Here is a 56,811-nt window from a genome sequence, read left to right on the forward strand (position 1 = left end):
GCATCTGCACCAATGCTATTACGAACGAGCCCCAGTTCAGCCACAACACGCAGACCCGGAGGCGCAATTGCTGCCACTGCTGCAACAAACCCAGCCACCGAAGCGGCTCCTCCTTTGTCGCGGCTCATTCCGGCCATGGCGCCCCCCACTTTTAGATCTGCGCCACCAGTATCGTAAGTCACACCTTTACCGGCAAGAAGTAATGTTTGCTGCACTGGACCTTCAGGAGCATATTCTAAACGCACCACGCAAGGATGATGACGCTCAACATTGAGGGATGCGCGAGCAACGCCCATGAGTAACGGATAACGCGCCTTTAACGAATCAACATCTCGATTCACGTTCACGCTTACAGCAAGCGGTTCAAGAGACTGCTGACAATACTCGGCAAATCTCAGTGGCGTCATACGCTCGGGCTCTGAACCCGCTAAATCCCTTGCAAGTCGCAACCCGTATTCAATTCCTCCCAAATGCTCAGGCGGCAATGCGCCTTGGCCCACTAGCCCAATATGCCGAATAGGTTCAAGCCGCTCTCCGAGCTTTTCTCGTGCTTCGAGTGGGTGCCAAATGGCTTGCTGCGTTCCTAGCCAAGTAATTGATGTCGCGAAACGAAAACGTTCATCGGCACCTTCGCTCACCACATAGAGCAAAGGTCGTCGCACGCCAACGCTCAACGCTAACTGGATGCATTCTTGTCCTGCATCATAAAAGCGACGAACATCATCATAATCTCGATGAATTGGACCTGTGTATACCAGTATGATGCGCTTACCAGGGGCAGTTGCACAGCGAATCAGAACCGGTAACTTCCCAACTCGATTGTCTATTTCAGCATGTTCAGCAATAACATCGGCATAAGGTGCAGGTGGGGATGAGCCTTGCCCTAACACAATGATTAAGCAATCATAATCTTCTTCATGATCAAGCGCTTCAGATAGATGCTGCGTGACAGATAGGCTTGCAATTGGCATTGTAATTCCTCTGTTAAGCAAAGCTGACACGCTTTACGATTGAGACATGCCGTCTCAAATTGAGTGTGTCGCGCGGCTTTCATACACTGGCGTATTAATTGTGATGACTATATCAACGATAGCAGGTTCAGGAGTCAACATTGGGCGAATTATCAACACTTAAACCACAACAATTGTGGAATTTCTTCGAGACGATCTGCAGTATCCCTCATCCCTCTAAGCACGAAGAGCAACTTGCAACTTGGATTTGCGACTGGGCCACACAGCATGATTTGTGTTGGCAACGTGACGAAGTCGGCAATGTCATCATCAAAAAACCAGCGGCATCTGGTTTCGAACACCTCAAAACCGTGGTGTTACAAGCGCATATTGATATGGTTCCGCAAAAAGAAGTCGATAGCGCCCATATCTTTGAAACGGATCCCATTGAGCCGATCATTGACGGTGAGTGGCTCACAGCCAACAAAACCACACTAGGTGCCGACAACGGTATTGGCATGGCATCGTGTTTGGCGGTGCTGGCGTCAACGGATATTCAACACGGCCCTCTTGAAGTCTTACTCACCATTGACGAAGAAGCCGGTATGACAGGTGCCTTTGGCTTACAGCCGGGTATGTTAGAAGGCTCAATCCTAATTAATACTGACTCCGAGCAAGAGGGTGAAGTCTATATGGGCTGCGCTGGCGGCGTAGACACCAATATATCTTTCCCTATCACCCGTTGTACTGCACGCACGCACAAAGGTTTAGAAATTAAAGTAGGAGGTTTACGCGGAGGCCACTCCGGGGTGAACATTCACTTAGGACGAGGCAATGCCAACAAGGTATTAACCCGCATTTTGTGTGCGCTCCAGGAACAAAACCTGATAGAACTGGAGAGTTTTAACGGGGGCTCACTGCGCAACGCTATTCCTAGAGATGCCAGTGCGTTTATCAAATGTGACGAAGTACTCATCGTCAAACGGATTGTGGCAGAGTTAGCGCAAACCATTAAATCTGAACTGCGTGCAACAGACCCAGATTTAACCATTACTGTAGAGCAGGCAGAAGTCACCAATGAAGTTCTGAGCTTTAGTAGCTTGCAAACATTTTTGCTGGCCATTCAAGCTACATTCAATGGCGTATTTGCCATGAGCCAAGAAATTGATGAAGTCACAGAAACATCTAGCAATTTAGGAGTAGTGGCGACAGAGCAAGATTCAATTTCTGTGCTGTGTCTTGTGCGTTCGCTACTCGACAGCGCTCGATTTAATTTACAACAAACCATTCAAGGTGTTTGGAAGCTAGCCGGTGCAGAAGTGGTGTTCAGCGGCGCTTACCCAGGATGGGCTCCAAACAATGACTCTGCAGTCATGGCGCTGGTTCGCACCACCTATGAAGAAGTTTTTCAGCGCAAGCCAGAGGTCATGGTAATTCACGCAGGCCTTGAGTGTGGTTTGTTCAAAACTGCCTACCCCAACTTAGATATGGTGTCGATTGGGCCGACTATTCGCTTTCCTCACTCGCCCGATGAAAAGGTACACATCGGTAGTGTTGATCTCTACTGGCAGCTACTGGTCAAAGTGCTCGAAGCTATTCCAGCAAAATAGTTCAGACGAACGGCCTTAGGGCCGTTTTTTATAGTCTTCGTGGCGCGTTGCTATGCTGCGTGTTTGATGCCATAGGCAGGGGTAAATCTAACTGCTGAGAAACCTCTGTTTGCAACCCCACCGACAAGCCAATGAGCCGAACACTTTTGCCTTTCGATCGCGACCAAGCTTCTGCTAATAATGGCTTAAAACATTCAAGTTCTGGAGCAGCCTGTTGGTGCTCTACCGTGGTTTGCCGAAAGTCGGAAAACTTGAGTTTCACACCACATTTAGCAATTCTAGCTCCTGCTCCAGCTCGCTCAATGCGACTCAGTAGTTCGTCAAACAAACCCGCCATGATTTGCTCGCAATCTTTTATCTGAGATACATCTTCGGGCAATGTGGTTTCCACTCCGATAGATTTGCGAGTACGGCTAGTGTTCACCTCACGATCATCTCGCCCAAAGCTTCGGTGGTGAAGCGATACGCCAAATTTACCAAATTGCTTGATGAGCGCATCCAGTTCCATTTTCTGAACATCCGCTGCCGTCTTTAAACCATATAAATGTAAACGCTCAAGCGTGGCTTTTCCCACACCGGGAATTTTCTCAAGAGCGAGGGTTTCAACAAATGGCGCAACATCATTTGGCGTAATCACATATTGGCCATTGGGTTTATTTAAGTCACTGGCAATTTTGGCCAGAAATTTATTCGGCGCAACACCTGCTGATGCGGTCAAATTGAGGGTCTGTTGAATGTCTGCGCGGATCTGCTGTGCAATCAAAGTCGCACTGCCGTGATGTAACGAACTGTCGGTTACGTCTAAATAGGCTTCGTCCAGCGACAGCGGTTCGATTAAGTCGGTATATTTGCGAAAAATCTCGTGGATTTGGGTCGACACATCTTTGTAAACCGACATGCGATGCTTCACCACTTTGAGCTGCGGACACAGACGTATCGCATGTGCAGTTGCCATAGCTGAGCGGACACCAAATCGCCGCGCTTCATAGTTGCAAGTGGCGATGACCCCACGGCGATCAGACGAACCGCCCACCGCAATCGGATGATTTTTAAGTTCAGGAAAATCCCGCATCTCCACGGCAGCAAAAAAGCAGTCCATATCAATGTGGATGATTTTACGTGAAGTCATTGTATTGAGCGTGCTAGCCATGACCACACTGTATACTTAAACAGTGTTAAATCCAACTACCTGAATCACTAATTTTCAATACTCAGCCGCGTATTTCCTGCAAATACAGAGGGGTTCTGGCACGGGTTAGTCTCAACAATTTAGTCAAATTGGCCATTCATCGTGTGCACGGTGAAATGTCCAGTCAGAATCACGAATACTCCGTCAGCGCAAGCAAGCTCAAATGTACCGATGGCATCAACTAACTTGCTTTCAGTCTGCTTGAAAGACTACTTATTTGATTGTTCTTCAGACGAGGTCATGGCGGCCATTTCGAGGCGCTTGGCGCGTCGCTTGGAATAGCGTTTGGCCACCAGCTGCAAATCTGCGCTTTTATCGCTCTCGTCCATAATCTCTAAACCTAACAAGGTTTCTACCAAGTCTTCTTGAGTGAGCACACCTACCATTTGTCCGTATTCATCAACAATCAGCAAAATGTGGCTACGTTTTTCAATAATTAAATCAAATGCATTGAACAACGGTGTGTTGTCGAGCACAGCAAATAGCTCTCGCTTAAAATCAGCAAGTTCTCGATGCCCATCTCCATTTGCATGCGCCAGTAACAAGTCGCTACGCATCACAAAGCCAGTCACACTCTCTTTGTCGTCGCTGTAAACTGGAATGCGCGAATATTGGGTTTTAGGCTGACCTTGTAAATACGCTTCAACCGTGAGGTGTTCATTCGCAGAGTAGACGACTACACGCGGTGTCATCACTTCACGGACTTTAGTGTCTTTAAAGCGCATCACACTTTGCAAAATACGCGCTTCGTGTTCTGCCAATTGGCCTTCTTGCTCGCTCACTTCAGCCATCACAACAAACTCGTTGCGAGTGAGCCCTTTGCGATCGATTTTTGTGCCCATCATACGGGTGATAAAATCAGCCATTTTAATGAAGGGATACATGGCGATAATCATGTAGTGCAAACAAAGTGAGGTAATACCAGCAAGCTGTCGCCAATATTGTGCGCCAAGAGTTTTAGGAATGATTTCAGAAAACACTAAGATGAGAAAGGTCAGCACGGCCGAGAACACACCGATGTATGCGTCGCCAAACACATGGGTTGCCTGAGCTCCAGCTCCCGCAGCTCCAATAGTATGAGCAATAGTGTTGAGGGTTAAAATGGCAGCAAGCGGGTTATTAATATTGTCTTTAAATTTGCGTAGCAGCGTTCCGCTGCGCTTTTCTTCTTTTTCTAACAGCGCAATATGTGGCGTGGTCACACTGAGTAATACCGCCTCAAAAATAGAACACAAAAAAGACACCGCAACGGCTAAAACAACAAATAGAATCAACAGACTCATTAGGTAAAATTTTCCTCAAGGCGACACTCACAGCAATGCGGTTCGCGAAATCATATGTCGTCAAAAAACGATCTTCACTGTACAAACGAATGGCGTTTGAGTCACGCACATGCATTTGTTTAAATACGATTAATGCTCATGCCTAGTTTATTCTGGCTAAATGGCTGTTCCAGTTGGGCTCTCTTCGCTAAACACCGAATTTACTCTCATTTAACCTGCCAAAATGCGGCTAGCATCTCATTCTAATATTGTGGCTCAATCTTAGAATTTAAACTCAACATGATAAAATATCTTAGCTTTTTAAGTGCTTGTGCACTGCTATCTGGCTGCTCGGTTCAACGAGACGTCAGTAGCAACCCTATCGTTCCCCAAACAGACTACTTTGTTTATCAAAACCCTATATCTCAAGGCATTGATCCTCAAGGCTTAAGAGACTGCCAGGTATTGCGAGATGGCGATTGGTGGTACATGACAGGGACTGCATATCCGCATTGGCAACGCCAAGAAACAACGGGCGATGAGACAACGTTTAACCCTGGAGTTCCACTTTACCGGTCCAAAAACCTGACAGAGTGGGAATTTGTAAACACCATTGTGCCACGTGGCGACAAAACAGATTGGTACTATCGTCGTTTTTGGGCTCCTGAAATACAAAACATAGGCGGCAAGTACTATGCGCTATTTAATGCACACAATCGAGACATAGGCATTAAAGGTCAGCACCCGGGCTATGCTGTCGCAGACAATATCACCGGGCCATATGAAGTCGTCACCAAAGAGGCACCATTAACCCATGGTAACGACCTGACGTTTTTTGAAGATAAAGACGGCAAGGTATGGGCATTTTGGAATCGAGGGCGGGAATTTGGCATTGGCTTTGCTCAAATTGATTTGGCGACAGGTAAATTTTTAACCGAACCTCAATCCGCCATTAGACCGGGCAAAGTTGATTGGGCCTACAATGCAGACGGCTCTATCGTGCAAGAACCGAATTACGATGGCTCTGCTCTCAAAAACAAAATAGAAAAGTTCTACAGTTGGGACTCCATTGGCATTGAAGGCGCTTATGTCATTGAAAATGAAGGGACCTACTATTTGTTCTATTCAAGTTGGACGCGCGGCTACGAGATTGGCTACGCCACAGCATCAAACATTACCGGGCCTTGGACCAAACATGACCAAAATCCTTTTTACGGAGCAATGAATCAAGAACTGGCAAAGAAACGCGGTTTTGAGTACACCGGAAACCCAGAAAATCCTTTTGACCAAGTGGGCCACAATGAGGTTTTCACCGGTCCGGACGGTCGCCTTTGGCTATCTGCCCACGGTATTATTCCGGGGAAGAACCCTACACTCGTGATCGACCCCATCTGGTTTGACGCGAACGGCAACTTAAAAAGTTCGGGGCCAACCTACACCGAACAACGTGTTCCGCTGAAGTAACGACGTGAAGCTGCAATAAACTCTGAGCATAAAAAAGCATCGTCGATCGAGGCGATGCTTTTTAGTTCAAAACAATCTTGGTCTATCCACTACAGGTTGGCGTTTTTTGCTTCCATCAGCATAAGGTAGCCACCGCCGTTATAGGTCGATGTGTAGCCTGCGTCAATTAAGGCCTGTTGAGCAACTCCACTGCGGCGTCCGCTGCGGCAATACAGTACTACCGGCGTATCGGGCCCCAGGTTATACTTTGCCATGCCTTCCACAATCAGTTGATAAGGTACATTGATTGCACCCGCAAGATGGCCATTATTAAATTCTTCTGGACTACGCACATCAATCAAGTACGCACCTTGCTTGACATGCTCAAGCGCCAACATGGGATCTTTTTCAGGTTGTGTTTGAGCCACAGATAGGCTTGGCAAAAACAGCCACAGCATGAGCGCGGCAGAAATGGCAATCAATACATGCACCAGAAATACTCCTTCAGGTTTAACTACGGGCACCTTATTAATGGCGATGCTACCACTGAAATTCAATATAACTGATGGATGATTGAGCCCAAATGGGAAGTCAATGAGTGAAAGACTCTGGCGCGTCACATTTTGGCCATGGTAATTGAACCCTCAAAAAGCCCTATGCAACAACAAAGAGCGCTTATTTCAAGGCGCTCTTTCAAAGGAGGAGCTGAGTAACAGGACCAACCTTGGCTAGGCTTTTGCCTCAAACAATAAGTCCCAAACGCCGTGTCCGAGTCGCTGGCCGCGCTTTTCAAACTTGGTCAGAGGGCGGTAGTCAGGCCGAGGCGCATATTGCGTATCAGGATGTTGATTCTGAAACTCCGGCGTTGCAGTCATCATTTCTAACATATGCTCTGCGTAGTTCTCCCAGTCTGTCGCCATGTGGAATACACCACCGGGTTTCAACACACGATGAACCAAAGCGATAAATGCAGGTTGAACAATACGACGCTTGTGATGACGCTTTTTATGCCACGGATCGGGGAAAAACAACTGTAGGCGATCAATTGAATTTTCAGGCAATGTGTTCATCAACACTTCAACCGCATCATGTTCCATGGTGCGAATATTGGTCAAGCCTGCATCTTCAACGTCTGCCAAGCAAGCACCTACACCGGGACGATGCACTTCAATCCCCAAATAGTCGGTGTTTTTCGCTTCAGTCGCCATGGTCACAAGAGAGGCGCCCATGCCAAAACCAATTTCAACAACCACGGGCGCTTTGCGTCCAAATACTTTTTCTAAATCAATCGATTGACCATCATAGTCAATGCCGAATTTTAGCCAACTTTGCTCAAGAGCGCGGGCCTGACGATTACTCAGTCGTCCTTCGCGGCGAACAAAACTCCGAATTCGGCGCATGTATTTGCCGTCTTCACTCAATTCATGTTCATTTACGTCTTTGCTTTGTGTCATTGGGGTCACCGATATCAAACTGCGCGCATTATCCCTTTCACGTCGGCTTGGTGCAAGCAAAGCCCGTGCGAGTCTTGGTTTGTTGCTTCCTTATGGTTACACTGCCGATCTAAAAAATTGATGAATTACCTCATGATTTCTACAGATATTGCACATATCCCAGCACCTGAATTTGCTCAACGCCTTTTGGAATGGGCAGCCGAACAAGGCCGACATGATCTGCCTTGGCAAATCGATGCGACTCCCTATTCAGTGCTCGTTTCTGAAATCATGTTGCAACAAACCCAAGTGGCCACTGTAATCCCTTACTATCAGCGTTGGCTAAAAAGCTTTCCTACAGTGGAAATATTAGCCAATGCTCATGAAGATCAAGTCATGGCGCACTGGCAAGGGCTTGGCTATTACTCCAGAGCTCGCAATCTGCACAAAGCCGCTAAATATGTCTTGGATAGCTGCAACGGACAGTTCCCAAATGATTTAAAGGGATTAGAAGCAATTCCGGGTGTGGGGCGCTATACAGCAGGAGCCGTGATGTCGTTTGCTTACGACAATTTCGGCCCGATAGTTGATGGCAATGTAAGGCGATTATTTTGCCGCTTATTCGGCATTGACGGCTTACCCACCTCTACCGCGGTGACTAAAACCTTGTGGGCACTAGCAGAACACTACACGCCCCAAACTCGAAACCGAAATTTTGCTCAAGGCTTGCTCGACATGGGAGCAACCCTTTGTACTCCCAAATCGCCGAAGTGCGAACGTTGTTGCTTTGCCGATGATTGCATTGCAAAAACGCAAGATAGAGTGACAGAGCTTCCCACACCAAAGCCTAAGAAAGTGATCCCAACAAAAAATGTTGAGTTTATTTGGCATGTGAAACACCACAAAATATTTCTACAAAAACGCCCCGACAGCGGTATTTGGGGGGGCTTGTGGTGCTTGCCGGAAAGTGACGAAAATCAAGTTGAAGAAAAAGCCAAATCAGTGGGCAAATTCAAGCACACCTTTAGTCACTACAAGCTTGATGCAACTGTGGTTCATCGACCAGTAAGTGATGAAACAGGGCAATGGTTTAGTCAGCAAGAACTCAGGGACATTGGCCTCCCTAAACCCATACAAAGCTTTATCGATAAACACTTTGAATAAGCAGCGCCTTGTTTTGCACAAAGCGCTTTGTTTGTGCCTTCAGCAACACATTTATTGTGATGCTGGCATTTTCATACAACTTGCGTAATAGCTTGTTGTGGCTGGCCAGTCGGCAAACACGCCCAATACACCCACATCTTGAGCCAACACATGCAGCAATTCGAATTGATCACCATCATTGTCGATGACATCAGCAATGCTCTGATAATACCAACCGCCACCATTGGCCAAGTGCCCCGAGCGCTCAAGCGTCCAAGTAATAATATCCAAACCTGCCGCTTTTGCGGCCACCGCATAATCAGACGGGGTTATATTGTTGTCATCATCAACTTTGACCAACATCCACAAAGGTGGCGCAATCACTTTTACCCCTTGGCTCACGAGCTCTGTCATGTTGGGTGACCATGTAGATGCATCGGAATGATCGAATGTGGAGTCGCTGTATCGGCCATCAAGGTATACACTTTGCTGACCAAAATCAGCTTCATTTGCAATCCAATACAAAACATCATTTAGATTAAATGACTGCGCCCACACTTGGTCAGCTTCGACCCCCGCATCTTTATATTCCTGAATCATTTTTTGCGCATAGTCATGCTGACTAAAGCCATCAAATGGCATCTCCACACTCGGAGATTTAAGCTCAGGTGTCATCTTCACATTCAGCTTTTTAAACAGCTCGATGCTCTCGGCATGCGTCATGAGAGTCGCCTTGGATGAGTACAAATCGGTACGCCAACTCGGTGTACCGTCCATGTACTCCGCGACGGTTGTACCATTCGGGTTGGCCGCATCCATCTTGCCTTTGAGCTGCTTAAATTCGGCCAAGGTGATATCAGATGTGCAGCATTGAACTTGAGCAGCCACACCGTTGGCAGGATCCGCTGGTACAAATGGTGTACTGCATTTGGCCGCTAACTCAGGAATAGCTAAAATGTTGGTGGTGGTATGGAGATCGCACTGAGAATGTCGACACACCAGTTCTTTGTCGGCTGTAAACGTCACATCACACTCAACAATTCCGGCACCTTGCGCCGCTGCAGCTTCGTACGATTCTCTCGTGTGTTCAGGAAATTGCATGGCCGCACCGCGATGACCAATTGAAAAGTCGGTTTTATAAAACGGGCCATCCGTGCACTGAGTCAATGCAGCTTTCAGCGCTCCGTCGTCCATATCATTCACCAAAAATATGGGGCGAACGCCAACCTGAGCGGTTTTCACAACAGCACGTCCAGACGCAGCACTCACAGGGAGTACTGAGCCGTCGGTATCATTATCGTCGCATGCGCCTAACAACAAAAATGCGCACACCATCATTACAAAGCGATAGAAAATAAACATGGTTCATTCCATTTTAGGGGGTTCTACACATCACTCAAATATTGTCGATGCTAAGCTACGTGCCACTGATGACATACGTCTTGCAACTGAGTGACAATCTTCCACCTTTTTTATGACAACTCTTGCGCTAGATTCATGCGCATGGCGCAGGGGCCGAGTAAAATGTAAAATACCACACAGACTTTTTAATCAGGACGATTCTGATGGCACGTACCGTTTTCTGCGAATATTTAAAGAAAGAGGCTGATGGCCTAGATTTTCAACTTTATCCAGGTGAAGTTGGCACACGAATTTTTAATCACATCAGCAAAGAAGCATGGGCTGAATGGCAAAAGAAACAAACCATGATGATTAACGAGCATAAGCTCAACATGATGGACCCAGAGCATCGTAAATTGCTTGAAACGTCAATGGTTGGATTTTTATTTGAAGGCAAAGACGTTGAAATTGAAGGCTATCAACCGCCTGAAAAATAATGCTAATAGCCCACTTTGGGCTCTCATTAAATTCCTTAGTTGCGTTGCTTCGAATGCACGCTTTGATTGGGTCACCTCATGTCAATTGAACAAACTTTAATTGCCCGCAGCGGCGGTCAATGCGAACTTTCTGCTGTGACAGAAAACTTAGCCGTATACGAAGTTCCTCCAGTAGAACCTTCTTCCGATCATGCCATTTTGGTGAATGAAGCTTTATTGGCCCAAATCAACAGCACTGAAAGTTTAGATCCCAATGCGTGGCGAGGCTTGAACGACAGTGTGTGGTCGCAAGTGCCTGCTGTACAAGTGATGGCGTGGCGTATCCTCACGCGTTTATCGCGCCAAGGCGAAGGCTGGGCAACGGACTTGCTCGACATGCTCTATCTAGAAGATGATGTCAAAGCTTGGGCAGAGTCTGGGCTAGAGGATTCCGATGAAGATGACTCCGTTATTCACAAAGACAGCAATGGCTCGCGTTTGGCAGCTGGCGACAATGTAGTGCTCATTAAAGATCTTGATGTTAAAGGTACTAGTTTTGTGGGCAAGCGAGGTACGGCTGTTCGTGGAATTAGTTTGACGGATAACCCAGAACACATTGAAGGCCGAGTGAATGGTGTTCGCATTGTGATTCTAACCAAGTTCGTCAAAAAGATGTAATGTGAGACCGTCTCACATGAAGGCTTCTTCGGGAGCCTTTTTATTAAACAGAATCGTTAATTTCATCCTGAGAATTACCCAATTTATCCATAAACATGTCTCACTCTTCACATTGAAAACACTCTAAAACTGAAAATGTTGTACTTTTTTTGCACAGACACAAAACTTTCACAATACCACTCAAAAAATTATAACCAACTGAATTTAATAATTTAAATATCACTTAAGCCCACCTTCGTGCTGCATTCTCGAAGTCTATTCAACAAATAAAAAGGTGACATTCGTCACATTATGTTGACTTTTGTGACGAATGTCTCATAATTGCTCCCGTACTTCAGGCAAACAGCCTGTAATCAAATTTAAGACTACCGCATTCGGAGATACATGATGAAAACAGCACTTACTACAATCGCAATCGCAGCCGCAACTCTTCTCAGCTCAACAGCATCTGCTGAAGTTTCTAACCGCTATAAATTTGTTGCAAAAGACACTGCTCCTGAAACAAACATCTGCCTGATTGCTGCTCAAGAAGGTTATTCTGCTGCACGCTCAGCTGCGAAAGAACAAGGCATCCACCCAATTCGCTTAAACAGCGAAGTTATCTGCAACGGTGTTAAAGTATCGACTTTCGCTCGTCGTTACAGCTCAGAAAAATACGCGACTTCTAAAGTTTCTTCTAACGTTGTTGGCAACTTCTTATAAGCCCTAGTCCTTAGGCAAGAATGCGGAATATAGGAGTAGCGCAACACTGCGCTACTCCGTTCCCATTAAACTCTTCCGCTCCATCTCTGAGCATTTGATTCAACAATCCCTGTGTTGAATACAATCATTCCCAAAATATTTGAAATACAATCTTCTCAATGCCTTTCTAATTCAGATGTATACGATACATTTAACGAATTAAGCGAACACCATGAGTATTTCAATGCTGAACATGAACTTTGAGCAACGCGTCGTTGTCCATTCAAATGCCTTAGAATGGCAGCCCAGTCCTGCTGCTGGAGTAGAGCGTAAGCCCCTTGCCCGTGAAAACAAAGAGCAAGGTCATGCAACCAGCATTGTTCGCTATGCCGCAGGTTCTCGATTCAAGGCGCATCCGCACCCAGGAGGCGAAGAAATTTTTGTACTTGAAGGCATATTCTCTGATGAATCTGGCGATTATGGGCCAGGAACTTATATCCGTAATCCTCCGGGTACTCAACACGCACCTTATAGCTCTGAAGGTTGCGTTATTTTTGTAAAGCTCCACCAGTTTAACCCAAGCGATAGCAAGGTCGTTCGGATTGCTACCGAGCAAACACCTTGGCTACCTGGACAAGGGGGATTACAAGTGATGCCGTTGCACAGCTTTGAGCATGAAAACGTAGCTCTGGTGAAATGGCCCGCGCATGAGAAGTTTAAGCCACATCGCCATTTTGGCGGGGAAGAGGTTTTAGTGCTATCGGGTGAGTTTAAAGATGATTTGGGCAGCTACCCAGCAGGAAGTTGGATTCGCAGCCCTCATATGAGTCGTCATCATCCATTTGTTGAACAGCAAACTGTAATTTGGGTTAAAACCGGTCACTTGCCTGTGGGTGACTAAAATAGGTAGCACTCTCGTAGAAGCTATTATCTAAGCTCGCCGAGCACTCCGATAATCGACACCACTAGTTGGGTAGCAAAAGGCAATCAATGTTTCCATATCACTTCACTGGACACGACGGCACTGAATGCCTACTCCGCCCTTTAGATGACGATGATGGCGATGCTCTTGCTGATTTTTTCGATTCGTTAGGCGATTCAACGCGCCAATTGTTTGGGCCTCACCCGCTCACCGCAGCACATAGCAAATTGGTGTGTGAAACCATCGATACCGATAGTGCCGACCGCTTTGTGCTCATTCGAGCTCAGAGCATCATCGGCTATTTTATTTTGGAATACGCGCCCGCCCCTCACGAAGGTCACCGATATCAGGCGCTGGGCATAAAGCTTGACCCAACAGTCGATCCACTGTTGGCTCCCTGTATTTCAGACCCATTCCAAAGTCTAGGATATGCCAGCTTGGTGATGGATTATTTCATCCAATACGGCCGAGCCATTAAATTGAGAAGTTTTGTGCTGATGGGCGGTACGCAGGCTGGCAATGCTCTGGCTCGACACTTTTATCAGAAGCATGGATTTGAGGCATTCACAATATTTCAAACCGATGTAGAGAATATTGATATGCGGCTGCTCTTGTGATCACATTTGAAAAAGTGGCGTAGCCATCACGACCTCGCCACTTTTTCGAACAGCAGGGTGACTAATCGGCTTGCTGCCATACCCGAACGTATTCAATTTCAAAGTCGACAATACCGTCGTCTTTTTCCCCTTCAGAGCTATTTAATTCCAAATCTTCTTTGCTATCTGGGATGCCGTGCCAAGGAAACGTTTCCTGATCGAGCCAGATACTAATAGGGCGATTGGCCACCCAAGCATCATAATCGTCATTCACTTCGCGGTTTTCCAATGCCCACTTTCTAACGTCTTCCACACTCACATCAGAAATAAGCTTGCCGTCTACATAGTATTTAACGCCGCCTTCGTGCCATTCAAAACCATATACATGAAAGTCATCGGCCACGCGAAAGCCTAAATCTTTGTGCTCGGTGTACACTGGTTTACCCGGCTTACCCGTATCTTTACTCCAATCACGAATAGACCACCATAACTCTCGATCAAGATCTGCTTTTTTAGGATCGCGGTGATCGCCAAATTGTTCAAAAAAGTCTATTTCAAGCTTATTGCCTATGGCCCAGAAAGCACTGGTGATCTCTGCATCGGCTGCTTTACTCTTGATTTCTACATAGCCGTACTTAAATTCCTGTCGGCCGATAATACAGGCTGTTGTGATGTTCTCATACGGCAAAGGATCACCGAATACCGGCACTTTAATCTCATCGCTAAACGGAAAATCCGGCTCCCAACGAGTTTCAAGAATCAATTTCCCGTCTTCTAAACGATAATTTCGACCCGAGAACTGAGATGGCGCACGTCCCTTCCACACTTTCTTATTGGGCTTATCGGGATGTTTATACACAGGAACCCCATCTTCAAACTTACCCACAATATACCAACGATTCTCATCAAGCGTATCGGTTTCAAATTCGTCACTTACTTCAGTGTTTAGAACCCATTCTCCCTCATTTTTTGGATCGGAATAAGGCAATGGCCCTGCGGCATGAGCCACCGAGATCCCCGTGGTGAAAAAACCAAACACCAACATTGCTGTGGCTGTTTTTCTATTCATAAATCTCGACATCGATGAACCCTATTGAATGACTAGCAGGTTTGAAACATTGTTTTATCAAACAACACATCAAACATATGATGATTGCATACATACTAATAACATTTCTAAAGTCTATCAATCGTTCCGCCTGTCTATTTGATCCAACACACATTTCTGACGAACCAAGCGCGCTGAATGAAGCGTGTACAAACGCTAAGCACACACAAAAAAGCGGTGGCAAATACATTCATATTTGCCACCGCTTTTGCCGATTTATATTCTTCGTTAAGTCGTTTTAGAAATGGTATTTCACCATCAAGCTTGTCACGCTTTGATCGGTTTTGAAGCTACTGCTGTCTTTAATACCGTATTTATTCTTCCAATAATCATACTCAACACCCACGAACAACGAGCGCTCACGTAAGCCTAGTTGAACCCCTAAGTCGTATTTGATTTGAGGGTTAAAGTGCAAGTTCTTCTCGTAATCGCCGTCGCTATTGACCACCCAATCCATGAAACCATCAAAAATAATGGCTGAATTACCCACTGGGAATGTCATTTTCCATACGGGTGTAATTTGGAATGTATCGCCGTCTCGGCCATCAGGAAAACGCTGGTACATATTCAGCTGGAAAAAATCAAAACCGGGAATCTCAAGATCAAAACCTGGACCAATCAAAAAGGAATCCACATCCCCTTCACCAAACTCATAAGTGGTTGCCACCAGCACATCTTTAACAAAGCCGACCGACACATCTTTGTTAAGAGTTTTACTGAAACTAAAACGCGGGCTAAATTCACCATAATAAGTGCTTTTGCCATTCAAGAAATCTGATTGACCGTTGTAATTGATGTAATCAACGAAAACGAATAAATCGCCTACACTCCAACCGCTGGCGTGCTCGAATGTAACCGTTTGTTGAATTTCGGGGTTCACTTCAAAATTATTCCCCCACAGGTAACTCAGACTATTGTCTTGCCACTGTACCAACCCATTGGCTTGTGTGAACGGCGCAACCAGTACCAGGGCAGCCAATAAAAAGCGTTTCATAATGTGTCCTATTCATCTATCAAAGTGTGATTGCTGCTCTTATCATTGAGAGTCAACCAACAACATTGTTCTATATTGTTGAAATAATGATCTGATACATTTCAGAGCGGGCGAAGTATGGCACTACAGCAACCTCTTTCAATTGATTTAACCCAAGAATTAAAGTCAATATCTGACCAATTTGAAAAATTTCTTAGGTTTGCTGCTCACCGTTTATTAACAATGCAACCTAGAGCACACATTTTGTGCAAATTGCGGATTGTCAGGTAGGCCCTCATCACTAAACCCATAGGAACATCAGAAATACTGGACTGAACTACAAATCATTGAGATAACTGCTGACATCTCCTCGTATGGCGAGCACCATCGAGGGAGCGGGGAAACCATCAATAAGAGACCATTTCATGACCACACAAAACGTTAGACTGCTGGCGGGTCCAAAAGCCTATAGCCATATCATTAGAAATGGGCTCCAACCAAACGATATCTCAACATTACTTGGCGCCTCTGGAGGGCCTAAATGGTTTATTTTATCGCATTTAGACCAATACCTTTCGGGCGAATTCTTTGCCAACCGTAACACCCCATTGAACTTACTTGGTACATCAGCAGGCGGTTGGCGCTTTGCCTGTTATTGTCAAAAAGAGCCCGTTGCAGCAACCCAAAGATTTATAGAGCACTACGCCTCTACGGTGTATTCCAGCCATGCAAAAGCACCAGAAATCACTGAAAAGGCATTTGCTATGGTCGATGATTTATTAGGCCTTAGTGGTATCGAAGAGATATTGCAGCACCCTACATTTAGATTGCATGTTGTCGTGGCAAGAGCTAAACACTTTGCCGCCATGCAAAGTAATACAGCTCAATGGGTTGGATTAGCCATAGGCGCGGCGGCCAACACAATCAGCCGCAAACTGCTGCCCAGTACATTCGAGCGAATATTGTTTCACAATGCATCAGACTCAAGCCCTTTTTTGCGGCTCAATGACTATCCAACTCGCAACTACAAATTAACCGAACATAACTTAAGGCAAGTACTGCTAGCCACGGGCGCAATTCCCATGGTCATCGACCCTCAACGTGATATCAGCGGCCCCGGAAAAGGCTGTTACAGTGATGGCGGAATCGTGGATTATCACTTCGACATTCCCAATCAATCAACGGGCATCGTGCTCTACCCTCACTTTTACAAAGACATCACTCCGGGGTGGTTCGACAAAGGGCTTTGGTGGCGAAAAGCAAAACCAGAGCATTACAACAATGTTGTGATAGCCGCGCCAAGTCCTCAGTTAGTCAACACACTGCCGTATGGTAAAATCTCGGACCGAAATGACTTTAAGCGACTCTCTGTCAAACAACGCTTAGATTATTGGAAGGTCGTTATTTCAGAAGGCGAGCGAATGGCAGAATTTTTTGCGGAGCGCCATCACCGCCAAGACTGGCCGGAGTTTGTTGAACTAATGCCTGCGCCAACTCGGGCGTAGCGCTAATACGAGCGTCGAACATGCCAATGACGGCATTCAAAAAATCAGTGTCCGTCATAATTTATTCATCTTGGCGCAATAAAGCCCCGACACTATGGCTGTCATCGTCAGCCGTCTTGTCGATACCAAACCATGCACTCAACAACATTGGCCCAACAACTTGAGGAGTTTGCAATGAGCACTCATCCATTTGATCCTTTAGCATTACCTGAATTTGGAACTTTACTGCTAACCCCTTGCCCGGGCACCAAAGATGTTGATTTACCCTCATCTATCGAACAACTGAAGCAAGCTGGAGCGGTGGCAGTTGTCACCATGATGCCTGAGCAAGAAATGGAACATTTTGGCGTGACTCAGTTGCCTGAAATATGCCACCAGCAAGGGCTACGTTGGTTCAACTTCCCAATTGAAGATGATTGCGCGCCAGAAGCTGCATTTGAAGAGCAATGGGCGGAGAAAAAAGACGATGTGCTTGAAATTTTAAGTCACGACGGCACAGTGGTCCTGCACTGCAAAGGCGGTACCGGACGGACAGGGCTCATGGCCGCTATCATTCAAAAGACACTGGGCGTGCCCTTGCAAAAAGCAACTGAGGCGGTGAAGTCTATTCGCCCTAAATCTTTGACAATTCCAGCTCACACCCAATATTTGCAAAGCCTGTAAACGACAAAAAGGGGCTTCGAATAAAGCCCCCTCTTTCATTTCACATCAAGCAGCAACCGCTTGAACAGTGCCCACAATGGCAACCAATCCTAAGAAAAATCGACGTGCCATTGGGCGCATTTTAATCAAACGACAAACCGTCCAATATAATAACGTACCTAACCCAGCAGCAATCATGCTGGAGATAATAATTGACGAAAAGAATTCACTCATGTGACCTCCTAAAACCAACCAAAGGCTCATCAAGTACCCAATGTGCTCAGCAAGCCGATGAACAAAGATTAACCAAACCCGCATGTTTTTTGGGAATAAGCGTTATTCCAATCACGGTAAAACGAGTCACTCAATTTCGAATCAATAAGCGCCGTTCCCTCGTTCTTACAGTGTTTGCAATGATATGATTGCGAGTTCCTAATACAATTGCATTAAAGTTATGACCACCACACCCACACCCCATGTTTCAATTGGCCTGATTAACCCAAAAAGCGCGACCAATGTCGGTGCCGTTATGCGGGCTTCAGGTTGCTACCAAGTCAACTCCGTTCGCTACACTGGCGAGCGCTACGAACGTGCTGCGAAATACCATACCGACACGCATAACGCTCGCCTAGCCATCCCGTTGACCGGCATGAAAGATATTCTGGAAGATTTACCACAAGGCATGCAGGTGGTGTGCGTGGATCTCATTGAAGGGGCGACGCCCTTACCCCATTTCGAGCACCCAGCATCGGCACTTTACGTATTTGGACCTGAAGACGGCACGATTAGCCAAGAGTTGCTCGATCGCGCCGATCATGCCGTGTATGTACCCACCGTTGGATGCATGAACTTAGCAGCCTCGGTCAATGTAGTGCTGTACGATCGACTGGCAAAGTCAGATTTATCGAATGCAACGGATGAACTAGTCAAATCGAGCCGAGATATTAATAACAATGTGAAAGTGAAATTGGCTGATGAAAAAAACCGATAAGAAACTAGATCACCAAATTCGCGCTCGCCTAACCGATGTGTGTGAGCAAGCGCTTGAAACCGTTGACGGCTTTGAATGGCTCACTCACACCGTCAACTATGCAAACGTGTCATCAAGCCTGAACATCATTTGCGTATTTACCACTGAAGAGCAGTGCCATCACGCTTCGAACAGCTTGGCTGGTCAGCAGTTGGTACTAAACATTATCGACGAATTAACAACGCTTAATATTCAGTTAAAAAAGCCAAACCAACAGATTCAATTTGACTCCGAACAAGCATGTGAAAATCAATCAAATGGCAATTGGGCGAAACACCTTCAGTAATGCCTCGGCTATCATCTAGTGGAATGGAATCCTGCCGTTTATTCAGTTTCAATTTCAGCAGCCACCACACTGATTTCAACCAAAAGTGCTTCTCGCGCCATATCAGCTGTAACACACGCTCGAACCGGCGCGAACCCGTCTGGCACCCATGCTTCCCATACCGCATTCATTGCAGCAAAGTCTTTCATATCTTTGATGTAAATAGTGGCCGATAGCATATGCTCTTTGTCACTTCCGGCTTTGACCAAAAAAGCTTCGACTTTGTCCAGCATGGTTTGTGTCTGATGCTCAATACCTTGTGTCGCATCTGCACACACTTGCCCACACAAATACACCACGCCGTTGTGCTTTACGATGCGGCTCATTCGAGCCCCAGTTTCAATGCGTTCGATTGTCATTATTCTCTCCTGAAATAAAGCCTCTACAGTGCTCTTAATAATTCTCAATGGCGGCGGAGTGTAACCCATCAAAACGACAGACAACACCTTGACGTGTGATTCGATACAATGCGCTGCGAGTGGTTTATAATGCCCTAGGGCTGAGTCCAATGAGAGTTCCCCGTCACTATCACTCAAACACTCGCGGAGTTGCTGCAATGAATCGCAAAAAGAAGATTAATGAGACACTTAAAAAGAAGCTCAAAAAACAAAATGCGAAGCTGCATAAAAGCAATAAACCGCGTTATATATCAAAAGCTGAACGCGAAAAATTAGCACTCGAAGCCGAACAAGATCAGCAAACGCCAACAGATTCTGTGGAACATGAGTAACGGACTTCCCTCTAAACCGCTGATCGCAGTCTCTCCGTCCGAACCTTCACCAGCCGATGATGCACAACGCAGTCAGTCAGCAGCACCATCAAACGCGCCAAAGCAAGGGCGGTTGCATCGCAACTTTTATCGCCGTGGCCCTGATTACCGAAATGGCGACAATGTCAATTTCTTAGACATTAAACATCAATTTAGTTTGGGTGGTCTTGAAGTGGGACGTTGGGTCACCAAAAGTGAGAAACAAATTGCTGCCAACGTGGTTTTCGATGCACTTGCCGACTTAGCCTTTTTACTCAATATCCCACCCACTGCATTGGGCCTCAGAGGCGCATTAAAATTAGCTTTCGGTACTGGAGGGCAACGAGCTGTTCAGGCCCACTATGCACCTGTGACGCAAACTCTCGCTTTGGCTAAAAACGCAGGTGCTGGCGCTTTAGCCCATGAATGGTGGCATGCATTTGATCACCATATGGCAACCAAGTTGTTCGAGCATCCTCCTATCTCCCCCGTCAGCTTTGCCAGTACACGTTGGCTTAATGATGATGCAATTCGCCCACATCCGCTTAATCACCAACTCAGCGCAGTATTCGCTGAAGTGTTGTTAGACAATGATGGCCATGAAATGAATGACTTTGTGAAACGGTCTATTGCGCTCGATCGTCAAACCAAGCGTCGCTATTACAGCATTCCCACAGAAATGATGGCACGCGCGTTCGAGGCTTGGGTGCAAAGCCAGCACACGGTTAAAAATGAATACTTAGTCAGTGGAACCAAGCAGAGTGATTTAGCCAAAGCAGGAGGCTACCCTCAGCCGGAGCATCTGCAACGCATGTCCGAACCGATGACACGTTACTTTGCCCAATTAGGCCAAGCGATTGGTTAATCAGCTTCGGGCTTATGAGTTCGATTCGCCCATATACTTTCGCCACTGTGTGGCGGCTTATTTTTGGCAGGTGACTTGGCTGATCTGCGGGCAGAAGATCCTTTGGGTTTTCGCCCCAGAACTAAATCTAAATATAGCTGTTCAACTTTTTCACGAGCCCAAGGTGTTTTACGCAGAAACTTAAGGCTGGACGCTATGCTCGGATCTTTAGTGAAACAGTTTATCTTAATCCGTTCACCAAGGCGCTCAAAGCCATAATGTTCGACTAGCTTAGTCACTACATCTTTAAGCGTGACGCCATGCATGGGGTCTGCACTTGCGCCATTATTTTGTGAACGATTATCAGACGGGCTCATGTCGAACTAAGCCTCCGATGAAGGTGCTTTCGCTTCGTCAGGTTTAGGGTCGGTTTTTTTCACGCGAATGACGCTGCCCGCAACATCTTTACCATTTAGGTTTTTGATGGCCGCTTTTGCATCACCCGGTTTTGGCATTTCCACAAAACCAAAGCCTTTGGATACACCTGAATTTTTATCCATGACCAAATTGCATGACTGAACATGACCAAACTCAGAAAATAAGGCGTGGATCTCTTCTTCGGTCGTGGTACGAGCAAGGTTGCGAATGAGTAATTTCATGGTGTCACCGTATGGATTAGGGGGCGCTATCATACAAGGTTCAGCAAGCGATAGATAACTTCATTACAGTTAGGTGCAGATATTTATGCGCGTTTAAAGAAAAATTAAATTTACTACAAAGAGTTAGGCTAAGATACAAAACACCCTTGGTGCTAAGCGTGTGCTCAACGAACCGTCAACAAACAAGTAGAGCGCTTTTTCAGTAAAGCCTTCTGGAGTCATTATATCAACCAGCACGGCCAACGGATTTATACGCTGTGCCCTAAGTGTATATTCCTCTCTTCGATGCATTCGTAAGAGCCCATTTCAAACACTCTGCAATTGAGCGGACGGTTCTCGTAAATCGTGCACATAAGCGTATCTCGATCGAGCGCTACACACCACCCGTCTTCTGACTGAGCCATCACTTCCCCGCCCCATTCATCAATCTCGATATAGTGCTGAGGAACGCCCGTATCCGTCAAAATAATTACTTCAAGGCGGCAACAACACGCTTCACAGTTCGAGCATGTGATTTCAGGCTCATCGTGAATGTGTTTCACATCGATTTTCATAATCGCGGCCATTCGCAGGGGAATTTCAAATGAGTTACGCGAGAGATCTTAGTCATCTTCACAGTTAAAGCTTTCAACGATTTATCAATACTATAACCAAGGGGTAAGAGAAACGCACCGGAATCAACGTTGCTTTGAGTTAAAAGAGGCAGGCGGAGAAAAGGACGAGTCAAAGCAAAAGGTATTTTATAACGCCAGAAAACTAAAAAGCACCCGAAGGTGCTTTTTGTCGCTCATGCCATTTGGCAAATGAGTGCGCTTTCGATTTAAGGATATAACCGTAACTGGGAGTTACTGAATCACTTCGAAAACGACCTAGTTAAGTATGACTTAAACAGGTGTTACGTTAGTAGCACAAGGACCTTTTTGGCCTTGACCTACTTCAAACTCAACCGCTTGGCCATCGTTCAACGTAGCGTAACCGCCGCCGTTTTTGATTTCAGAGTGGTGAACGAACAAATCTTTGCCGCCGTCTTCAGGAGTGATAAAGCCGTAACCTTTGTCTGCATTAAACCACTTAACTGTACCTTTACTCATTTTCTGTCTTTCCTATCTGTATTCAATATTGATGGTATTGTTTAACACCTTAAAACAAGGCGCTAAATTTAAACCTCACTGTCCTCGCGTAGCGCCTGCATTTGCAGCCAGCGGTTTCACGAATCCGACGCCCGAAGAGAGTGAAAATTAAAACACTTCCTAAATGGCACGGCATCAAGATAGCACGAAGATTGCGGTTTTACCTCCCAATTTCGCATCTCAACCAAATTAGTTGGCGTATCAAGAGTCATTATTCTTCTTGTTTGCGCATTAATTACAGTCTTGTGACACAACATAGGGGGCTAGACGGCGGCAAAAACAACAAATAAAATCAATATAATCATATAGATACATTGCATGCAAAGCATCCGTTACATACTTTAAAAAACGCATTTTAAAAATGCAGGTCGAGAAAAAGGTCAAATAAATTTTTTTATAAAAAAATGACTTCGGATCACTTTACCGCTTGTATCGCATACCCGTCACTAAAAATAGGTCTGGCCCCGTAAAATTATCCGCACAATTCACCAACCCAGCTCCCTATTTTAATTAGCTTTGGTACACTCTGAGCGATTCCCAATCAAACCACAGTGATCGCCATGAATTATATGTCTCTTGATGACTTAAAAAACGCTTGGATTTTCAGACACAATAGCCTCCCTATCGAGGCGTCTGACCGTGCCGCCATCAAGCCTTTTACCGAACCAAGAGCCAATCAACTCTGGGATACTTTTGTCAGCAAACAAGTGGATCACCCCGACTTTTTTAAGCAAGGCGACTGGGCTTTCAACAACAACACATGGAAAGACAGTGACAACTGGGAGTCAACTTGGGACAGTGACGACCCCGCCCTTCCAGAACTGATTCAAGAACATTTAAATTGGGACATAAATACCGTGGTGTACTACTGCGTGAATCGAAAATATGTGATTGAGTGTCGTTGGGAAGTGTTTCAGCGCTGCTGGAAAAACTTCTTATTCATGGACGACGGCGCTTTGTTAATTGGTAAAAGACGTGACGAAGTGGTGCAGTTTAGTTCAGATGGCACTTTCAAAATTGGCCAAAAAGGCAGATAACATAAGCATTTGGGTCGCGTTTGCTTAAGGCACCCTGTATGCCCATCGTTAAGCTTTACGCCAAGGTGGGTTTAAGCGGTTGTCGCCAGCCCAGTACAACTTGATTTTGTTCCCTGAGGGATCATGCAACATAGCTTCGCGCCACAAATAACGCTGATCCGTTGGCATCTGATCAAACTCTATTCCTTGGCGCTTTAACTCATTCACCCAATCATCTAATTTGGGGTGTTCAAAATAAATAACCACCCCTTGATGCGTTAGGTTCGGCTCTAGTGCTAGCGAGAATGTGGACTCTCCCATCGGACATTCAAAACGAGCATAATGCGGTGTATCCACAATCAGATTAAACCCCATTTTTTCATAAAAATCAGTCGCCGCCTTCATATCCCGGACAGGTAATGTCACTTGATTCAGGTTCATTTTTCTTCGCTTCTAAGTGGTCACAGTCAGTTCAGCATACCGCCAGATTCAAGTCCGTCGCCAGCAATCACAAGATTGCGTATTTGATTCAGGTCTTGTTAAGACTTCCATGTTGATAATGAGCATGCCCCTATTGCGCACTGACGACAGGTAAAATGAATGAACTCCAATACTCCAGCAACCGACAAATTTCATCTATCGATTTTCTTTGTTGGCGCTGCACTGTTAGTGGGGTGCACATCTGATCACAAGCAAACTCCGCAACAGCCGCCTTTACTTGTAAAGACCCAAGCAGTCGAACACATAAAGTACCAAGCGTCCAACCAATTTATTGGCCGGATTGAGTCATATGATGACGTGATGATCAGCGCTCAAGTCAATGGTTACTTACACCATCAGCACTTTACAGACGGTCAGCTTGTAGAAAAAGAACAACTTCTCTATGAAGTCGACGATGTTCGTTACAAAGCTGCGGTGTCAGCTGCCAAAGCGAACATATCGCAAGCGAAAGCAAACTTAGCCAATGCTGAAATTAATTGGAAACGCGGTACATCGTTGCTCGAAACCAATGCCATTAGCCATGCAGAATACGATGCACTGACAGCTCAACGTTTATCGGCCAAAGCCCAGCTAGAAGCTGCAAATGCAGAACTGCAAGTAGCCGAAGTCGACCTCGCTCATACGAAAATTAAAGCCCCATTCAGTGGCCGTATAGGGCGGAGCAATGTGTCACCAGGTGACTTAGTGACCGCAGGAAACGGCGCGCTAACGACTTTGGTCAGTCTCGACCCCATTCGAGCAAGCTTCAACATTAGTGAACATGAACGGCTGAGTTTAGGAATAGATAAAGCACAACACTCAGATAAAGACGCAACATCGGTCTCGCTCAATTTGGGCAATCAAACGCACTACGATGAACAAGGTTTCATCGATTTTGTGGGCAACCGAATTGATATTCAAACCGGCACATTGAGCTTAAGTGCTCAATTTCCGAATACCACCCACGAACTACTACCGGGGCAATTTATTGAGGTTGTGGTCACCGCAAGTGACGCGAAAATGACTCATGTTGTGCCTCGACGCGCTATACAAAGTGATTTAGAAGGGGAGTATGTGCTGAGCGTCAATTCACAGAAATTGATCGAGCGGCACAACGTCTCGCTTGGCCCCGTGGTAGCGGAAGGTGCTGTGATATTGGCCGGATTAGAGGGCCATGAAGCCATCATTGTGTCGGGCTTGCAACGCGCTCGTCCGGGCTTTACTGCGAACGTTATTGAACACTCAACCGCAGCGTTGTAGGGGCCGATATGTTAAGTCGTTTTTTTATTCAACGCCCGAAATTTGCATTAGTCATCTCCATATTATTGAGCTTGGCGGGCAGCATTGCGCTGTTGGTGTTGCCAGTTGCTCAGTATCCTCAAATTAGCCCTCCGTCGGTGAGTGTTTCTGGGAGCTACTCGGGGGCCAGTGCAGAAACCGTTGAAGAAGCAGTTGGCGAAGTCATTGAAGCGTCCGTGAATGGCGTTGAAAACATGCTCTACATGAGCTCTAAAAGCTCAAATGACGGTTCCTACACCTTAACCGTCACGTTCGAGTTGGGAACAGATCCCGACATGGCACAAATTAATGTGCAAAATAGAGTGACTCAAATTGAGTCGAAGCTTCCTGCTGAAGTCCGGCAAGTGGGCGTGACCGTGCGCAAACAGTCACCGGACTTACTCATGGTTCTGAATTTCTATTCACCCAATGGCGAATACGATGACGGCCTCATCAACAACTATGTAAAGCTCAATGTTGAGGATCAACTTGCTCGAGTCAAAGGCATTAGTGAAGCGCGTATTATTAGCGCCGCGGAATATGCCATGCGGGTTTGGGTAAACCCTCAAAAATTGGCAAACCTAGGCCTGACCACCAACGACATTCGAGGAGCCTTGCAAGAGCAGAATGCGCAAGTTGCGGTAGGCTCAATTGGCGCACCTCCTAATGCCGATACTAACGATGTTGAATTCAATCTCATTACTAAAGGACGGTTGGAAACCGAGGAGGATTTTGAAAACATTGTGTTATTGGCGAACCCCGATGGTTCAACCGTTTATCTCAAAGATGTAGCTCGTATAGAATTAGGCAAACGCGGCTACATGGCCTATGCCGAATACCGCGGACAACCGTCTGTGGCAGTGGTAATGTCACTGCAAACCGGTGCCAATGCACTTGAAAGTGGCCAAGCCACAATGGCGCTACTAGAGAATCTATCGTCTGAATTTCCTGAACATTTACAATACGATGTAGTCTACGACACCACTTTATTCATTGATGAGTCCATCCGAAATGTTATCAAAACACTGATTGAAGCAATTTTGTTGGTGATCGCTGTCACCTATCTATTTTTAGGCAGTTTACGGGCCACTCTGGTACCTGTAATCGCAATTCCAGTGTCACTCATTGGTACCTTTGCCATCATGCTGGCCACTGGATTTACCATCAATACCATTACCTTATTCGGCTTAATTTTAGCCATTGGTATCGTGGTTGACGATGCCATTTTAGTGATTGAAAACGTCGATGTAAAAATGGTCGAAGATCCAGCTATCTCGCCACGGTTAGCCACACTTAGGGCCATGAAAGAAGTCACAGGCCCAATTATATCGTCCACCTTGGTGTTGCTCGCAGTTTTCCTACCAGTTGCGCTGCTCCCTGGGATCACTGGCGTTATGTACCGGCAATTTGCCATTACCATTTGTATTTCTGTGGTGATCTCATCGATTAACGCCCTCACCTTGTCACCCGCTATTTGCTCGTTAGTACTTAAACAAGGCGAGGAACAGCACGCAGGTTGGTTTAATCGCTTTAACCAAGGCCTAGCGAAAGTCACCGAGCAATACGGCAAAGCTGCAGGCTATTTGGTGCGCAAAAGCTCAATTCTACTGTTGTTCTTTGGCCTCGCAATGGGCTGTGTGTATTGGCTTAACGCCAATACGTCCACCGCGTTTGTGCCACAAGAAGACCAAGGCGTATTACTGGTAAATGTACAATTACCCGACTCAGCCTCCCTCAATCGCACGGGTGACGTCAATCAGGCAGTTGAAGCCATTGTGTTGAAAGAGCCGGGGGTAGAGGCCGTTGGCGCAATTACTGGTTATGGACTTTTGGCAGGCTCGATTCAGTCGAACGCTGGCACCATGTTCATTAAGCTCAAACATTGGAACGAGCGCAACAACATGGACGGCGAACATAGCGCCGACGCTATCGCAAATCGCATCAATAAAGCTGCATTTATGGGTATTCAAGATGCCATGGTGTATTCGTTTGGACCTCCTGCAGTTCCCGGCATGGGAACCGCTTCAGGGTTTGAATTTGTACTGCAAGATACCTTGGGACGTTCACGCAGCGGCTTGGCCGAAACCATGCAGGAATTTGCTCAGCGCGCCAATGAAGCGCCAGAAATAACTGGAGCCTTTTCCACTTTTCGTGCCGATGTACCTCATTTTTTTGTGGATATCGATCGTAAAAAAGCCAAACAGCTCGGCATTCCACTGGGTGACATTTTCGCCACATTGCAAGGCAGTTTAGGCACAATGTATGTGAATGACTTTACGCTGTACGGCCGAAATTTCCGAGTGAATATTCAAGCCGAAGACGAGTATCGCGCAACCCTAGATAATTTGGGGCTATTTCATGTGCGCGCAGCAAACGGCGACATGGTAACGCTCGATACGCTAGTACAACTCGAACAAGTCTATGCCCCCGATGTTGCATGGCGCTACAACATGTATCGTTCAGCGGTACTCAGAGGTGAGCCGGCTACAGGCTATTCATCGGGTGATGCTCTGGCAGCAATGGAACGAATCGCCGCTGAGATTTTACCAAATGGTTATCAGTACGAATGGACGGGTCTGGCCTATCAAGAAAAAGAAGCCGGCAATCTTGCCATTTATGCGTTCGGGCTAGCGTTATTGTTCATCTATTTATTCATGGTGGCCCAGTACGAAAGTTGGACCATACCTTTAGCCATTATTCTGGTGGTCCCCGTTGCCACTCTGGGGTCATTTTTAGCGCTGCAAATCGCCGGACTACCGATGAACTTATATGCTCAGATCGGACTGGTGTTACTCATTGCTCTCGCGGCTAAAAATGCCATTTTGATTGTTGAATTCGCGCGTATTCAACGAGAAGAACGCAGTCAAAATATTGATGATTCTGCGGTTCGAGGTGGAAAATTGCGGTTTCGAGCGGTGAACATGACGTCATGGTCATTTATCTTTGGCATGATCCCATTAGTACTGGCAAGTGGTGCAGGCCATATGGGGCAGAACTCTCTCGGAATTTCATTGGTTGGAGGCTTGTTGTGCGTACTGCTCGTGGGGACCTTCTTCATTCCTGGTTTTTACGCCATGATTCAACGCCGACGCGAAATACATCATGGCGGCTCAACCAAGTTGATTGAAGTGATCGACCCCGAAGAACGCAAACAAGACTAACAACAAACGACAGGATCAATGAAAAGCCAGCTTTCGTGCTGGCTTTTTTATGTTGGCACCGCCATGATTGAACCTCAGTGTATTGTTGAACAGCAGCACACAGGGAATCGTCTCAGTCACCTCATATGAAGAGCAACAACTATGCATCTCGATAAGTCCAATAAACGAATCGCCAAACGTACCAGCAAAGGATTTCAAGGATACCCCCTGATCGCAGTTGCCTATTACGGCCCTGATGATCAAACAGCCACTAAGGTTGTTTTAGAATTCGTCGCAGAAGAAGGTGCTGCGCCGCAAATTGAGTCTTTTACAACAGGCTCAGACATTCGCAAAGATGAAGTTGTGCAAACCACTATTTTGAAAATCATCGAGCGCGCTCAAGCCAAAACCGTCACCCAAACGGACTCTGTGGTGGGTTGCCCACACCAAGAGGGCGTAGACTTTATGGCCGGAGGCGATTGTCCGTTCTGTACCTTCTGGCAAGGTAAACCGCGCTACACCGGCGAATCTTAAGAGTAGTAGCGAAGCCGTATTGGTTGCAATGCGGCTTCGTAATGCTAGTGCACATCTCCCACGTCTTCGCACAACTGCTTGAGCCAACGCGACAATTTAATCATCTCAGCTTGTTTCTGCCGACTTTTCTTATAGGTGAAATGAAAACTATCGCCGGTTTCAAACACATGAGATGGAATACGTTTGAAGCCAAATTCACGGTCGGACTCAGACAGCTGATAATCATTAATTAATGTGATGCCTTGATCATAGCGAGCCGCTTCTATGGTGAGCAACACATGACTAAAATGTTGCATATCCACTTCATTTGGAATGATGACATTTCCGGCTTTGCCCCAACGAATCCAATCTCCGCCCTTTTCCACAAAAATAGAATTTGCCGACAACAACGGATAGTTCCACATGGCCTCTGGCAACGGTAATCCTTCAATCTCACGCCATATTTTCTGGCTGCATACCGGGTATAACACTTCTTTGAATAGCAACTCAGACACAAAGTTTCGAGCCGGTGGTTGAACCGTAATGAAACAGTCACCTTCTTGGTCGGTTTGTGCCGGATCGCCCGCCACCATGTTCAAGGTCAAATCGATATCAGGATGCTGACGCCGCCAATCTTCAAGTTTAGGCACCAACCATTTCACCGCCAGTGAGCTATATACAGCCAATCGAATCTGGCCCTTAGTTCCTTCTCTCATCTGTTGGCTGGCTTTAGAAATTGAAGCCAATGCCGGACCAACTTCCTCTAAATAGTGTTCACCCAATTGAGTGAGCTCAAGAAGCCGCCCCTGTCGCATAAATAGCGCTTCACCTAGATATTCCTCAAGCAAACGAATCTGATGACTCACCGCACTTTGAGTCACATTCAGCTCATGCGCTGCGTTAGAAAAACTATTTAAACGGGCCACGGATTCAAAGTACTGAACCGCCCGAAGCGGAGGCAACTTAACCATCTAAATATCTCATACTGATTATATATATATCACTTAACCTCATCCTATTAGATCACTTATCATTCTTCAAACCGTAAATACAGAAGGAGGTTCTCATGAAAAAATTAACAGTTGGCTCTGCCATGGGGCTATTGATCCTCGGCAATGTAATTGCGGTATTTTCAGATGCGTTAATTAAAGTCGTTGCCAACGATGTCGCGGTATTTCAGTTTGTGTTTTTCAGGCAATTGGCAGCCGTTCTGATACTTATTCCATTTTGCCTCAGCATGAGCAAAAAAAGCTTATGGGAAGGTTTAAAATGGCATGTTTTGCGCGGCCATATTTGGCTTTTAGGTGCGGTATTCATGGTTGTTGCAATTGGTTCTATGCCATTAGCAACGGCTAACGCCATATTTTACGCGGCCCCTTTGATGATGCTGCCACTTGCGATGTTACTGTTTAAAGAAAAGCTCAGTAAAACTAGCTGTGCAGCAGCCGTATTGGGCTTTGCTGGAGTACTTGTGATCATCCGGCCATCGGAGCTTGATTGGGCAGCAATATCAGCGCTTGTGGTGGCGCTTACATTAGCTATGAACAACTTGCTGGTGCGTAAACTACCCACACACCAAACCGTACCACAAACACTCATGCTCACAAATTTAGTGGGAATTCCAGCTTCGGCTGCGCTCATGTTGTGGGAAGGGACACCTATGGATTGGAGTGTATTTCCAATGGCAGCGGGATCGAGTAGTTTTATTATGATTTACGCAGCAACGTGTGTGATTGCGTATCGGTCAATTGAAAGCAACAAAATTGCCAGCGCAGAATACAGTGGCCTATTAGGAGCCGTGGCTGTGGGTCTTATCATGTTCAACGAAGTACCAGACTGGTTCATGGTTGTTGGCACTGCATTGATCATTGTGCCCATGCTAATTATCGCCCGGCGAAAGTCAGACAAGGTTCACTCCGAATCTTAGTAAGTCTGCCAATATAAAAGCCGAAACTCGGATGTGTTTCGGCTTTTTCATAGGTCAGGGTTTGCGCCAAAAACCATCTGCTATTTCTTATTGTCGGACAGCAATTCGCTCACTTCCGCTTCAATCGAAAGATCCGATTCATCCAGCACTTGCTCCGACTTCGATGCCTCATCCACAGCTTCAATAGCCGAACGCTTCACCACTGCTTTCTGTAAAATAAGTGAGTTGGGGTATGTGATCAGCTCATTGCCACGCCGAATTAACACATGAAACATAGCAATCTCTTCGATCACACCACTAATATCATCATCTTTATCAACTACTTTGATCTTATCTCCCACTCGGTATGGAAACCCAAAGAAGATAATTAAACTCGCGGTAATGTTGCTCAAAATGGACCACTGAGCGAATAGCGCAACACCTAACACAGCAAAGATAGATGATAAAAATATCGAAACTTGAGAGTATTCAATCCCTAAAAAGCTCAATAAAACAATGGCATAAAATACCATCAACGCCAAACTTACAGTTTTAGTAATGTACTTAATTCGATAAGCGCTCACTGACTTTGCAGAACCCAACTTATCGATGGTCGATGTGGCGAAGCGCAAGCTGCTGTAAAGCGCGAGTAAAATTAAACCTACAATCAAAATACTCATCGAATCATATTCTCTTGGGGATGGATTGTGAGCCTTCCAGTGTAACAGCGAGCGTCGATATAAACCTAGCGACTGCCATGTGAGGCACCACTCAAGTAATCGATGACCTTAGCTGAACGACCTAGGGCGCCTACATGTATTTTAGGCAAAACCTCAGATCGCATTACACATATCACAAAAATTTTAATTTTAAAGGTTTTCACATTGCCTTAACAAACATCATATGTTTATATCCGTAATATGAATTCAATTCATCGTTTATCGAGATACACCCACGAAGGAACGACATGAAAAAGATATCGCTATTAGGCGGACTCGTTGCAGCAATCATGTGTGCTGCAACTTCGGTTAAAGCTGCTGAGCAGCCGAACATTATTCTTATTTTCTCAGATGATGCTGGTTTCGCAGATTTTGGGTTTCAAGGTAGTCAGTCAATCAAGACTCCAAATTTGGACACCCTTGCACAAAAGGGGGTTCGGTTTACTCAAGGTTACGTTAGTGACGCAACATGTGGTCCTTCACGCGCAGGCTTGATGACCGGACGTTATCAACAGCGTTTTGGTTACGAAGAAATTAATATTCCAGGATACATGAGCCCCGTGTCCGGCGTTAAAGGTGCAGAAATGGGTTTGCCGCTTGAGGAGACTACGCTGGCAGATGCATTGAAGAAACAAGGCTACAAAACCGCTGTATTTGGCAAATGGCATCTCGGTGATGCAGACCGTTTTCATCCCCTCAAACGCGGATTTGATGAGTTTTATGGCTTCAGAGGCGGCGACCGTAGCTACTTCGAGTACAACGATGAAAACAAATTAATGTCGATGGAAGCCAGCTTCGATAAGAAAACTGAACGCGGTTTCGGTCACTACGAAGAGCCTAAATCCTACCTAACCGATGTGTTGGCCGATGAAACCATCGACTTCATTAACCGCAACAAAGACAATCCTTTCTTCGTGTACCTTTCATTCAATGCGGTGCATACGCCAATGGAAGCACTGCCTGAAGATCTGGCCTTATTTCCCGAACTCACAGGCGAGCGCAAAACACTTGCAGCAATGACATGGGCAATGGACCGAGCCATTGGACGAGTGCTCGATAACCTCGAAGCGCACAATTTATCAAACAACACGCTCATCGTGTTTACCAATGATAATGGAGGGCCATCGGACAAAAATGGATCGAGCAACTACCCACTTGCCGGGACTAAATCGAACTTTTTAGAAGGCGGTATTCGTGTGCCATTTCTTATGACATGGCCCGACCAACTCAAGCCCGGTGAATACAACTACCCTGTCAGCACACTTGATTTAATGCCAACATTTTACCGCTCTGCCGGTGGCATCGAAATGCAGGAAAACTGGGACGGAGTTGACCTTATTCCGCACTTAACGGGCAAGAACTCAAACCGCCCTCATCAACTGATGTTCTGGAAGAAAGAAACTCGCGCCGTGATCCGCGATGGTGATTGGAAACTAGTGCGCCACCCAGATCGCCCAGCAGAATTATTCGACCTGAGCAAAGACGTTGGCGAGCAAAATGACTTAGCCGCGAAAGAACCTGAACGCGTCAAGCGTATGTTCAAACAATTATTCGAGTGGGAACTCACACTTGAGCGTCCACGCTGGTTGCTGAAGCGCAAATACGAGCACTATGACGTAAGCCGCATGGACAAATATCGCGTGCCGAAGCGGCTCGACTAACACTTTAATTCTCCATTTTGCCCTTCACTACATGAAGGGCTTTTTTGTTTTTATTCATCACAGGCTCAAAGCTCAACTGTACAAATATTAGACAGCTCTATTAAAGCTTCTACCCTTAAGGTTCTAAGTCAACTTGGAGGACTTCGATATGAACCTATTTAAGAGAGCGTTATGGATAACGGCAGCACTGCTACTCAGCTCATGTAGTTTAAGTGATTTATATTTATTTGATGATGAGAGTGAAGGCACTGCAGGTTTTACCCTTGCAGGTATTTATGATGACCAAACACCTATCACTGAAGATAACGGCATAGCGCCCAATGGCGCGCAAGTATCAACGTGCGACGAAACACGTTTACAAAACTTTTTAAGACGCAGCACCGCTGAAAGCCTCGCTCCCAATAACCCAGCCCTTGGCTCTATCTACGTCGATCTTGGCAGCCTCAAAGCGCGCTGCACCCACCAAGACTTAAACAGCTATTACATCGTTGACTTAATCTCTCCAGATTTAACAGGTAACAGCAAATGGTCGTCGATTGACAAAGTGAACTTTAAATATGCTTCAGAATTATCGAGTCACGGCAGCGTATTATTTGAACTGGTCGTGATTTATAACAATGGCACCGTGACCTACTCGCCGCAACCACCCACTAGACTGAGCTATTCGGTTCCGCCCCATTGGAACCAATACTCGGTAGACCTTGATCCAAGCAATGGCCCAATTGACGAAATTAGGTTTCGATTTTTCTATACCGTAAATAAAGCAGTGCCCCTGGTCGGCGATAATCACAATTCATCTCTAGGTATTTATATTGACGCAATTAGCGCCCATAAATCCATTTGATGAAGCGCTAAAAAGGGTATGTAAACATCCTCTCAAACCATCAATCCACTGCCGCCTACAATTTGTCGATGTAACCTTTTGGCGGCGGCGTCCAACCGCGCTCCGAATCAGAGTGCCCATCTAATCGATCACCTTCCATGCCCTCGTCCAGAGCCGCTTGCAGCTGTTTAAATATCTCACGGTAGCGCGCAAACGTCTCACCATTGACTTGCCCTTGCTGCCAGCTCTCATAAAGTTCTTGGTGATGAGATTGCTCAATTTCAACAAAACTTTGCGCAAGGTGCTGCGCCCTAAACGGGTGAATACCGCTCAGCGACAAGGCTTTTTCACCCGCTGCAAGTGCTGAATAATAGGTTTCGCTAATAATGACATCGGCCCCTGCTTGTTCAAGTTCATAGCTATGGCCGCGATCAAAGGCACGAGCCAAAATCTTGAGATGAGGATGAGCATGTTTAAGGTAAGTGACCAATTCCACAGCTTGAATCTTATTGTCGATGGCCACAACAAAAAGTGACGCTTCATCAATCCCTACAGTTTCTAGTAACTCAGGGCGTGTGGCATCGCCAAAGTAGCTTTTAATATTAATATTTCTGAGTAAATCCACCTGCCCAGCTTGAGCATCTAGCACCACTGTTGGAATGTCATTCGCCACCAGCAAGCGATTCACAATTTGCCCAAAACGTCCCACGCCCGCAATAATCACCTGACCCTGACTGTCTGGAACGTCTTGTTCAGCGGCATTCGATTGCTGCTGATATCGCGGCAAAATAAGGCGGTCATAAAGAATAAATAAGCCGGGTGTTAGAAACATAGACAACGCCACCACCAGCGACAGTATTTGCGCATACTCTGGGGGCAGCACATGATTTCCGACGGTAAAATTAATCAACACAAAACCAAACTCACCCGCTTGAGAGAGGCTCAATGCCAATAGCCAACCATCACTTGAGCGCACTTTAAATATCAGTGCCAACACAAATAAAATAGCGGCTTTAATCGAGATCACCGCAAGCGTAATCCCAATGACGATGGCAAACTCATCCACTAACACCGAAAATTGAATGCCCGCTCCTACGGTAATAAAAAATAGCCCAAGCAATAAACCTTTAAAGGGCTCGACGTTGGCTTCTAGCTCATGTCTGAAATCACTGTTTGCCAGCACCACTCCGGCCAAAAAAGTACCCAATGCGGGGGATAAACCAATCAAGCCCATTAAAGTCGCAACACCAATTACCAACATCAGGGCTGCCGCAGTAAACACCTCTCGAAGGCCTGATGCGGCGATAAAATGGAATAAGTGACGGCTTAAAAAGCGCCCAGAAGCAATGATGGCTGCAATCGCTCCCACCACCACGAGCGCATAATGCCAGCCGGTTAAATGCGCCACCAAACTCAAAGAATCGCCGTGCGAGTCTTGCGCGACTTGTTGGCTGGTTTCGAGCAGCTCAGGAATGGCCAATAACGGAATCACCGCCAACATCGGAATCACAGCAATATCTTGAAATAACAGTACCGAAAATGAGCTTCGTCCTCCGTCGGTTTTACTCAGCCCTTTTTCATTAAAGGTTTGCAACACGATGGCGGTTGATGACAAAGACAACAGTAAGCCAATCGCCACAGCAGTTTGCCAAGCAATCCCCCAATACAATGCGCAACCGCTGAATACCAGCGTAGAGAGCGTCACTTGTAACCCGCCCAACCCCAGCAGACGATGTTTCATTGCCCATAGCATTTTGGGCTCAAGTTCTAAGCCCACCAAGAACAACATCATGACCACGCCAAATTCAGCAAAATGCTGAATAGTTGCAGTTTCTTGTCCTACAAAACCAAGTACAGGCCCTATCACCACACCGGCAACCAAGTAACCCAACACCGAACCCAAGCCTAATCGTTTGGCGATAGGCACCGCGATCACCGCTGCGCATAAATACACAAATGCATGAAGTAAATAACCGGTCACGGGGTCACCTCCATGACATGATCACGGGCCAGTTTCAGCAAATCGTATTGCCGAAGCGCATCGAAATTAAAATCTGGCTTTGAGAATTCACCCAGCCAAAGCAGCCACTCCAGCACATGATCAGACAACTTTCCGTCCTCTTTCGCAGTACGAGCCCCAAATAAAGCATAGGGTGGTAAGTACGTCATGCCGGTGAGGTTTGCAGTTTGTTCTAACGGTTGCAGCAATTCGGGCAAGGTAAAGCGGTTCAGGCCACTTGCTTGATAAGCACTTTCGGCTCCGCCAGCACTCAACACGCAGATAAACTTTTTGCCCGTCAACTCACGTCCATCCGCGCCATAGGCAAATCCGTATTCCAGCACCAAATCTTGCCACTCTTTGAGAATGGCGGGTGTCGAGTACCAGTAAAGCGGAAACATAAAACAAATCACATCATGATCACGCAAACGCTGCTGTTCGAGGTCTATATCAATTCTAAAAGACGGGTATTCGGCGTATAAATCAACCGCCGTTACATGATTCACTTGGCACGATGCCTCGAATAAAGGGCGATTAATCTCAGAACGATGCGTTGAAGGGTGTGCGTACAAAATAAGAACTCGGTTCGACATACAAGGCTGGCCACGCTGAAAGAGTCATGCAATACCTTATACTGTAGGCGTATCCGCCCAATTATTCTAACAAGCTTCGCTGCCTTCAAAGAATAAACCACACTAAACAAAGGGTTATATGCGCAACCTGCCCCAATAACAGCAGCTCTTTAAGGCGACTCGAAACCAAACTTAGAATTGAAATAAGTGATCCTTCACACCAAAAGTAAACGTCATACCTTTATTAATGTGACACCTTTAACAAAATAACAACACTAAATTGATCAGACCCCATCCCTCTTCCATACTAGCCCCCAACAACGACTGAATACTCGCTGGAATAACAAGGGAGATTCAGAATAAAAACAACACGCACAACCACTTAGTGTTTACGGAAGAGAAATGCATATCACGGCAATTCACTCACTCAGTAAATTAGCATTGGCGGTCTCTTTATGCGCCGCTGGTCTTGCTGCCCCCGTTCAAGCAGACTCGCTTGCAGGTGCCTACCAAGAATCCATTATTGACCAAGACAAAGAATACTTTGTGAACTTGGTGAACGATGCGAGCCCAACAGTCATTACTGCGATACCAGGTGAAACTTGGACCGAGCAAACGGCTCGGGTACAAGCGGCAATTGATGCAGCATCGCAAGAGGTAAATGGAGGAGTCGTTCAGCTTGTTGGTGCGCAATTTCGCTTAGGTCATATTGAACTCAAAGATAACGTACGAGTTGAAGTCGACCCCAATGCCACCATCGATATGATGGAAAAAGTGCTGTTTGACATGGGCCGAGGAGCCAGTAATTTTTACTATCCTGAACGCCAACAGAATATCGAAGTGACTTCGATGGTGCAGGGTGAAAAGTTCACCATTAACGTCAACAAAACCGTTAAAAAAAGAAATGCTATCCCATTCCGTGTGGGCTACGTGTACAACTATGCACTGTCGCATTTCCATGTTGACGATTACTACACGATCTTCCCATCCGTTTTCATTGTTGCCGACAGTGACAACCGCAAAGAAGAAGGCAATTTAACCTACGATCGTACCTCGTTTAAGGGCGCAATTGTAAACGCCAGTTCCGATCAAGTGCACACAGGCTATGCTCTTGTGCAGCCCTTCAGCGGCAAACGCATTTACATGAAAGATTTAGATGCCGAAGGCGGCCTTACCATTCGCTTAGAGCCCGGCAGCGGAAAATCCAATGACTGGTTAAACCGAGCAGGTCAACAAGTCGGCACCATTGAAGAAATTCGCCTGATCAATATTCACAACTCGGACGGTATGGCTGCGCTTTTCCTCAAGTCACACCAAAAAATAATTTCGCAAGTTCACGCAACCAACATCACTGCGACCGACAGCGCCTTTGCTGTAATGTCGAATTCCAGCGACTCGAAAGTCTTTCAACGAGGGCGCTTTGAAGACATTAAAATCGACGGAGTCATTCGACTTGATCAAACCTATGACGAAACACGCGCAGATATAGGTCCATCATCTCAATATTACGTTGTGGATAGTCACCTAGAACAACTGCAAGCCTTGGCTGCGGCCGATCATGAAGCAGGTAACCGCAATAACACCAACCCTATTTATAGCGACTTACCACTGTCACCAACCGAAGACCGAGCACGCCGCGAAACCAAGCCCATGGCACCGGTGCTGATGGCTTCTTCCGATCGTGCAGAAAATGCAGGTTCTCGCTTCTTAGGGCGCTGGCAATACGACATTAGCCAAGCCGATATTCAGGCATCGCAATACTTACCACTTGAGCATGAAAACCTCGTGTTATACCGACAAGACGCTCGGTTGTTAAATGGCCGACCCGCAACTGATTGGGCAGAAGAAAAAGCATGGGATATGGACGGTGACGGTGTTCGAAATCGCTTTGAAGATGACTTCGATGGCGATGAAGTGCTCAACGAACACGATGCCTTCCCTTACGACAAAAACGAAACCATGGACTCAGACGACGACGGCTACGGCGATAATTCTGATGCATTCCCATTCGACCCATCAGAGTGGGCCGACCATGATGGCGACCTCGACGGCAATAACATTGATGACGATGACGACAACGATAACGTTGATGACACAACCGATGTATTTCCGTTCAACACTGCAGAATCCGTTGACACTGATGACGACTCGATTGGCAATAATACCGACACAGACGACGATCACGACGGTATTGACGACGCACTCGACCACTTACCTCTCGATGCTCGCGTTGGCATTTTGGGCGACTTAGACGGCGACAAAGATGTTGACTCGATGGACATCCGAGCGTTTAGCCACGCCCTTCGAGGCCATACGGAGCTGCACCCTGTATACGACTTAAATGGTGATCAACGCATCGATCGCCGAGACGTACGGGAACTCACCAAACTTTGTACTCGCAACCGCTGTGGAGTGAAATAATGAGTCATCATATTAATACTTGGGCGCCACTGGCACTCATTCTATGTTCATCATTCAGCGCAACTGCGTCTGTCATCAGCACTGAATTTGATCAAACTGATTATGCTGCAGGCGACAATGTCGCAATGGATGTCTTCGTGAACGCTGCGAACCCAGACATCATGTGGCTCGACTTTGACTTGGAATTCAATGATACCGAACTCTTATTTGAGCAGTTCGATTTCACGTCAGAGGTGATCAACAGCAGTTTCTACGCCGATGCATACGACTTCTTTGGAGCCGCTCCGCTGACCATTAGTGTTGAGTTTGCAGACAGTTGGGACAACGCACTCTCTCGCAGCTTTAAACTCGGTACCGCAAGCTTCTCTGCGCTGGCCAACACAATACCAAGCGCGAGTTTGGGCTACTTCTCAGCCGAAGATGCAAATGGCAACACCATTGAACAAACGCAAATCCCAGAACCACCAGCATGGGCACTTGTTGGCTTGTCGCTCATGATGCTTGGCGCTGCACGTAAAAAACATCCCCTGAAATAACAAAAACCATTGAGTCATGTTCCATTTTTGCGGCTCGTTGGGGGCCGCCTTTTTTTATTCCAAATGAAATGAGGCATCGTTTCATTTGGAATAAAAAAACACACAACAAAGGCCCAATCGAGGCTATTCACAAAAACACACAGGCTGAAGACAATGACCAATAACTATCTCAATGCCGCCGCACTGCTTCTTGCGAGCACGGCTGTCACCGCCGAAGTCATTCGCCCTACAGGCTCTACTGCAGGCCAAGTCCGCTGGCAAGAGCAAGGCAATCGAAGTGATGATTTTGAAAGTGGTTCACTCAACCCGAGTATTTGGCAAAACGCCCCCGCCAGTTTAAATGTAGGCGCATGGACATTCGACCCATCCAACGCATACGTTAGCAATGGCAGGCTGGTAATTGAAACCACTCAAGAAACCCATACTCGGGCGTTTCAAGACAGCTGTTGGGACGGCGTAGCGGGTGGTTCTTCTCAAACTGTACAACGCCAATTATTCTACAAATCTGGCGCTGTTCGCACCTCAGCAGAAGGCGTGTATGGTTTCTATGAGGCTAAAATTAAAGGCGTAGAAATGTTTCCGGGCTTGAGCCCTGCATTTTGGCTTTACAGTGACGGACACCCTTTTGGTGATCGCAATCAACCCGGCCAATATGTGGACTACAGTGAAATCGACATTGTTGAATTACAACAAGCAGATTGGCGCTCACCGACTGACGTTGATGACCAATTCGACATGGACCATAACCTCCATGCCCGTGTTGAAGAAAATGGCCAAATTGTTTGGAAGCGTCCAAAGCAAAATCCAGATCAATTGCTGCATTACCGAGCACCATTTGATCCGCGCTTAGGTTTTCACACCTACGCGGTTGAAAACAGACCTGACCGCATCACATGGTATGTCGACGGCAAAGAAGTCGGCTCACAGGTCAACAAATGGTGGCACCGCCCCATGCATATGATTTTCTCGCAAGGGCTTCGTCGTCAGCTGATTAAATACAATGCGGCTTGCCAACGGGCCGACCCAAACCCTGACAATGTGGTCTCTGCAGGCTTCCCAAATCAAGCGCGCATGCAGGTGGAATACGTAAAGGTATGGAAAGCGCAACCATCCGTTTGGATTGAGCAACCCAACCAATATCAAAGCACGTCATATTCAAATACCGGTTCGATGGACGTCACCGTGTCTTATCATGGCGGCAGCGATTATTTCGTCAGCAATGACACTTACAATGGTATTACGCTCAACCTAATCGAGAAAAATGCCAATGGTTTAGTGCGAGTTGTGAAAAGCGTAAACGATGCATCAACAACCACCGATGCCAAAAAGTACGCAGGCGATACTGAGTTAACCATTAACTTATCGGGCGTGACACCTACAGCTCAGCTTCCGTCGGGTCATTTCTATGCCTTAGCTCCGGTATTTAAGTCATCGAATGGTTCTATTATTTATGCGCAAAGCGCGGTGGCCGACATTAAAATCACCGGCTCAAACACTGGCAATGTATCAGTAACAGGTGTGAATCTTACACCCGCTAATACGAGTTTATCGGTAGGCAGCACGAAGCAACTCAATGCCTCAGTCAGCCCTTCTAATGCCAGTGATAAGTCGGTGTACTACTACGTTGACGACACCCGTGTGGCGAGCGTGAATAATGGAGGACTAGTCACCGCAAAAAAGCAGGGAACCACTCGCGTTACAGTCACAACAAATGATGGCACATTTACAGATTTTACCAATGTGACGGTCACCGCCAATACAACAACGCCTCCTGCTGAAAGCGGTATTGAAGATGCCAGCTTTGAATCAGGTAATCTGAACCGTTGGAACAAAAGCTGGGGCAATGTATCGGTTGTGTCTAACAACGCTAAAAGTGGCAGCAAGGCCGTGTACTTGAATGGTTCTGGTGGTGCAGTGCAAATTATTGCAGTTGAACCTAATACCACTTATACCCTCAAAGGCTGGGGTAAAGTATCTGCGAAAGGTCAAAATGTTCAAATGATGGCAAAAGATTTTGGTGGCTCAAATAGAACCATTAAATTTACATCCACCGCCTATACGCAGAAGAGCTTAACCTTTACCACCGGCTCAAATAACACGACTGCGAAAATCATTTTCGCAAGCGGCAATAAAGCCTTTAAATCTTGGGGAGATGATTTCAGCATCACCAAGCAGTAAGTCAGGTTTTCTCAACCAACTTAGCTGTTCAAAGGCCGTGATATATCAATATCGCGGCCTTCTTCGTGTAGCACTCAACACCTTCCTTAATCTTACTGCCAATAGGGAGGCGACCCATAGTATTGCGAAAAGTACTCGATAAAGACGCGCACTCGCGGCGCTAACAATTTCGAGGTGGGGTACACCGCCCAAATCGACGCGTCATCAATCAAAGGATAGTCTTCCAACACCTGCACCAAGGCACCACTTTGCAAGTGCTTGTAAGCAATCCAAGTGGCGCACATGGCAATACCTAACCCGTCTACACACGCATCGCGCACCGCCTCGCCGTGATCGGTTCTGATATTACCTTTGCCTTTAAAACTCACACGTCCTTTGGCGGTTTCAAATGTCCACTGCGACAGGCCAGCATGATGAATACATTGATGTTTTTTCAGATCTTCTGGCGTTTTAGGAATACCGTGCTTTTCCAAATAAGCAGGCGCCGCGCAAATGATGCGCTTGTCTTCTGCCAGCTTGCGCGCAATTAAACTTGAGTCTTGCAGATTGGCGTTACGAATCGCAATATCAAAACCGCCGTCCACCAAATCAACCATCGAATCCGTTAATGAAATATCAATGGATAAATCAGGGTACTGATCTAAAAAGCCTTTCAATGCAGGAATGACATGCATTCGCCCAAAAGATGCTGAAGCCGTAATACGAAGGACACCTTTGGGCAGCTTATTACCGGTGCCGACAGAGGCAATACCGGCATCAACAGACGCCAGGATCTGCTTCGCATGCGGAAGAAATTCTAAGCCTTCTTCGGTTAAAGACACTTTACGTGTTGTTCGGTGAACGAGCCGTGTGCCTAAGCTTTCTTCGAGCTTACTAATGTGAATACTCGATACCGGAGCCGATAGGCCCAGCTCTTGCCCTGCTTGGCTAATATTGTGCGTCGATGCAAGGCGCACAAACAAACGAAGATGCTCAATATTCATGACGGGTCACTTACTGTTTTAGAGTGAATTGAAGGCTCGCCCAGCCCTTCAATGACCATGAGATGCTCGCACATTTTTTAACAAATATTAAATAATTATAGCGTAAATTTCATATTACCCCACTACGACAGACTCAGTTCCCTCACCTTAAAAATCCATCAAACGTATTAAAAATCAACTAAAAAAATAGAAACCACCCGTCTTTAATACAACTGGCTATTAACAATTATTAAATACTGTTTCTTGCTTTGATTAATTGTTGAGTTACAAAACTGTTGCTAGCTTGATTAAGGTCTCGCTGTCTTTACTCATCACCATTGAACCAAGGAATACACCATGGCTTATGAAGGCTACACCACATTTACCGCCGTCGTAGAAGATGGCATTTTGACCGTCACATTTGATTTTGGCCCTGTGAACGTTCAAGGCCAAGAAATGCTAGCCGACCTCAATGGCCTAGCACTGCGCTTAGAGCGCGACCGTGATATTAAAGTCGTGGTATTCCAGTCTGCCAATCCAGAAATATGGGTTTGTCATTACGACACAAACCTCCTTAAAGATATGTCCTGCGAGGCCGTAAGCCGAGAAGAAGTCCAATTACTCGATTTGCAATCTGTTCTTGAGCGCATCAGTAAATTGCCACAGGCAACCATCGCCAAACTTGAAGGTTTTGCCCGCGGTGGCGGACATGAATTCGCACTTGCTTGCGACATGAGATTCGCAGCTCGTGGTAAATACAAACTCATGCAAATGGAAGTTGCGATGGGCATTTTGCCATGTGGTGGCGGAGCATCGCGTATGGCCAGACAAGTTGGGTTGGGACGCGCACTAGAAATTATCTTAAGCGCTCGCGACTTTGATGCCGACGAAGCCGAAGCTTATGGCACCATTAATAAAGCACTTGAACCAGACGAGATTGGTGAATATGTCGATACACTCGCCAAACGCATTGCCAAGTTTCCCGCAGAATCGATTAATGCATGTAAAAAAGCCGTGTATGAGTCGATTGATAAACCCATTGATGAGGCCCTCAAAGCGGAAGCTTATTGGCTTTATCAAGCCACCAGCAAAACTCCAGCGGTAAAACGTTTTGGCATTGCTGACGAACAAGGCTTAGAGCACTCGCTTGACAACCAAAGAAATTGGGAAAAATTAGTGATGGATGTTCAAGACATTACTTAGTCAAGCCAATCACTGACTCACAGCGCATGCGTAACTTTTTTAATCGGCCATACTTATACTTAAAGCAACAAAAGCGCCAGCATTGAACCCACTCATCATGCAGGGCTGATATTCAGCCCTGCTTTTTATTGAGTGAACACTCACATTTATTGATGAAGACCTACCACGGTCAATTGCGAGAATGGACAACCAAGCATGAAAAAAACGATTCTTATCACCGGCTCAACTGACGGTATTGGATTTGAAACAGCAAAAATGCTGGTATCGCAGGGGCACCATGTATTAATTCATGGACGTAACCCCACCAAATTGCAAGGCGTTGCCGAACAGCTGGCCAGCATCGAAGGTGCAAATCCTATTGAGAGCTACGTGAGCGACTTATCAAACCTCGCCGACGTGCAAAATCTAGCAGACGAAGTAAAGGCTAAACACAACTCGCTTGATGTGCTCATTAACAACGCCGGAGTGTATAAAGTCTCTCAAATCACCACAGTGGATGATCTAGACGTGCGATTTGTGGTCAATACCATTGCGCCTTACCTACTCACTCAACAGCTACAGCCGTTGTTTGACCACACAGGACGTATCGTCAACCTGTCTTCAGCAGCACAATCACCGGTTGATTTTGCCTCGCTTGTCAGTCGTAGTGCAGGGCCAAACGACAGCGCTATTTACGCCCAAAGTAAACTTGCCTTAACCATGTGGTCTGCCCATTTAGCAGCCTCACTCGGCACTCAAGGGCCTGCGGTGATCGCCGTAAACCCAGCCTCATTTTTAGGCAGCAAAATGGTCAAAGAGGCATATGGAGTTGACGGAGGTGACCTGCAAATTGGCGCTAAAGTATTATGTCGCGCCGCATTAGACGACGACTTTGCCAACGCCAGCGGTAAATACTTCGACAATGATTCAGGCCGCTTTACAGCCCCCCATTCCGACGCGCTCAATGTCAGTAAATGCCAAGCACTTGTTTCTATCATTCAACAAGTTATCGAAGATAAAACACAATAAGGGCGCAATTCGCCCTTTCATCAATTGAACAACCACGATGCAGGAGAAGCACTTATGTTAGGCGAAAGTCATTCACTCATACACGATTTCCCAGAATCAAAAGATACGATTAACGCGCTCATAAGCGCCGATCCAACGTTTGCCAAAGATGCAAAGACATACCACCAATTAGATGAAGAAATTCGAAAGCTAGAACTCAAAGGCGCTCCCATCGAAGACGATGCCATGCACACCTTAAAACACAACCGCTCGGTACTCAAAGATTCGCTTTATCAACGTATAATCGCGGCATAACATGGTGCAATCACGCATAAATGAATCGCTTTATTATTTACAAAAAAGCAATTTATAGCATTCATGTTCCAGAAAACCATTCACCGCCCTAACTCTTTAAGGGCGGCAGATCCCTTATACCCCCTGACCTGATTATTAATTATTTTTTAATACTAATTCCTCTAAGCCGCTCATTATCAATCGCAGCCAAGATTGATAAGCTCTGCCGCATCACCATTCACCTAATGAGGAATCCATATGCATTACGAAGGTAAAATTTATCGCCCTTGGATGGAAGCAGAGAGCTTACTGATTCAAACCACATTAGGTTGCAGCAACAATCAGTGTACCTTCTGCACCATGTTCGACGACAAACGCTTCAAGGTCAGAGAACTTGAAGACATCTTCTTAGATATCGTCGAAGCGCGCCAACGCTACCGTCACGTTGAATCTATATTCTTAGTGGACGGAAATGTCATGGCAATACGCACCGAGAAGTTAATCGCCATTCTGGATCAGATCAAAGTGACCTTTCCGGAAATTAAGAATATTTCGCTATATTCTGGCTTCAATGACTTTCGTCGTAAATCCATCACTGAACTCAAAGAGATTCGGTCGGCGGGACTGAGCATGGCCTACTCCGGTTTAGAATCAGGTGACCCCATTGTGCTTGAACGCATTAAAAAGCGAATGACGCGTGAACATGCTATTGAAGGTATGGAAATGGCACGCGAGGCCAACATTAAGGTCTTGGCATCGGTGATTTTTGGTCTAGGCGGTAAAGAGCGCTCGCACGAACATGCAGTGAATACTACCAGCCTGATTAATATCATGAAACCAGATGCGATCGCGCCGATGGCGCTAGCAATACAACCGGGCTCTGAGTTAGAGCGCGAAATGCAGCGCGGCGAGTTTACATTGCCAACACCGCTACAAATTCTCGAAGAAGAGAAGTACCTGCTCGAAAACCTAGAGGATTTCGACTGTTATTACTGGGGGGATCATGGCAATAACATTTCACCCATGCGAGGGAGCTTTCCGTCTTCTCGGTTGCCTTTTTTAGAGCGTATTAATGAAAATATTGCGCATAACCCGATCACCCAAGAAAACGTGATTCAAACGTTTGCTTGGTAACCCGCGTCGGCCACGAAGCAACCCTAAAACAAAGCCAGAGCAGACATTCGCTCTGGCTTGCATTTATTCAGCAAGATTCTCTGCCATTCGGCTCGCGATACGCTGAAACTCAGCGATTTCTTCAGGCGTAATATTCTGCGTCATTTTATCCAGCACCTGCGTATCGATCGTGGCCACGTGTTTAAAAATACGTTCACCTTTGTCTGTGATCAGCAGACATTGACTCCGCTTGTCCTCGGGATTAGGGACTTTCTGAACTAATTCGAGTTCCAGTAACGCGTTTAACAACCGCGTAATTTGGCCCTTATCGCGGTGTAAAAATTGAGCGACATCCACCGCTGTGCAGGGCGATTTACGCTGAATCACTTTCATCACTCGGACATGCATAGGAGTAATGTTCAAACCCAACTGCTCTACTCGTTCATGCATTTGACGCTTTAAAGTATGCACCAAAAAAAACACATCATCTAACGACCGTAACTGGCTCATTTCACAACCTTCCCGGACAAACTAGTTGACATTATCAACTATTAATATATAGTTGACATTATCAACCTTATTCTGAATCAATTCAAGTCCGGAGCCCTCAGATGACTTCACAAGTAACACTCGCAACGCCGTTACCAGCACAAACCAGAACTCCGCTCATTTATAAGGTGCTGTTGATGATGATTTTGATGATGCTCATTGGCGGTACACTCACGGGCATTATGACCTACATGAATGTGGGGCTCACAAACACATTTTATGCGGACTGGGTCAGCTCGTTTATCACTGCTGCTTTATTTTTAATGCCCGCTGGATTGGTACTCATGACGTTGTTCACCAAGCTCGCTCATCGAGTCTTACCTCATGCATCTGAGACTCAAAAAAACGTACTCGTAGGACTGGCGATGGCCATTCATATGGAGCTGATCATGGCCTTTGCCACCGCGGCAAATAACATTGGATTTACCGACATGGCAGTATTTTCACAAGCCTGGTTGAAAGGATTTGTTGTAGCACTTCCCTTTGCCTTAACCATGATGATGATGATGACGTTAACCATTAAACCCAAAATCGAACGCTTCTTAAAAAGCTAACCCGCCAACCATTGGAGAAGACTATGAATGCTCAATCTAAACGAATGAACACATATCAAATCACCATTGAGAAAACCAACCTCAATGATGGCGAGTCCGCGCAGACTTTGCAGTTCGAAGCGCTCGACCGAGAAGACATGTTTACGCTCATCGAAAAGCTCAAGCAAACCAGCGGCCTCGACGCACAAACGTCCACTCAGGTCGGGGTTGCATTGAGATTGCTAGGGCCAATGATGATGGCGCATCGAAAGCATCCGGTGTTTGTCGAATTCATGCCTCACTTCAAAGCCTTTATGTTGAATCTAAAGGCGATTGTGAAAGGGCAAAAACCTCAATAAACACGCCCAAAAAGGCCCGAGCAAGATCATGCATAATCTTGCTCGGGCCTCTTATTGTTTGGGTTACAACAGTGAGTCGATATCTGCGTCTTGGTCTGTCATCGCTGCATTAGAATTGTCACTGGTAAACGACTTCGCTCCTTTCACCATGGCTTGTGTGAGCTCGTGAGCGTCAAACTTCGTCAACGCATTATTTGCTCCAACTTGCTTGGCGCGGTCAACACTAATCTCGCTCGACAAAGAGGTGTGAAGAATCACAAAAGCATTACTCAATTTAGGATTCGAGCGAATTTCAAACGTGAGCTCATAACCATCAAGCCGTGGCATTTCAATATCGCAAACTACAATTTGAAAAGGTTCTTCTTGAGCCGCTGCGAGCTCCATCATGTCCAGTGCGCTTTTGCCGTTATCTGTCACCTTGTAGTCCACTTCAATACTATCAAGCGCACCACTGAGTTGCCTTCTAGCTGTAGCAGAATCATCCACCAGCAAGATATTCATTTTGCTTAATAAGGCTTGTTCTGGCAGCGTTAATTCAATGTCTGTTTGATTAAACTGTTCTGGGTAGGTCGCTTCTAAGATCATTTCAATATCAAGCAATTGAATTAATTTGTCGTCGCTACGAGTGACACCGGAGATAAATGCGTGTTCACCTACAGAAACAGGCGCTGGCTTAATATCATCCCAGCGACACTCACTGATTTTGTCGATTTTCCGCACCAAAAAGCCCACGGTTTGGCGACAAATATCCACCACGATAATAAAGCATGACTTCACTTGCTCCGCCGGAACGGGACGAAAACCCACAGCCGCCGCCAAATCAACCACAGAGACGGTGATGCCCCTCATCGAAGCGGAACCAATCACATGCGAGTGCGAGTTGGGTAAATTAGTTAACGGCACATAAGGCACAATTTCCTTGACCTTCATGGTGCCAATGGCAAACAGTTGATTTGAAGTGAGATAAAAGTGAAGTAACCCTTGGCTTTGGCTCGTTTGTTTACTCATAGTTGCTCGCTAACACTGAAATTCCAACACAACACACCGGTTAACAATACTATCTACGCCGCCTTACGGAAATGAACCAGAGCAAGTTAGCAAAAAAAAAACGCACAAACAGGCCTAGTCCATTGCGAATTTAATAGAAGGTGGAACTCAGACATTGCTCCACCTTCAATGACTTAGAGGTTATTTCAAGTCAAAGCGGTCAGCATTCATCACTTTGACCCATGCGGCAATGAAGTCTTCCACAAATTTAGCCTTATTGGTGTCTTGTGCGTAATGTTCAGCGTAGGAGCGCAAGATAGAGTTCGATCCAAACACCAAATCAACCCGGGTGGCGGTCCATTTAACCGCGCCAGTTTCGCGCTCCACCAAATGGTATAAATTGTTGCCCTTGGGTTCCCAGCTGTATTCCATACTGGTCAAATGAACAAAGAAATCGTTACTCAATACGCCAACATTGTTGGTAAATACACCATGCTGAGCATGATTGTAGTTGGTATCGAGTACCCGCATTCCACCAACCAATACGGTCATCTCAACAGCCGACAGCCCCAACAGTTGAGTCCGTTCCAGCATAAGTTCCTCAGCGGTGACGGTGTAATCAGCTTTTAGCCAATTGCGGTAGCCATCATGAAGCGGTTCTAGCACATCAAACGACTCGGCATCAGTCATGGCATCGGTTGCATCGCCCCGTCCAGCAGAAAATGGCACCTGCACTTCAAAACCTGCCGCTTTTGCAGCTTTTTCGATCGCAGCACTGCCTGCTAATACAATCAAGTCGGCAATGCTGATATCAATACCTTGTTCGGCTTTTATGGCCTCAAGCGCCGCCAGTACTCGTGCTAAGCGCTCGGGTTCATTGCCTTGCCAGTTGAGTTGTGGCGCCAAGCGGATACGTGCCCCATTTGCACCGCCTCGGCGATCGGAGCCTCTGAATGTTCGCGCACTATCCCATGCCGTTGCTATCAGGTCGGCAGTTGGAATATCGCGCTGATAAATAGCTGTTTTTAATGTCGCTATTTGAGAGTCAGTTATGTGTGTGGGATGTGCAGGAACAGGATCTTGCCATATTAAATCTTCACTGGGCACATCAGGCCCCAAGTAACGAGATTTAGGCCCTAGGTCACGATGCGTGAGTTTAAACCAAGCGCGAGCAAACACCTCTGAAAAATAAGCGGGATCATTGTAAAAACGTTCTGCGATTTTCCGATATTCGGGATCAAACTTCATCGCCATATCAGCATCAGTCATAATCGGATTACAGCGAATGCTCGGATCTTCAACATCCACTGGCTTATCTTCTTCTTTAATGTTCACCGGTTCCCACTGCCAAGCGCCTGCGGGGCTTTTAGTTGTCCACCAATCGTAATTGAGTAATAGATGAAAGTAGCCATTGTCCCATTGTGTTGGATGAGTAGTCCAAGCCCCCTCAATGCCACTTGTGAGCGTATCTCGCCCCACACTGCGGGTGGTTTTATTAAGCCAACCTAAGCCTTGATCTTCAACTTCAGCCGCTTCAGGTTCTGGGCCCACGTGTTCCATACTATTGTTACCGTGCGCTTTACCAACGGTGTGGCCACCAGCGGTTAGCGCCACTGTTTCTTCATCATTCATTGCCATTCGAGCGAACGTGACCCGCACATCATGCGCTGTTTTAATCGGGTCGGGCTTGCCATCAACGCCTTCTGGGTTCACGTAAATTAGCCCCATCATGACCGCGGCAAGTGGGTTTTCTAAATCACGTTCACCGGAGTAACGGCTGCCTTCGCTATCGCTCTCTGCTAGCCATTCTTTCTCTGCGCCCCAGTAAATGTCTTTTTCTGGATGCCAAATATCTTCACGCCCGCCGGCAAAACCAAAAGTTTTAAGCCCCATTGATTCGTAGGCCATATTCCCGGCAAGAATAATCAGATCGGCCCACGACAATGAATCACCATATTTTTTCTTAATGGGCCAAAGTAAACGACGAGCTTTGTCGAGGTTGCCATTGTCTGGCCAGCTATTAAGCGGTGCGAATCGCTGATTACCGCGACTAGCGCCGCCTCTGCCATCGGCAATTCGGTAAGTTCCAGCCGAGTGCCATGCCATACGAATCATAAGGCCGCCATAGTGCCCCCAATCGGCAGGCCACCAATTTTGGCTTGTCGTCATGAGGGCAATTAAATCACTTTTCACCGCCTCAAAGTCGAGATCAGCAAAGGCCTCAGGGTAAGAGAAGTCACTTTGAAATGGATTAGTTTTGGTGTCGTGTTGATGAAGAATGTCGAGGTTGAGAGTTTTAGGCCACCAAACAAGTTGCTGAGGTTCAATTTGTGTATTGGCGCCGTGTAATACTGGACATTTTGATGCAGGGTCTGACTGGCTCATTTTTATATCCCAAAGTCTTTAAAAAGATTAGAGTTATTGAGCGAAGGTTATGCCTAAACGATTCAGCTCAACGTCCCAACTCTGGGTATACAAGCCGAAGTAACAACCCTAGCTCGGAGGTAATCATGAGCCTTCAATTGTAGACGCTTAGCCACTGTTTATCTTCCTACTTTACGTTTCTTTAAATCCAGAATGGCACCACTGAGATGATCTTAAAATGAAATCAAAATGCAGAAAAATACAAAGTATTTGAGATTATTACCTAGTATGCATTGACTCTCATTTCATTTTGTCAAATAATCCTTGATAATTCTCGCACACAATGTAGTATGCGCGTTTGCTCTGTAATTCAGAGTTATTAATGAAAAATAAGTAAAAGTAAATCCTCAGAATCTCTTCATTATTGTTGTTATCCTCAGTGGTTCCCTTAGCTTCATCGTCATTCAATAATTCAACCTTTTCAGCGCAACGCATTATTGCGACAGATTTATTACTTCAAATATAGATAAGGGACAGAACATGTCTGATAAAACAACTGGTATCGTTAAGTGGTTCAACGAAGAGAAAGGCTTCGGCTTCATTACTCAAGACAACGGCGGCGCTGACGTATTCGTTCACTTCCGTGCGATTGCTTCTGAAGGCTTCAAAACTCTTGCTGACGGCCAAAAAGTATCTTTCGACGTAGAGCAAGGCCAAAAAGGTCTTCAAGCTGCTAACGTTGTAGTACTTTAAGTACTCAATGAGCGCCAATGGCATTAATGCTATTGGCGCTCGTTTTTATAGTGCCTCCTGCACCAAACAGTCGCCCATCAACCCCCAGTCCACTTCGTACTTGATTTGAATTAACGTACACCTCGTGTTAGCTGCAACGCTTCCATAATGGCTTCTATAATTTTCTTGGCCCAATTGGGCATTCGAGCCATCAATTTATCGATACTGCCTTTGACAACCTAAGTGTCTTTTACAGATTGATCATCAAACACAACACCCAATTCATCATTAAAGTGATTTGCTCCAAGCGAATTCATTCGTATCAAAAAACGTTAAATTTTCAATCAATCGAAGATAAAACCACACAAACTGACGTAACTTGACACTACTTGACACAACAATGCCTGAGCTAAGTTGATGTTGTGAAACACAATCAGTAAGGTGGTGCTCCCCGCTATATCCCTCCAACACTTGGTTCATTCGATAGAAGTTAGCTAGGACAACTCTTAATGTCAGATTGGAAACAGAGTTTACAAAAAACACGATACGTGATGGATGGGCTATTGCTCATCAGTTTTATGATCATCTCAGCTCCGCAAGCCACCGGTGTGCCGCTTCATGAGTGGTTGAGCATTGTATTTATCATTCCTTTTGCGATTCATATTTTATTGCATTGGGATTGGTTTAAACAAAGCTTCCGCCGTTTATTTGGCAAGCTCCCTGCGAAAGAGCGTTTCAACATTGTTTGGAATTATTTGCTTTACCTCATGATGATACTCGGCTTTGTGAGTGGCTTTTTAGTCTCAGTGGCATTGTTGCCTGCGCTGAATATTGATCTTCATATTCAGGATTTTTGGTCGAAGATACACCACGATTCCTGCACTCTGCTAATGCCCATGTTGGGTGTGCATTTGGCCTTGCATTGGGGCTGGATCGCGAAGCTTACCAAACGCATGTTCGCCAAGGAGGTTTCATCATGAAATACCTCAAACAAAGCTGGCAGCGCCGAACCCTCATTGTGATGTGTATTTCAGTACTAGTGAGTGTGTGCATGATTGCACTAGAGAACACGCAATGGGCCGATCATATCAACCAAGTTGGCTATTCTCATGGAGCGGAAGAACAGGGGCCGGCAGAAGGTGGCAAGCGTAATATGCCATCTTATATGATGTATATTCTGCCATTCGTTAAAGAAATAGTGCTCATTGGTGTGCCGCTCCTCATCACCATAGGCTGGCTTAAGTTAGCGGGTCTAGTGAAGACTTTGATGAAACGCATCAGACCCTCGTAATTTAACAGCAATGCAAGGTGAGTACTGACATCCGTGCTCGCTTTGCCTTCATAAAGCGTCAAATCTCACACTCTCAAGCAATCCACCTATGCCGGCCAAAGCACATTGCTGCGCTTGCTGATCATCAAGCCAAGCTCAGTTTCAACACACCCGATGTGGGTGATCGTTCAGGCGAAATTATTGATCCGGACTAAAGCCAACCGTCTTATACTTAGGTATGCTTGTTTGGTTTCGTCACAGTAAACAATCAGCCCATGGTCAAATTGTGCCCAGGCAACCTGTTCAATCACAAGTTTAGCTGTTATTGAAAACTGTAGACACTGCTTGGTGTGCAGTTAACCGGCCGCCTCCGCGTTCATATCACGTTTAATTGCGATGCCCATTAGCACCACCACAACCCACTTAATCCACATGGAACGCCATGACCTCAACCTCCAAACCTTCCAGAATTTCATCCATCGACGTACTCCGTGGACTAGTCATGCTGATCATGCTCATCGACCATGTGCGAGAGCGTTTTTATCTTCATCAACAAGTGGCCGATCCAATGGATATTCAAGCCACTGATCCGAGCCTATTTTTCACCCGTTTATCAGCCCACTTGTGCGCACCTATTTTTGTGTTTCTGACCGGGTTATCCGCTTGGCTTTATGCCAACCCCAAAACAGGCGCCCCCAGACCTGTGGGTCAATTTCTGCTGAAACGCGGCTTACTGCTCATTGCACTTGAAATGACGGTGGTGAACTTTTCATGGTTCGGGGCTTATCACACGCTGTACCTTCAAGTGATCTGGGCCATTGGCATCAGCATGATTAGCTTGGCCGCGTTGAGCTACCTGCCCCGCTTATGGATTGGCGTTATTGGCGCGCTCATTGTGTTCGGCCACAACGCACTCACGCCTATTTCATTCGCCCCCGACGAAACAGGTTATTGGCTGTGGACGATTCTGCATGACCGAGACTACTTAGTCACCGACGCTGTCATTAACGTGCGAGCGTCTTATCCGGTTCTGCCGTGGATTGGAGTCATTGCATTGGGCTACTTTGCGGGCCCATTGTTTAAAGCCAGTTTACCTTCAAGCCAACGAAAATCATGGTTGGTGGCTTTAGGGTTAAGCGCATTAGCCTGCTTATTGCTGCTGCGCGGCTTTAATATTTACGGTGAGACTGTTGCATGGCAATCACAAGCCAACTTGATGTTAACCACCATGGATTTTTTGAATTTCACCAAATATCCGCCCTCACTCGACTTTCTATTGTTCACTGTAGGTATCGGCCTATTGCTGCTGGCTGTGTTTGAGCATTGGTCATCTCCAGTTTGGCAAATATTAAGAACCTTTGGCCGCGCGCCTATGTTCTTCTACATTGTTCATTTGTACGTATTGCTGTTGTTGTATTGGGCGATGCTCGCCGCCTTTGGGCCCAACGTTGGCGATTATTTCGGCTTCAATGCAATGTGGCAAATCTGGCTCATGACTGCCACACTCGGCTTTGCGATGTACTTCCCAACTCGCGCGTTTGGGCGTTATAAACATCAAGGTCATTCAACGTGGGCGAAGTATTTTTAACAAGGTACTTTTCACAAAGTCTTTGCAGATAGAATGCCAAATAACGTGAAATCAAAGCGGCAAGGACGCCCTTTGGTGAATCAAAAAATGCTCTGCAAAGTTCGATACGTAGCGTTATTTGATTGATTTAAAGCTCGCCGGATTCAATTTCAACTTCTTAATGCGCGATGCCAGTGTGGTGGGTTTTATGCCCAACAATTCAGCTGCACCGTCTTTACCAAATACTTTGCCTTGAGAAGTCTGCAAAGCACGAACGATCGCTTGTCGCTGCTGCTGCTTTTGATCGTACTCGGTAAACACCACTGCGGGAGCTTCTTCAACCAGATTAGTGGAGGGCGATTCTTGCAACAAGCGTTCAAAGCGCAACGACTCGCCCTGTGCCAGAATCACTTCGCGCTCAATCACATTTTCCAGCTCACGAATATTACCCGGCCAATGGTACTGCTTTAAGTGTTCAAGCTGGGCCAATGATATCTTCACGTTGGGCTTACCGGCACGAATACTCGCGCGCTCTAAAAAGTGTTGCGCCAACAACGGAATGTCATCAACGCGAGCACGTAATGGAACAGATTCCACAGGAAACACATTAAGCCGAAAGTACAAATCTTCACGAAACTCATTGCTCTGAACCATTTTCGAAAGGTCTTTATTAGTGGCCGCAATAATTCGAACATCGACATGCCGTGTGATTGAATCACCAACCCGCTCAAACTGCTGCTCTTGCAGCACTCGTAAAAGTTTTCCTTGAAGTGCCAATGGAATTTCACCGACTTCATCCAAAAATAGAGTCCCGCCATTGGCCAATTCAAAGCGTCCAGGGCGATCGCTAGTTGCCCCGGTAAATGCCCCTTTCAAGTGACCAAAAAACTCGCTTTCAAATAAGTCACCCGGGATCGCTGCGCAATTCACTCGAATCAAAGGTCTGTCGCTACGTTTACTCAAGTCATGAATGGCACGTGCGATGAGCTCTTTGCCGGTGCCTGATTCGCCCGTAATCATAACTGTCACATCTGTTGTCGCCACTAACTCGATTTGATGAATCACTTGAGAATGCTCAGCGGACTTACCAATAATTTGATGATGGTTGAATTCAGACGACAATTCTTCTTGTAAATATGCGTTCTCCAATTCAAGTTGCTGCCGGAGTTCTTCAACTTGATTCATCGCAGCGAGCAATTGCTTCTCGGCTAATTTCCGGTGTGATACATCACGAAATATCACCACAGCGCCAATCACATGACCATTGTCTTTGATGGGCGTACTGGTGTATTCCACATCAATTGGCGCCCCCTGTTTTGACCAGAACACTTCGTTGTCGATGGTATGCACAACGCCTTCCTGAAAGGCGTGATAAATGGGACAATCTTCAACATGATAGTGCTGCCCGTTGGCATGCTTAAAATGGATGGCTGTATGAATATTTTTGCCAATTATTTCATCGGCTTTCCAGCCTAAAATTCGCTCGGCTGCAGGGTTGATAAAGGTGGTAGATCCATTTGCATCAATGCCGTAAATCCCTTCGCCTGCGGCCTCCAAGATAAGTCTGTTTTCCTTCTCAAAATCTTGAAATACGCGTGCCATACGCTGCCAATGCGCAATACCAGAACGATAGTGGCTGTGTGCATCTGCCCGCACGCGATATTGATCAACCGTTTCTACATCTTGAAATGACAGTTGCAGAAAAGGCGTTCCGGCCACAGACATACTGCTCGCCGAAATCTCTAATCGAATGCTGTCATCATCATTTGTTGGCGTAGCAACAAGCGTGTCAGACCAAGCATTACCTCGGCAAAGTGCTTCTTGCGTAAACACCATGAGTTCAGCCAAACAGTTGCGAAACAACTGAGTCACCGTCATGCAATTGAGCGCTTCGATACGAATAGACAACAAACAGCATGCGGCTTGATTCGCAGTTTTAATTTCATTTTTTTTAGGGCAAA

At 46.2% G+C, this 56,811-nt stretch carries 59 protein-coding genes (2 of these 59 cut by a window edge); 35 read left to right on the forward strand and 24 right to left on the reverse strand.

Annotated elements, in window-relative coordinates; translation table 11 throughout:
• Nucleotides 1-971 carry the 5' portion of a M17 family metallopeptidase gene (locus NAF29_RS11330; RefSeq protein WP_251261679.1) on the reverse strand. 583 nt of this gene lie to the left of the window's left edge, so 971 of the gene's 1,554 nt are visible here — the first part of the coding sequence; the start codon lies at nt 969-971; its stop codon lies beyond the left edge, outside the window.
• Between the two features lie 140 nt (nt 972-1,111).
• Here NAF29_RS11330 and NAF29_RS11335 point away from each other — a divergent pair, with 140 nt between their 5' ends.
• Nucleotides 1,112-2,560, forward strand: coding sequence for an aminoacyl-histidine dipeptidase (locus tag NAF29_RS11335; RefSeq protein ID WP_251261680.1), 1,449 nt, complete (start codon nt 1,112-1,114; stop codon nt 2,558-2,560).
• A gap of 28 nt (nt 2,561-2,588) precedes the next feature.
• Here NAF29_RS11335 and dinB read toward each other — a convergent pair whose 3' ends face one another.
• Together dinB and NAF29_RS11345 are read right to left on the reverse strand one after the other, a co-directional pair.
• A complete protein-coding gene (gene dinB, locus NAF29_RS11340; RefSeq protein WP_251261681.1) occupies nt 2,589-3,710 on the reverse strand; it encodes a DNA polymerase IV in 1,122 nt (373 codons plus the stop codon).
• A gap of 248 nt (nt 3,711-3,958) precedes the next feature.
• Nucleotides 3,959-5,032 (reverse strand): CNNM domain-containing protein, encoded by a 1,074-nt coding sequence (locus NAF29_RS11345; protein WP_251261682.1) that lies wholly within the window; start codon nt 5,030-5,032, stop codon nt 3,959-3,961.
• 279 nt (nt 5,033-5,311) lie between these two features.
• Here NAF29_RS11345 and NAF29_RS11350 point away from each other — a divergent pair, with 279 nt between their 5' ends.
• A complete protein-coding gene (locus NAF29_RS11350) occupies nt 5,312-6,475 on the forward strand; it encodes a glycoside hydrolase family 43 protein (RefSeq protein ID WP_251261683.1) in 1,164 nt (387 codons plus the stop codon).
• An 89-nt stretch (nt 6,476-6,564) separates the two neighbouring features.
• Here NAF29_RS11350 and NAF29_RS18425 read toward each other — a convergent pair whose 3' ends face one another.
• The gene (locus NAF29_RS18425) at nt 6,565-7,074 is read right to left on the reverse strand and encodes a rhodanese-like domain-containing protein (protein ID WP_251261684.1); all 510 of its coding nucleotides are present in this window, start codon (nt 7,072-7,074) and stop codon (nt 6,565-6,567) included.
• 108 nt (nt 7,075-7,182) lie between these two features.
• Nucleotides 7,183-7,908, reverse strand: coding sequence for a tRNA (guanosine(46)-N7)-methyltransferase TrmB (gene trmB / locus NAF29_RS11360; protein WP_251261685.1), 726 nt, complete (start codon nt 7,906-7,908; stop codon nt 7,183-7,185).
• 132 nt (nt 7,909-8,040) lie between these two features.
• Between trmB and mutY the strand changes: the two genes are divergently transcribed.
• Nucleotides 8,041-9,051, forward strand: coding sequence for an A/G-specific adenine glycosylase (mutY, locus tag NAF29_RS11365; RefSeq protein ID WP_251261686.1), 1,011 nt, complete (start codon nt 8,041-8,043; stop codon nt 9,049-9,051).
• Nucleotides 9,052-9,102: 51 nt separating this feature from the next.
• On the opposite strand, the gene NAF29_RS11370 is transcribed toward mutY, so the two are convergent.
• A complete protein-coding gene (locus NAF29_RS11370) occupies nt 9,103-10,392 on the reverse strand; it encodes a glycerophosphodiester phosphodiesterase family protein (RefSeq protein WP_285817724.1) in 1,290 nt (429 codons plus the stop codon).
• Between the two features lie 203 nt (nt 10,393-10,595).
• Here NAF29_RS11370 and NAF29_RS11375 point away from each other — a divergent pair, with 203 nt between their 5' ends.
• From NAF29_RS11375 to NAF29_RS11395, 5 genes are all read left to right on the forward strand, one after another.
• Nucleotides 10,596-10,868, forward strand: coding sequence for an oxidative damage protection protein (locus NAF29_RS11375; RefSeq protein ID WP_251261687.1), 273 nt, complete (start codon nt 10,596-10,598; stop codon nt 10,866-10,868).
• A 78-nt stretch (nt 10,869-10,946) separates the two neighbouring features.
• Nucleotides 10,947-11,525 carry a PhnA domain-containing protein gene (locus NAF29_RS11380; protein ID WP_251261688.1) on the forward strand — a complete coding sequence of 193 codons (579 nt, stop codon included), beginning with the start codon at nt 10,947-10,949 and terminating at the stop codon, nt 11,523-11,525.
• A 384-nt stretch (nt 11,526-11,909) separates the two neighbouring features.
• The gene (locus tag NAF29_RS11385; protein ID WP_251261689.1) at nt 11,910-12,227 is read left to right on the forward strand and encodes a hypothetical protein; all 318 of its coding nucleotides are present in this window, start codon (nt 11,910-11,912) and stop codon (nt 12,225-12,227) included.
• Nucleotides 12,228-12,450: 223 nt separating this feature from the next.
• On the forward strand, nt 12,451-13,107 hold the full coding sequence (locus NAF29_RS11390) for a cupin domain-containing protein (protein ID WP_251261749.1): 657 nt from the start codon (nt 12,451-12,453) through the stop codon (nt 13,105-13,107).
• Between the two features lie 89 nt (nt 13,108-13,196).
• Nucleotides 13,197-13,745 (forward strand): GNAT family N-acetyltransferase, encoded by a 549-nt coding sequence (locus tag NAF29_RS11395; protein WP_251261690.1) that lies wholly within the window; start codon nt 13,197-13,199, stop codon nt 13,743-13,745.
• Nucleotides 13,746-13,806: 61 nt separating this feature from the next.
• Here the strand turns inward: NAF29_RS11395 and NAF29_RS11400 are convergent, their stop codons facing one another.
• Nucleotides 13,807-14,793 (reverse strand): family 16 glycosylhydrolase, encoded by a 987-nt coding sequence (locus tag NAF29_RS11400; RefSeq protein ID WP_251261691.1) that lies wholly within the window; start codon nt 14,791-14,793, stop codon nt 13,807-13,809.
• A gap of 277 nt (nt 14,794-15,070) precedes the next feature.
• On the reverse strand, nt 15,071-15,826 hold the full coding sequence (locus tag NAF29_RS11405; RefSeq protein WP_251261692.1) for an outer membrane protein OmpK: 756 nt from the start codon (nt 15,824-15,826) through the stop codon (nt 15,071-15,073).
• A 404-nt stretch (nt 15,827-16,230) separates the two neighbouring features.
• Here NAF29_RS11405 and NAF29_RS11410 point away from each other — a divergent pair, with 404 nt between their 5' ends.
• Together NAF29_RS11410 and NAF29_RS11415 are read left to right on the forward strand one after the other, a co-directional pair.
• Nucleotides 16,231-17,310: a hypothetical protein gene (locus NAF29_RS11410; RefSeq protein WP_251261693.1), complete on the forward strand. Its 1,080-nt coding sequence runs from the start codon at nt 16,231-16,233 to the stop codon at nt 17,308-17,310.
• A 174-nt stretch (nt 17,311-17,484) separates the two neighbouring features.
• Nucleotides 17,485-17,973: a phosphatase domain-containing putative toxin gene (locus NAF29_RS11415; RefSeq protein WP_251261694.1), complete on the forward strand. Its 489-nt coding sequence runs from the start codon at nt 17,485-17,487 to the stop codon at nt 17,971-17,973.
• A 45-nt stretch (nt 17,974-18,018) separates the two neighbouring features.
• Here NAF29_RS11415 and NAF29_RS11420 read toward each other — a convergent pair whose 3' ends face one another.
• Nucleotides 18,019-18,186, reverse strand: coding sequence for a hypothetical protein (locus tag NAF29_RS11420; protein WP_251261695.1), 168 nt, complete (start codon nt 18,184-18,186; stop codon nt 18,019-18,021).
• Between the two features lie 220 nt (nt 18,187-18,406).
• On the opposite strand from NAF29_RS11420, the gene NAF29_RS11425 reads away from it, so the two are divergent.
• Nucleotides 18,407-18,943: an RNA methyltransferase gene (locus tag NAF29_RS11425; RefSeq protein ID WP_251261696.1), complete on the forward strand. Its 537-nt coding sequence runs from the start codon at nt 18,407-18,409 to the stop codon at nt 18,941-18,943.
• Nucleotides 18,927-19,268 (forward strand): Fis family transcriptional regulator, encoded by a 342-nt coding sequence (locus NAF29_RS11430; protein ID WP_251261697.1) that lies wholly within the window; start codon nt 18,927-18,929, stop codon nt 19,266-19,268. Before NAF29_RS11425 ends, NAF29_RS11430 begins: the two co-directional genes overlap by 17 nt.
• 38 nt (nt 19,269-19,306) lie before the next feature.
• On the opposite strand, the gene NAF29_RS11435 is transcribed toward NAF29_RS11430, so the two are convergent.
• A complete protein-coding gene (locus tag NAF29_RS11435; protein WP_251261698.1) occupies nt 19,307-19,666 on the reverse strand; it encodes a RidA family protein in 360 nt (119 codons plus the stop codon).
• A 197-nt stretch (nt 19,667-19,863) separates the two neighbouring features.
• Here NAF29_RS11435 and NAF29_RS11440 point away from each other — a divergent pair, with 197 nt between their 5' ends.
• Nucleotides 19,864-20,037: a DUF2986 domain-containing protein gene (locus NAF29_RS11440; protein ID WP_251261699.1), complete on the forward strand. Its 174-nt coding sequence runs from the start codon at nt 19,864-19,866 to the stop codon at nt 20,035-20,037.
• Nucleotides 20,030-20,920, forward strand: a complete 891-nt coding sequence (locus NAF29_RS11445; protein ID WP_251261700.1) for a CLCA_X family protein — start codon at nt 20,030-20,032, stop codon at nt 20,918-20,920. Before NAF29_RS11440 ends, NAF29_RS11445 begins: the two co-directional genes overlap by 8 nt.
• Here the strand turns inward: NAF29_RS11445 and NAF29_RS11450 are convergent.
• From NAF29_RS11450 to NAF29_RS11465, 4 genes are all read right to left on the reverse strand, one after another.
• Complete coding sequence (locus NAF29_RS11450; protein WP_285817725.1) at nt 20,917-21,276, reverse strand: VF530 family protein; 360 nt, start codon at nt 21,274-21,276, stop codon at nt 20,917-20,919. The two genes, NAF29_RS11445 and NAF29_RS11450, sit on opposite strands and share 4 nt — an antisense overlap.
• A 6-nt stretch (nt 21,277-21,282) precedes the next feature.
• Nucleotides 21,283-21,558, reverse strand: coding sequence for an RNA recognition motif domain-containing protein (locus tag NAF29_RS11455; RefSeq protein ID WP_251261701.1), 276 nt, complete (start codon nt 21,556-21,558; stop codon nt 21,283-21,285).
• A gap of 248 nt (nt 21,559-21,806) precedes the next feature.
• Nucleotides 21,807-22,112 carry a YkgJ family cysteine cluster protein gene (locus NAF29_RS11460; protein WP_251261702.1) on the reverse strand — a complete coding sequence of 102 codons (306 nt, stop codon included), beginning with the start codon at nt 22,110-22,112 and terminating at the stop codon, nt 21,807-21,809.
• Nucleotides 22,113-22,442: 330 nt separating this feature from the next.
• Nucleotides 22,443-22,649 (reverse strand): cold-shock protein, encoded by a 207-nt coding sequence (locus NAF29_RS11465; protein ID WP_251261703.1) that lies wholly within the window; start codon nt 22,647-22,649, stop codon nt 22,443-22,445.
• A 599-nt stretch (nt 22,650-23,248) separates the two neighbouring features.
• Here NAF29_RS11465 and NAF29_RS11470 point away from each other — a divergent pair.
• Entirely contained in the window at nt 23,249-23,725 is a 477-nt protein-coding gene (locus tag NAF29_RS11470) for a DUF2947 family protein (protein WP_251261704.1), read from the forward strand.
• A 48-nt stretch (nt 23,726-23,773) separates the two neighbouring features.
• Here NAF29_RS11470 and NAF29_RS11475 read toward each other — a convergent pair whose 3' ends face one another.
• Entirely contained in the window at nt 23,774-24,145 is a 372-nt protein-coding gene (locus tag NAF29_RS11475) for a VOC family protein (protein WP_251261705.1), read from the reverse strand.
• Nucleotides 24,146-24,304: 159 nt separating this feature from the next.
• Here NAF29_RS11475 and NAF29_RS11480 point away from each other — a divergent pair, with 159 nt between their 5' ends.
• The 3 genes from NAF29_RS11480 (at nt 24,305) to NAF29_RS11490 (ending at nt 29,136) form a co-directional block, all read left to right on the forward strand.
• On the forward strand, nt 24,305-25,444 hold the full coding sequence (locus tag NAF29_RS11480; RefSeq protein ID WP_251261706.1) for an efflux RND transporter periplasmic adaptor subunit: 1,140 nt from the start codon (nt 24,305-24,307) through the stop codon (nt 25,442-25,444).
• Between the two features lie 8 nt (nt 25,445-25,452).
• Complete coding sequence (locus NAF29_RS11485; RefSeq protein WP_251261707.1) at nt 25,453-28,623, forward strand: efflux RND transporter permease subunit; 3,171 nt, start codon at nt 25,453-25,455, stop codon at nt 28,621-28,623.
• Nucleotides 28,624-28,764: 141 nt separating this feature from the next.
• Nucleotides 28,765-29,136: a hypothetical protein gene (locus NAF29_RS11490; protein WP_349665572.1), complete on the forward strand. Its 372-nt coding sequence runs from the start codon at nt 28,765-28,767 to the stop codon at nt 29,134-29,136.
• A gap of 44 nt (nt 29,137-29,180) precedes the next feature.
• Here the strand turns inward: NAF29_RS11490 and NAF29_RS11495 are convergent, their stop codons facing one another.
• Nucleotides 29,181-30,086 carry a LysR family transcriptional regulator gene (locus NAF29_RS11495; protein ID WP_251261708.1) on the reverse strand — a complete coding sequence of 302 codons (906 nt, stop codon included), beginning with the start codon at nt 30,084-30,086 and terminating at the stop codon, nt 29,181-29,183.
• Nucleotides 30,087-30,181: 95 nt separating this feature from the next.
• Between NAF29_RS11495 and NAF29_RS11500 the strand changes: the two genes are divergently transcribed.
• Nucleotides 30,182-31,042 carry a DMT family transporter gene (locus tag NAF29_RS11500; protein WP_251261709.1) on the forward strand — a complete coding sequence of 287 codons (861 nt, stop codon included), beginning with the start codon at nt 30,182-30,184 and terminating at the stop codon, nt 31,040-31,042.
• Between the two features lie 80 nt (nt 31,043-31,122).
• Here the strand turns inward: NAF29_RS11500 and NAF29_RS11505 are convergent, their stop codons facing one another.
• Nucleotides 31,123-31,701: a mechanosensitive ion channel domain-containing protein gene (locus NAF29_RS11505; RefSeq protein WP_251261710.1), complete on the reverse strand. Its 579-nt coding sequence runs from the start codon at nt 31,699-31,701 to the stop codon at nt 31,123-31,125.
• A gap of 287 nt (nt 31,702-31,988) precedes the next feature.
• Between NAF29_RS11505 and NAF29_RS11510 the strand changes: the two genes are divergently transcribed.
• A complete protein-coding gene (locus NAF29_RS11510) occupies nt 31,989-33,401 on the forward strand; it encodes a sulfatase (protein ID WP_251261711.1) in 1,413 nt (470 codons plus the stop codon).
• A gap of 148 nt (nt 33,402-33,549) precedes the next feature.
• On the forward strand, nt 33,550-34,245 hold the full coding sequence (locus NAF29_RS11515; protein ID WP_251261712.1) for a hypothetical protein: 696 nt from the start codon (nt 33,550-33,552) through the stop codon (nt 34,243-34,245).
• A gap of 55 nt (nt 34,246-34,300) precedes the next feature.
• Here NAF29_RS11515 and NAF29_RS11520 read toward each other — a convergent pair whose 3' ends face one another.
• A complete protein-coding gene (locus NAF29_RS11520; RefSeq protein WP_251261713.1) occupies nt 34,301-36,205 on the reverse strand; it encodes a monovalent cation:proton antiporter-2 (CPA2) family protein in 1,905 nt (634 codons plus the stop codon).
• The gene (locus tag NAF29_RS11525) at nt 36,202-36,816 is read right to left on the reverse strand and encodes an NAD(P)H-dependent oxidoreductase (protein WP_251261714.1); all 615 of its coding nucleotides are present in this window, start codon (nt 36,814-36,816) and stop codon (nt 36,202-36,204) included. Before NAF29_RS11525 ends, NAF29_RS11520 begins: the two co-directional genes overlap by 4 nt.
• Before the next feature lie 381 nt (nt 36,817-37,197).
• Between NAF29_RS11525 and NAF29_RS11530 the strand changes: the two genes are divergently transcribed.
• The 3 genes from NAF29_RS11530 to NAF29_RS11540 all read left to right on the forward strand — a co-directional run bounded on the left by NAF29_RS11530 (nt 37,198) and on the right by NAF29_RS11540 (nt 41,930).
• The gene (locus NAF29_RS11530) at nt 37,198-39,216 is read left to right on the forward strand and encodes a dockerin type I domain-containing protein (protein ID WP_251261715.1); all 2,019 of its coding nucleotides are present in this window, start codon (nt 37,198-37,200) and stop codon (nt 39,214-39,216) included.
• The gene (locus NAF29_RS11535) at nt 39,216-39,752 is read left to right on the forward strand and encodes a hypothetical protein (protein ID WP_251261716.1); all 537 of its coding nucleotides are present in this window, start codon (nt 39,216-39,218) and stop codon (nt 39,750-39,752) included. The genes NAF29_RS11530 and NAF29_RS11535 overlap by 1 nt, the downstream gene beginning before the upstream one ends.
• A 153-nt stretch (nt 39,753-39,905) precedes the next feature.
• A complete protein-coding gene (locus NAF29_RS11540) occupies nt 39,906-41,930 on the forward strand; it encodes an Ig-like domain-containing protein (protein WP_251261717.1) in 2,025 nt (674 codons plus the stop codon).
• Nucleotides 41,931-42,022: 92 nt separating this feature from the next.
• On the opposite strand, the gene NAF29_RS11545 is transcribed toward NAF29_RS11540, so the two are convergent.
• Nucleotides 42,023-42,913, reverse strand: a complete 891-nt coding sequence (locus NAF29_RS11545; RefSeq protein WP_251261718.1) for a LysR family transcriptional regulator — start codon at nt 42,911-42,913, stop codon at nt 42,023-42,025.
• A gap of 336 nt (nt 42,914-43,249) precedes the next feature.
• On the opposite strand from NAF29_RS11545, the gene NAF29_RS11550 reads away from it, so the two are divergent.
• From NAF29_RS11550 to NAF29_RS11565, 4 genes are all read left to right on the forward strand, one after another.
• Nucleotides 43,250-44,095, forward strand: a complete 846-nt coding sequence (locus NAF29_RS11550; RefSeq protein ID WP_251261719.1) for an enoyl-CoA hydratase/isomerase family protein — start codon at nt 43,250-43,252, stop codon at nt 44,093-44,095.
• Between the two features lie 195 nt (nt 44,096-44,290).
• Nucleotides 44,291-45,103 (forward strand): SDR family NAD(P)-dependent oxidoreductase, encoded by an 813-nt coding sequence (locus NAF29_RS11555; protein ID WP_251261720.1) that lies wholly within the window; start codon nt 44,291-44,293, stop codon nt 45,101-45,103.
• A 54-nt stretch (nt 45,104-45,157) separates the two neighbouring features.
• Nucleotides 45,158-45,397: an HP1242/YdcH family protein gene (locus NAF29_RS11560; protein ID WP_251261721.1), complete on the forward strand. Its 240-nt coding sequence runs from the start codon at nt 45,158-45,160 to the stop codon at nt 45,395-45,397.
• Between the two features lie 237 nt (nt 45,398-45,634).
• Nucleotides 45,635-46,510, forward strand: a complete 876-nt coding sequence (locus NAF29_RS11565; protein WP_251261722.1) for a radical SAM protein — start codon at nt 45,635-45,637, stop codon at nt 46,508-46,510.
• Nucleotides 46,511-46,573: 63 nt separating this feature from the next.
• On the opposite strand, the gene NAF29_RS11570 is transcribed toward NAF29_RS11565, so the two are convergent.
• The gene (locus NAF29_RS11570; protein ID WP_251261723.1) at nt 46,574-46,999 is read right to left on the reverse strand and encodes a MarR family winged helix-turn-helix transcriptional regulator; all 426 of its coding nucleotides are present in this window, start codon (nt 46,997-46,999) and stop codon (nt 46,574-46,576) included.
• A 101-nt stretch (nt 47,000-47,100) separates the two neighbouring features.
• On the opposite strand from NAF29_RS11570, the gene NAF29_RS11575 reads away from it, so the two are divergent.
• Together NAF29_RS11575 and NAF29_RS11580 are read left to right on the forward strand one after the other, a co-directional pair.
• Entirely contained in the window at nt 47,101-47,592 is a 492-nt protein-coding gene (locus NAF29_RS11575) for a DUF2798 domain-containing protein (RefSeq protein WP_251261724.1), read from the forward strand.
• Between the two features lie 23 nt (nt 47,593-47,615).
• Complete coding sequence (locus tag NAF29_RS11580; RefSeq protein ID WP_251261725.1) at nt 47,616-47,930, forward strand: DUF3861 domain-containing protein; 315 nt, start codon at nt 47,616-47,618, stop codon at nt 47,928-47,930.
• 63 nt (nt 47,931-47,993) lie between these two features.
• Here the strand turns inward: NAF29_RS11580 and NAF29_RS11585 are convergent, their stop codons facing one another.
• Together NAF29_RS11585 and katG are read right to left on the reverse strand one after the other, a co-directional pair.
• On the reverse strand, nt 47,994-48,938 hold the full coding sequence (locus tag NAF29_RS11585) for a chemotaxis protein (protein WP_251261726.1): 945 nt from the start codon (nt 48,936-48,938) through the stop codon (nt 47,994-47,996).
• A 180-nt stretch (nt 48,939-49,118) separates the two neighbouring features.
• Nucleotides 49,119-51,302 carry a catalase/peroxidase HPI gene (katG, locus tag NAF29_RS11590; RefSeq protein WP_285817726.1) on the reverse strand — a complete coding sequence of 728 codons (2,184 nt, stop codon included), beginning with the start codon at nt 51,300-51,302 and terminating at the stop codon, nt 49,119-49,121.
• A gap of 519 nt (nt 51,303-51,821) precedes the next feature.
• On the opposite strand from katG, the gene cspE reads away from it, so the two are divergent.
• The 5 genes from cspE to NAF29_RS11615 all read left to right on the forward strand — a co-directional run bounded on the left by cspE (nt 51,822) and on the right by NAF29_RS11615 (nt 54,871).
• A complete protein-coding gene (cspE, locus tag NAF29_RS11595; RefSeq protein WP_251261727.1) occupies nt 51,822-52,034 on the forward strand; it encodes a transcription antiterminator/RNA stability regulator CspE in 213 nt (70 codons plus the stop codon).
• Between the two features lie 488 nt (nt 52,035-52,522).
• Entirely contained in the window at nt 52,523-52,993 is a 471-nt protein-coding gene (locus tag NAF29_RS11600) for a cytochrome b/b6 domain-containing protein (protein ID WP_251261728.1), read from the forward strand.
• Nucleotides 52,990-53,304, forward strand: a complete 315-nt coding sequence (locus NAF29_RS11605; protein WP_251261729.1) for a hypothetical protein — start codon at nt 52,990-52,992, stop codon at nt 53,302-53,304. Before NAF29_RS11600 ends, NAF29_RS11605 begins: the two co-directional genes overlap by 4 nt.
• Before the next feature lie 17 nt (nt 53,305-53,321).
• Nucleotides 53,322-53,498 carry a hypothetical protein gene (locus tag NAF29_RS11610; protein WP_251261730.1) on the forward strand — a complete coding sequence of 59 codons (177 nt, stop codon included), beginning with the start codon at nt 53,322-53,324 and terminating at the stop codon, nt 53,496-53,498.
• A gap of 227 nt (nt 53,499-53,725) precedes the next feature.
• On the forward strand, nt 53,726-54,871 hold the full coding sequence (locus NAF29_RS11615) for an acetyltransferase domain-containing protein (RefSeq protein ID WP_251261731.1): 1,146 nt from the start codon (nt 53,726-53,728) through the stop codon (nt 54,869-54,871).
• 114 nt (nt 54,872-54,985) lie between these two features.
• Here the strand turns inward: NAF29_RS11615 and NAF29_RS11620 are convergent, their stop codons facing one another.
• On the reverse strand, nt 54,986-56,811 hold the 3' portion of the coding sequence (locus NAF29_RS11620) for a sigma-54 interaction domain-containing protein (protein ID WP_251261732.1). It continues 58 nt past the right edge of the window; only the last 1,826 of its 1,884 coding nucleotides appear in the window; its start codon lies beyond the right edge, outside the window; the stop codon is at nt 54,986-54,988.

Source organism: Echinimonas agarilytica, from assembly GCF_023703465.1.
Taxonomy (GTDB): Bacteria; Pseudomonadota; Gammaproteobacteria; order Enterobacterales; family Neiellaceae; genus Echinimonas; species Echinimonas agarilytica.

Excerpts from the sequence above, each read along its gene's own strand:
- dinB (WP_251261681.1), bottom strand. The coding sequence starts at position 3,710 with ATGGCTAGCACGCTCAATACAATGACTTCACGTAAAATCATCCACATT.
- NAF29_RS11345 (WP_251261682.1), bottom strand. The coding sequence starts at position 5,032 with ATGAGTCTGTTGATTCTATTTGTTGTTTTAGCCGTTGCGGTGTCTTTT.
- NAF29_RS11350 (WP_251261683.1), top strand. The coding sequence starts at position 5,312 with ATGATAAAATATCTTAGCTTTTTAAGTGCTTGTGCACTGCTATCTGGC.
- trmB (WP_251261685.1), bottom strand. The coding sequence starts at position 7,908 with ATGACACAAAGCAAAGACGTAAATGAACATGAATTGAGTGAAGACGGC.
- mutY (WP_251261686.1), top strand. The coding sequence starts at position 8,041 with ATGATTTCTACAGATATTGCACATATCCCAGCACCTGAATTTGCTCAA.
- NAF29_RS11370 (WP_285817724.1), bottom strand. The coding sequence starts at position 10,392 with ATGTTTATTTTCTATCGCTTTGTAATGATGGTGTGCGCATTTTTGTTG.
- NAF29_RS11375 (WP_251261687.1), top strand. The coding sequence starts at position 10,596 with ATGGCACGTACCGTTTTCTGCGAATATTTAAAGAAAGAGGCTGATGGC.
- NAF29_RS11380 (WP_251261688.1), top strand. The coding sequence starts at position 10,947 with ATGTCAATTGAACAAACTTTAATTGCCCGCAGCGGCGGTCAATGCGAA.
- NAF29_RS11385 (WP_251261689.1), top strand. The coding sequence starts at position 11,910 with ATGATGAAAACAGCACTTACTACAATCGCAATCGCAGCCGCAACTCTT.
- NAF29_RS11390 (WP_251261749.1), top strand. The coding sequence starts at position 12,451 with ATGCTGAACATGAACTTTGAGCAACGCGTCGTTGTCCATTCAAATGCC.
- NAF29_RS11395 (WP_251261690.1), top strand. The coding sequence starts at position 13,197 with ATGTTTCCATATCACTTCACTGGACACGACGGCACTGAATGCCTACTC.
- NAF29_RS11400 (WP_251261691.1), bottom strand. The coding sequence starts at position 14,793 with ATGAATAGAAAAACAGCCACAGCAATGTTGGTGTTTGGTTTTTTCACC.
- NAF29_RS11405 (WP_251261692.1), bottom strand. The coding sequence starts at position 15,826 with ATGAAACGCTTTTTATTGGCTGCCCTGGTACTGGTTGCGCCGTTCACA.
- NAF29_RS11410 (WP_251261693.1), top strand. The coding sequence starts at position 16,231 with ATGACCACACAAAACGTTAGACTGCTGGCGGGTCCAAAAGCCTATAGC.
- NAF29_RS11415 (WP_251261694.1), top strand. The coding sequence starts at position 17,485 with ATGAGCACTCATCCATTTGATCCTTTAGCATTACCTGAATTTGGAACT.
- NAF29_RS11420 (WP_251261695.1), bottom strand. The coding sequence starts at position 18,186 with ATGAGTGAATTCTTTTCGTCAATTATTATCTCCAGCATGATTGCTGCT.
- NAF29_RS11425 (WP_251261696.1), top strand. The coding sequence starts at position 18,407 with ATGACCACCACACCCACACCCCATGTTTCAATTGGCCTGATTAACCCA.
- NAF29_RS11430 (WP_251261697.1), top strand. The coding sequence starts at position 18,927 with ATGAAAAAAACCGATAAGAAACTAGATCACCAAATTCGCGCTCGCCTA.
- NAF29_RS11435 (WP_251261698.1), bottom strand. The coding sequence starts at position 19,666 with ATGACAATCGAACGCATTGAAACTGGGGCTCGAATGAGCCGCATCGTA.
- NAF29_RS11440 (WP_251261699.1), top strand. The coding sequence starts at position 19,864 with ATGAATCGCAAAAAGAAGATTAATGAGACACTTAAAAAGAAGCTCAAA.
- NAF29_RS11445 (WP_251261700.1), top strand. The coding sequence starts at position 20,030 with ATGAGTAACGGACTTCCCTCTAAACCGCTGATCGCAGTCTCTCCGTCC.
- NAF29_RS11450 (WP_285817725.1), bottom strand. The coding sequence starts at position 21,276 with ATGAGCCCGTCTGATAATCGTTCACAAAATAATGGCGCAAGTGCAGAC.
- NAF29_RS11455 (WP_251261701.1), bottom strand. The coding sequence starts at position 21,558 with ATGAAATTACTCATTCGCAACCTTGCTCGTACCACGACCGAAGAAGAG.
- NAF29_RS11460 (WP_251261702.1), bottom strand. The coding sequence starts at position 22,112 with ATGAAAATCGATGTGAAACACATTCACGATGAGCCTGAAATCACATGC.
- NAF29_RS11465 (WP_251261703.1), bottom strand. The coding sequence starts at position 22,649 with ATGAGTAAAGGTACAGTTAAGTGGTTTAATGCAGACAAAGGTTACGGC.
- NAF29_RS11470 (WP_251261704.1), top strand. The coding sequence starts at position 23,249 with ATGAATTATATGTCTCTTGATGACTTAAAAAACGCTTGGATTTTCAGA.
- NAF29_RS11475 (WP_251261705.1), bottom strand. The coding sequence starts at position 24,145 with ATGAACCTGAATCAAGTGACATTACCTGTCCGGGATATGAAGGCGGCG.
- NAF29_RS11480 (WP_251261706.1), top strand. The coding sequence starts at position 24,305 with ATGAACTCCAATACTCCAGCAACCGACAAATTTCATCTATCGATTTTC.
- NAF29_RS11485 (WP_251261707.1), top strand. The coding sequence starts at position 25,453 with ATGTTAAGTCGTTTTTTTATTCAACGCCCGAAATTTGCATTAGTCATC.
- NAF29_RS11490 (WP_349665572.1), top strand. The coding sequence starts at position 28,765 with ATGCATCTCGATAAGTCCAATAAACGAATCGCCAAACGTACCAGCAAA.
- NAF29_RS11495 (WP_251261708.1), bottom strand. The coding sequence starts at position 30,086 with ATGGTTAAGTTGCCTCCGCTTCGGGCGGTTCAGTACTTTGAATCCGTG.
- NAF29_RS11500 (WP_251261709.1), top strand. The coding sequence starts at position 30,182 with ATGAAAAAATTAACAGTTGGCTCTGCCATGGGGCTATTGATCCTCGGC.
- NAF29_RS11505 (WP_251261710.1), bottom strand. The coding sequence starts at position 31,701 with ATGAGTATTTTGATTGTAGGTTTAATTTTACTCGCGCTTTACAGCAGC.
- NAF29_RS11510 (WP_251261711.1), top strand. The coding sequence starts at position 31,989 with ATGAAAAAGATATCGCTATTAGGCGGACTCGTTGCAGCAATCATGTGT.
- NAF29_RS11515 (WP_251261712.1), top strand. The coding sequence starts at position 33,550 with ATGAACCTATTTAAGAGAGCGTTATGGATAACGGCAGCACTGCTACTC.
- NAF29_RS11525 (WP_251261714.1), bottom strand. The coding sequence starts at position 36,816 with ATGTCGAACCGAGTTCTTATTTTGTACGCACACCCTTCAACGCATCGT.
- NAF29_RS11530 (WP_251261715.1), top strand. The coding sequence starts at position 37,198 with ATGCATATCACGGCAATTCACTCACTCAGTAAATTAGCATTGGCGGTC.
- NAF29_RS11535 (WP_251261716.1), top strand. The coding sequence starts at position 39,216 with ATGAGTCATCATATTAATACTTGGGCGCCACTGGCACTCATTCTATGT.
- NAF29_RS11540 (WP_251261717.1), top strand. The coding sequence starts at position 39,906 with ATGACCAATAACTATCTCAATGCCGCCGCACTGCTTCTTGCGAGCACG.
- NAF29_RS11545 (WP_251261718.1), bottom strand. The coding sequence starts at position 42,913 with ATGAATATTGAGCATCTTCGTTTGTTTGTGCGCCTTGCATCGACGCAC.
- NAF29_RS11550 (WP_251261719.1), top strand. The coding sequence starts at position 43,250 with ATGGCTTATGAAGGCTACACCACATTTACCGCCGTCGTAGAAGATGGC.
- NAF29_RS11555 (WP_251261720.1), top strand. The coding sequence starts at position 44,291 with ATGAAAAAAACGATTCTTATCACCGGCTCAACTGACGGTATTGGATTT.
- NAF29_RS11560 (WP_251261721.1), top strand. The coding sequence starts at position 45,158 with ATGTTAGGCGAAAGTCATTCACTCATACACGATTTCCCAGAATCAAAA.
- NAF29_RS11565 (WP_251261722.1), top strand. The coding sequence starts at position 45,635 with ATGCATTACGAAGGTAAAATTTATCGCCCTTGGATGGAAGCAGAGAGC.
- NAF29_RS11570 (WP_251261723.1), bottom strand. The coding sequence starts at position 46,999 with ATGAGCCAGTTACGGTCGTTAGATGATGTGTTTTTTTTGGTGCATACT.
- NAF29_RS11575 (WP_251261724.1), top strand. The coding sequence starts at position 47,101 with ATGACTTCACAAGTAACACTCGCAACGCCGTTACCAGCACAAACCAGA.
- NAF29_RS11580 (WP_251261725.1), top strand. The coding sequence starts at position 47,616 with ATGAATGCTCAATCTAAACGAATGAACACATATCAAATCACCATTGAG.
- NAF29_RS11585 (WP_251261726.1), bottom strand. The coding sequence starts at position 48,938 with ATGAGTAAACAAACGAGCCAAAGCCAAGGGTTACTTCACTTTTATCTC.
- katG (WP_285817726.1), bottom strand. The coding sequence starts at position 51,302 with ATGAGCCAGTCAGACCCTGCATCAAAATGTCCAGTATTACACGGCGCC.
- cspE (WP_251261727.1), top strand. The coding sequence starts at position 51,822 with ATGTCTGATAAAACAACTGGTATCGTTAAGTGGTTCAACGAAGAGAAA.
- NAF29_RS11600 (WP_251261728.1), top strand. The coding sequence starts at position 52,523 with ATGTCAGATTGGAAACAGAGTTTACAAAAAACACGATACGTGATGGAT.
- NAF29_RS11605 (WP_251261729.1), top strand. The coding sequence starts at position 52,990 with ATGAAATACCTCAAACAAAGCTGGCAGCGCCGAACCCTCATTGTGATG.
- NAF29_RS11615 (WP_251261731.1), top strand. The coding sequence starts at position 53,726 with ATGACCTCAACCTCCAAACCTTCCAGAATTTCATCCATCGACGTACTC.